Annotated in this window: 49 protein-coding genes, 1 pseudogene and 1 riboswitch (1 of these 51 only partly in view); of the genes and pseudogenes, 10 read left to right on the forward strand and 40 right to left on the reverse strand. The window is 65.8% G+C overall.

All coding sequences use genetic code 11. From position 1 onward, the window contains the following. The 19 genes and pseudogenes from HGI30_RS19965 to HGI30_RS20055 form a co-directional block, all read right to left on the reverse strand. Positions 1-1,819: the 5' portion of a transglutaminase-like domain-containing protein gene (locus tag HGI30_RS19965; RefSeq protein ID WP_235680211.1), read on the reverse strand. It extends 977 nt beyond the left edge of the window; 1,819 of the gene's 2,796 nt are visible here — the first part of the coding sequence; it begins with the start codon at positions 1,817-1,819; its stop codon lies off the left edge, out of view. 1,384 nt (positions 1,820-3,203) lie between these two features. Then, positions 3,204-4,856, reverse strand: a complete 1,653-nt coding sequence (locus HGI30_RS19970) for a DUF58 domain-containing protein (RefSeq protein WP_168909122.1) — start codon at positions 4,854-4,856, stop codon at positions 3,204-3,206. Next, positions 4,853-5,896, reverse strand: a complete 1,044-nt coding sequence (locus HGI30_RS19975) for an AAA family ATPase (protein ID WP_235680212.1) — start codon at positions 5,894-5,896, stop codon at positions 4,853-4,855. The genes HGI30_RS19970 and HGI30_RS19975 overlap by 4 nt, the downstream gene beginning before the upstream one ends. 170 nt (positions 5,897-6,066) lie before the next feature. Continuing rightward, positions 6,067-6,681, reverse strand: coding sequence for a hypothetical protein (locus tag HGI30_RS19980; RefSeq protein ID WP_168909123.1), 615 nt, complete (start codon positions 6,679-6,681; stop codon positions 6,067-6,069). A 105-nt stretch (positions 6,682-6,786) separates the two neighbouring features. Beyond that, positions 6,787-8,751, reverse strand: a complete 1,965-nt coding sequence (locus tag HGI30_RS19985) for a polysaccharide deacetylase family protein (protein ID WP_168909124.1) — start codon at positions 8,749-8,751, stop codon at positions 6,787-6,789. 41 nt (positions 8,752-8,792) lie between these two features. Continuing rightward, the gene (locus HGI30_RS19990) at positions 8,793-9,767 is read right to left on the reverse strand and encodes a glycerophosphodiester phosphodiesterase (RefSeq protein WP_168909125.1); all 975 of its coding nucleotides are present in this window, start codon (positions 9,765-9,767) and stop codon (positions 8,793-8,795) included. A gap of 162 nt (positions 9,768-9,929) precedes the next feature. Continuing rightward, the gene (locus HGI30_RS19995; protein ID WP_168909126.1) at positions 9,930-10,730 is read right to left on the reverse strand and encodes an ABC transporter permease; all 801 of its coding nucleotides are present in this window, start codon (positions 10,728-10,730) and stop codon (positions 9,930-9,932) included. Between the two features lie 4 nt (positions 10,731-10,734). Next, positions 10,735-11,532 carry an ABC transporter permease gene (locus HGI30_RS20000; protein ID WP_168909127.1) on the reverse strand — a complete coding sequence of 266 codons (798 nt, stop codon included), beginning with the start codon at positions 11,530-11,532 and terminating at the stop codon, positions 10,735-10,737. Then, complete coding sequence (locus HGI30_RS20005) at positions 11,529-12,551, reverse strand: ABC transporter ATP-binding protein (protein WP_168909128.1); 1,023 nt, start codon at positions 12,549-12,551, stop codon at positions 11,529-11,531. The genes HGI30_RS20000 and HGI30_RS20005 overlap by 4 nt, the downstream gene beginning before the upstream one ends. After that, positions 12,548-13,546, reverse strand: coding sequence for a hypothetical protein (locus HGI30_RS20010; RefSeq protein WP_168909129.1), 999 nt, complete (start codon positions 13,544-13,546; stop codon positions 12,548-12,550). Before HGI30_RS20010 ends, HGI30_RS20005 begins: the two co-directional genes overlap by 4 nt. Continuing rightward, a complete protein-coding gene (locus HGI30_RS20015; protein WP_168909130.1) occupies positions 13,543-14,454 on the reverse strand; it encodes a glycosyltransferase in 912 nt (303 codons plus the stop codon). The genes HGI30_RS20010 and HGI30_RS20015 overlap by 4 nt, the downstream gene beginning before the upstream one ends. Positions 14,455-14,457: 3 nt before the next feature. Next, positions 14,458-15,501 carry a glycosyltransferase family 2 protein gene (locus tag HGI30_RS20020; protein WP_168909131.1) on the reverse strand — a complete coding sequence of 348 codons (1,044 nt, stop codon included), beginning with the start codon at positions 15,499-15,501 and terminating at the stop codon, positions 14,458-14,460. 31 nt (positions 15,502-15,532) lie between these two features. After that, positions 15,533-15,718 (reverse strand): hypothetical protein, encoded by a 186-nt coding sequence (locus HGI30_RS20025; RefSeq protein ID WP_168909132.1) that lies wholly within the window; start codon positions 15,716-15,718, stop codon positions 15,533-15,535. Positions 15,719-15,760: 42 nt separating this feature from the next. Then, positions 15,761-16,963 carry an SPL family radical SAM protein gene (locus HGI30_RS20030; RefSeq protein ID WP_168909133.1) on the reverse strand — a complete coding sequence of 401 codons (1,203 nt, stop codon included), beginning with the start codon at positions 16,961-16,963 and terminating at the stop codon, positions 15,761-15,763. Between the two features lie 35 nt (positions 16,964-16,998). Next, positions 16,999-18,318, reverse strand: a complete 1,320-nt coding sequence (locus HGI30_RS20035; protein ID WP_168909134.1) for a radical SAM protein — start codon at positions 18,316-18,318, stop codon at positions 16,999-17,001. A 314-nt stretch (positions 18,319-18,632) separates the two neighbouring features. Next, positions 18,633-19,106 carry a peroxiredoxin gene (locus tag HGI30_RS20040; protein ID WP_168909135.1) on the reverse strand — a complete coding sequence of 158 codons (474 nt, stop codon included), beginning with the start codon at positions 19,104-19,106 and terminating at the stop codon, positions 18,633-18,635. 36 nt (positions 19,107-19,142) lie between these two features. Continuing rightward, positions 19,143-19,934 carry an ABC transporter permease gene (locus HGI30_RS20045; RefSeq protein ID WP_168910002.1) on the reverse strand — a complete coding sequence of 264 codons (792 nt, stop codon included), beginning with the start codon at positions 19,932-19,934 and terminating at the stop codon, positions 19,143-19,145. Positions 19,935-19,953: 19 nt separating this feature from the next. Then, positions 19,954-20,748 (reverse strand): ABC transporter permease, encoded by a 795-nt coding sequence (locus HGI30_RS20050; RefSeq protein ID WP_168909136.1) that lies wholly within the window; start codon positions 20,746-20,748, stop codon positions 19,954-19,956. A 319-nt stretch (positions 20,749-21,067) separates the two neighbouring features. Further along, positions 21,068-22,123: pseudogene (locus HGI30_RS20055) on the reverse strand (ABC transporter ATP-binding protein); the annotation flags it as partial. Positions 22,124-22,448: 325 nt separating this feature from the next. Here HGI30_RS20055 and HGI30_RS20060 point away from each other — a divergent pair. The 3 genes from HGI30_RS20060 (at position 22,449) to HGI30_RS20070 (ending at position 25,915) form a co-directional block, all read left to right on the forward strand. Beyond that, complete coding sequence (locus tag HGI30_RS20060) at positions 22,449-23,534, forward strand: LCP family protein (protein ID WP_235680213.1); 1,086 nt, start codon at positions 22,449-22,451, stop codon at positions 23,532-23,534. A 103-nt stretch (positions 23,535-23,637) separates the two neighbouring features. Beyond that, the gene (locus HGI30_RS20065; RefSeq protein WP_168909137.1) at positions 23,638-24,987 is read left to right on the forward strand and encodes a glutamate-1-semialdehyde 2,1-aminomutase; all 1,350 of its coding nucleotides are present in this window, start codon (positions 23,638-23,640) and stop codon (positions 24,985-24,987) included. A gap of 559 nt (positions 24,988-25,546) precedes the next feature. Beyond that, complete coding sequence (locus HGI30_RS20070) at positions 25,547-25,915, forward strand: hypothetical protein (RefSeq protein ID WP_168909138.1); 369 nt, start codon at positions 25,547-25,549, stop codon at positions 25,913-25,915. A 597-nt stretch (positions 25,916-26,512) separates the two neighbouring features. On the opposite strand, the gene HGI30_RS20075 is transcribed toward HGI30_RS20070, so the two are convergent. Next, positions 26,513-27,001, reverse strand: coding sequence for a pyrophosphohydrolase domain-containing protein (locus tag HGI30_RS20075; protein ID WP_168909139.1), 489 nt, complete (start codon positions 26,999-27,001; stop codon positions 26,513-26,515). Positions 27,002-27,213: 212 nt separating this feature from the next. Beyond that, positions 27,214-27,888 carry an O-methyltransferase gene (locus HGI30_RS20080; protein WP_168909140.1) on the reverse strand — a complete coding sequence of 225 codons (675 nt, stop codon included), beginning with the start codon at positions 27,886-27,888 and terminating at the stop codon, positions 27,214-27,216. Between the two features lie 204 nt (positions 27,889-28,092). Here HGI30_RS20080 and HGI30_RS20085 point away from each other — a divergent pair, with 204 nt between their 5' ends. Together HGI30_RS20085 and HGI30_RS20090 are read left to right on the forward strand one after the other, a co-directional pair. Further along, the gene (locus HGI30_RS20085; protein ID WP_168909141.1) at positions 28,093-28,647 is read left to right on the forward strand and encodes a dihydrofolate reductase family protein; all 555 of its coding nucleotides are present in this window, start codon (positions 28,093-28,095) and stop codon (positions 28,645-28,647) included. Between the two features lie 76 nt (positions 28,648-28,723). Then, positions 28,724-29,275: a GNAT family N-acetyltransferase gene (locus HGI30_RS20090; protein ID WP_235680214.1), complete on the forward strand. Its 552-nt coding sequence runs from the start codon at positions 28,724-28,726 to the stop codon at positions 29,273-29,275. Positions 29,276-29,380: 105 nt separating this feature from the next. On the opposite strand, the gene HGI30_RS20095 is transcribed toward HGI30_RS20090, so the two are convergent. After that, positions 29,381-29,563, reverse strand: coding sequence for a hypothetical protein (locus tag HGI30_RS20095; protein ID WP_168909143.1), 183 nt, complete (start codon positions 29,561-29,563; stop codon positions 29,381-29,383). Positions 29,564-29,689: 126 nt separating this feature from the next. Between HGI30_RS20095 and HGI30_RS20100 the strand changes: the two genes are divergently transcribed. After that, on the forward strand, positions 29,690-30,601 hold the full coding sequence (locus HGI30_RS20100) for a LysR family transcriptional regulator (RefSeq protein WP_168909144.1): 912 nt from the start codon (positions 29,690-29,692) through the stop codon (positions 30,599-30,601). 50 nt (positions 30,602-30,651) lie between these two features. On the opposite strand, the gene HGI30_RS20105 is transcribed toward HGI30_RS20100, so the two are convergent. Genes HGI30_RS20105 through HGI30_RS20120 form a run of 4 tightly spaced genes read right to left on the reverse strand, consistent with a single transcriptional unit; the run spans position 30,652 to position 32,324 of the window. Continuing rightward, positions 30,652-31,134: a DUF6886 family protein gene (locus HGI30_RS20105; RefSeq protein WP_235680215.1), complete on the reverse strand. Its 483-nt coding sequence runs from the start codon at positions 31,132-31,134 to the stop codon at positions 30,652-30,654. Beyond that, positions 31,116-31,421, reverse strand: a complete 306-nt coding sequence (locus HGI30_RS20110; RefSeq protein WP_168905844.1) for a hypothetical protein — start codon at positions 31,419-31,421, stop codon at positions 31,116-31,118. The genes HGI30_RS20105 and HGI30_RS20110 overlap by 19 nt, the downstream gene beginning before the upstream one ends. Before the next feature lie 40 nt (positions 31,422-31,461). Then, positions 31,462-31,638, reverse strand: coding sequence for a hypothetical protein (locus tag HGI30_RS20115; protein WP_168909145.1), 177 nt, complete (start codon positions 31,636-31,638; stop codon positions 31,462-31,464). 23 nt (positions 31,639-31,661) lie between these two features. Continuing rightward, a complete protein-coding gene (locus HGI30_RS20120) occupies positions 31,662-32,324 on the reverse strand; it encodes a VOC family protein (RefSeq protein WP_235680216.1) in 663 nt (220 codons plus the stop codon). A 94-nt stretch (positions 32,325-32,418) separates the two neighbouring features. Here HGI30_RS20120 and HGI30_RS20125 point away from each other — a divergent pair, with 94 nt between their 5' ends. Next, entirely contained in the window at positions 32,419-32,592 is a 174-nt protein-coding gene (locus tag HGI30_RS20125) for a hypothetical protein (protein ID WP_168909146.1), read from the forward strand. 266 nt (positions 32,593-32,858) lie between these two features. On the opposite strand, the gene HGI30_RS20130 is transcribed toward HGI30_RS20125, so the two are convergent. The 4 genes from HGI30_RS20130 to HGI30_RS20145 are packed head-to-tail and all read right to left on the reverse strand — an operon-like array spanning position 32,859 to position 37,405. Beyond that, positions 32,859-33,488 carry an ECF transporter S component gene (locus HGI30_RS20130; protein WP_235680468.1) on the reverse strand — a complete coding sequence of 210 codons (630 nt, stop codon included), beginning with the start codon at positions 33,486-33,488 and terminating at the stop codon, positions 32,859-32,861. 52 nt (positions 33,489-33,540) lie between these two features. Continuing rightward, positions 33,541-35,637: an ABC transporter ATP-binding protein gene (locus tag HGI30_RS20135; protein WP_168909147.1), complete on the reverse strand. Its 2,097-nt coding sequence runs from the start codon at positions 35,635-35,637 to the stop codon at positions 33,541-33,543. Further along, complete coding sequence (locus tag HGI30_RS20140; protein WP_168909148.1) at positions 35,610-36,497, reverse strand: energy-coupling factor transporter transmembrane component T; 888 nt, start codon at positions 36,495-36,497, stop codon at positions 35,610-35,612. The genes HGI30_RS20135 and HGI30_RS20140 overlap by 28 nt, the downstream gene beginning before the upstream one ends. Then, positions 36,497-37,405, reverse strand: a complete 909-nt coding sequence (locus HGI30_RS20145; protein WP_168909149.1) for a DUF4430 domain-containing protein — start codon at positions 37,403-37,405, stop codon at positions 36,497-36,499. The genes HGI30_RS20140 and HGI30_RS20145 overlap by 1 nt, the downstream gene beginning before the upstream one ends. 157 nt (positions 37,406-37,562) lie before the next feature. Then, positions 37,563-37,767, reverse strand: a riboswitch (cobalamin riboswitch). Between the two features lie 139 nt (positions 37,768-37,906). Between HGI30_RS20145 and HGI30_RS20150 the strand changes: the two genes are divergently transcribed. Then, a complete protein-coding gene (locus tag HGI30_RS20150) occupies positions 37,907-38,458 on the forward strand; it encodes a glutathione peroxidase (RefSeq protein WP_168909150.1) in 552 nt (183 codons plus the stop codon). Positions 38,459-38,552: 94 nt separating this feature from the next. Beyond that, positions 38,553-39,017 carry a DUF5680 domain-containing protein gene (locus tag HGI30_RS20155; RefSeq protein ID WP_168909151.1) on the forward strand — a complete coding sequence of 155 codons (465 nt, stop codon included), beginning with the start codon at positions 38,553-38,555 and terminating at the stop codon, positions 39,015-39,017. Positions 39,018-39,611: 594 nt separating this feature from the next. Here HGI30_RS20155 and HGI30_RS20165 read toward each other — a convergent pair. The 3 genes from HGI30_RS20165 to HGI30_RS20175 all read right to left on the reverse strand — a co-directional run bounded on the left by HGI30_RS20165 (position 39,612) and on the right by HGI30_RS20175 (position 44,697). Beyond that, a complete protein-coding gene (locus HGI30_RS20165) occupies positions 39,612-41,735 on the reverse strand; it encodes a carbohydrate-binding module family 20 domain-containing protein (RefSeq protein ID WP_235680217.1) in 2,124 nt (707 codons plus the stop codon). Positions 41,736-42,135: 400 nt separating this feature from the next. Beyond that, complete coding sequence (locus HGI30_RS20170; RefSeq protein WP_168909152.1) at positions 42,136-43,572, reverse strand: alpha-amylase family protein; 1,437 nt, start codon at positions 43,570-43,572, stop codon at positions 42,136-42,138. A 399-nt stretch (positions 43,573-43,971) separates the two neighbouring features. Further along, positions 43,972-44,697, reverse strand: coding sequence for a MerR family transcriptional regulator (locus tag HGI30_RS20175; RefSeq protein ID WP_168909153.1), 726 nt, complete (start codon positions 44,695-44,697; stop codon positions 43,972-43,974). A gap of 139 nt (positions 44,698-44,836) precedes the next feature. On the opposite strand from HGI30_RS20175, the gene HGI30_RS20180 reads away from it, so the two are divergent. Continuing rightward, positions 44,837-45,340 carry a PCYCGC motif-containing (lipo)protein gene (locus tag HGI30_RS20180; protein WP_168909154.1) on the forward strand — a complete coding sequence of 168 codons (504 nt, stop codon included), beginning with the start codon at positions 44,837-44,839 and terminating at the stop codon, positions 45,338-45,340. 420 nt (positions 45,341-45,760) lie between these two features. Here HGI30_RS20180 and HGI30_RS20185 read toward each other — a convergent pair whose 3' ends face one another. The 7 genes from HGI30_RS20185 to HGI30_RS20215 all read right to left on the reverse strand — a co-directional run bounded on the left by HGI30_RS20185 (position 45,761) and on the right by HGI30_RS20215 (position 55,920). Then, positions 45,761-46,348, reverse strand: a complete 588-nt coding sequence (locus HGI30_RS20185) for a YjgB family protein (RefSeq protein ID WP_168909155.1) — start codon at positions 46,346-46,348, stop codon at positions 45,761-45,763. Positions 46,349-46,652: 304 nt separating this feature from the next. Next, entirely contained in the window at positions 46,653-48,452 is a 1,800-nt protein-coding gene (locus HGI30_RS20190) for a glycoside hydrolase family 5 protein (RefSeq protein ID WP_168909156.1), read from the reverse strand. Between the two features lie 117 nt (positions 48,453-48,569). Next, positions 48,570-50,282 (reverse strand): helix-turn-helix domain-containing protein, encoded by a 1,713-nt coding sequence (locus HGI30_RS20195; protein WP_168909157.1) that lies wholly within the window; start codon positions 50,280-50,282, stop codon positions 48,570-48,572. Continuing rightward, positions 50,282-52,165, reverse strand: coding sequence for a sensor histidine kinase (locus tag HGI30_RS20200; RefSeq protein ID WP_235680218.1), 1,884 nt, complete (start codon positions 52,163-52,165; stop codon positions 50,282-50,284). Before HGI30_RS20200 ends, HGI30_RS20195 begins: the two co-directional genes overlap by 1 nt. Before the next feature lie 142 nt (positions 52,166-52,307). Further along, positions 52,308-54,002, reverse strand: coding sequence for a type 2 periplasmic-binding domain-containing protein (locus HGI30_RS20205; RefSeq protein ID WP_206109957.1), 1,695 nt, complete (start codon positions 54,000-54,002; stop codon positions 52,308-52,310). Between the two features lie 46 nt (positions 54,003-54,048). Beyond that, positions 54,049-54,936: a carbohydrate ABC transporter permease gene (locus HGI30_RS20210; protein ID WP_168909158.1), complete on the reverse strand. Its 888-nt coding sequence runs from the start codon at positions 54,934-54,936 to the stop codon at positions 54,049-54,051. A 15-nt stretch (positions 54,937-54,951) separates the two neighbouring features. Then, positions 54,952-55,920 carry an ABC transporter permease gene (locus HGI30_RS20215; RefSeq protein WP_168909159.1) on the reverse strand — a complete coding sequence of 323 codons (969 nt, stop codon included), beginning with the start codon at positions 55,918-55,920 and terminating at the stop codon, positions 54,952-54,954. Positions 55,921-56,269: the final 349 nt, after the last annotated feature.

A 56,269-nucleotide genomic window follows, 5' to 3' on the forward strand; every position in this document is an offset into this window, starting at 1 on the left:
CCTTGCCGGCGGTCGCCGCCACGGCGAGCTCCTTCACCCGCTGCGGCAGCGAGGCGGGCAGCTGCAGCGCCGCTTTCAGCTCAAGCTCGAGCTGCCCGTCCGTGGTGTCCGCCGTCGGCTCCGCCTGCGCTCCGGAGGCCGCCGCTCCCGCCGCAGCGCCAAGTCTCATCTGCTCCTCCGTCGGCCGGACGAGCTCCGACAAGACCGTGTAGCCCAGCGCGCCGCCGGCCGCTTGGGGCAAGTAGACGGCTCCGCCGCCGGTTTCGCTCAGGTAGGACGTCCATTCTGCGGACGTGTCCGCTCCCGGCGATCGGGCCGACAGAATCGATGCGGCCCGTCCGGCTGCGGGCAGCGGCATCCCTTCCTCCAGACGGGGCAGCCAGACCGATTGCCGGATCGTTTCCGCGACTTCGGGCTCCATGCGCTGACGTTCTTTGCTCGGACGACCTGTGTCGGCCGCTCCCGAACTCGCCGGCTCTGCGTCCGCCCTCGCCGAGCTTTCTGACTCCGTGCCCGTCCGCTCGGCGCCATCCCCGGCCACGACGGCTTTCCCCGATGCTGCCGCTGCCGGGCCGACGGCACGCGAGACCAGCTCGGCGCCTTCCTCCCTCCAGCCTTGGCCGGTGTAGACGGTTTTCGCTTCCATTCTCCAATAAAGAGGCTCGGGGGACACCGCCCAGAACAGCGTGCGCCCGGACTGCCGCAGCGGCGCTCCGAGAAGCGTGTCGTCCCGGCCGTAGCCCGTTTCGGCCGCCGTGCCGGCCGTTCCGCCTTCTGCAGCCGGCGTCCCGCCCTCCCCGCTGAAGATCGGGGAGCGGCGGACCGTTCCGGCCCCGTCCTGCGAAGCGGAGGCGCGAATCGCCTGCTGCGCTTTCAGCGCCCAGCCGGCGGGCTGCTCCGCGGCAGGCTTGCCGGCCGACAGCCCGGCCGCGCCGAGCGCAAGCAGAGCGGCGGCTCCTCCGCTCGCCGCCCACCAGCGCCAAGGCGGCATCTCCGCCCCATCGGGAAGCGCGGATGCCGTTCCGGCGGTCCATGCATCCGACTGGCGCCGCTTCAGCCGATGCAGGGAGAGCAGCGCGCCCAGCAGCACGCCTTCGGCCGCAGCGCGCGCCAGATTCGGCATCGTGTCGATTCCGAACCATTCGCTGAGCAGCCATAGATACCCCGCCGTCAGCCCCAGCAGGCCGATGCCCCACTGTCGGATCCAGACCAGCGTCTGCAGCGCCGAGAGCAGGATCGACAGCCCGAGCAGCAGGCAAAAGGCCTGTCCGGCACCCGACATTGCGGGAGGACCGCCCTCCAGCAGCAGACCGGCGTCCGCCGCAAGCTGCTTCGGCAGCCGGACGAAGCCGGACCAGCCGCTCTCGTCCAAGCCGATCCAGCCCGCGCCCGCCGTCACGACGGCGAGCCGGAGCAGCAGCGAAGCCCAGCCGGGCAGCAGCAAGACGCCGGCAAGCAGCAGCAAGCCGGCTATGGCGGCCAGCTCGCCGATGCGGTACGCGCCGTTCCACTGCGGCAGCCTCGAGAGCGGCAGCAGCCACTCCGCCAGCAAGCCGAGCAGCAGGAGGCTGGAGGCGGTCCGAAGCGGCCAGCGGAGCAAGCCGCCCGCTTGCTCGAGGCGCGCACGGCGGCCGGCAGGCGACGGCCGGTCGGCCGAACCGGCGACGACAGCCGCTCCATGGCTGCCCGCTGCCTTAGAGCGGCTTCCTGGCCGAGACGGCGAGACGCCTCCGCTTGCCGCGCTTCTGCCTGCCCAGCTGCCGGCTGCCTTTCCCCTGCTGGCTGCCTTTCCCCCGCCCGCCGCGCCACCGCTTGCCATCCCGCCGATCCTTCCCGTGTCTCCGCTTGCCGCACCTGGGATGGAAGCACCCGTTCCCGTTTGGTCCCAAGCTGTTGCGCCTCCTATTGCCCATCTGCCAGCCGCGCCTCCGCCCCCCGTTCTAACGGCCTTTCCCGCCTGTCCCGAACCGGCCTGCATCCAGGCCGATCCTTGCAGCACCAGCCCAGCCGAGACCTTGTTCGAGCCGCTGTCCTTCATGCCGTTTCTCCTCCATTCGTTGCGCACGGCGCCGGCCGGAGCTCATGCAACGGTTCGGCGCCGCGCCATTGCAGCTCCGCGACCGCACTGCTCCTCTCGCTCCGACGCTCCCACACCCGAGTAACTCGAATTTTCCGCGTTACTTCTCTCGTTTCGCCGCTCCCGCACCCGAGCAACTCGGTTTTTCCGCGTTGCTCCCTCGCTCCGACGCTCCTACGCCCGAGTAACTCGGTTTTTCCGCGTTACTCCTCTCGCTCCGACGCTCCCGCGCCCGAGTAACTCGGTTTTTCCGCGTTACTCCTCTCGTTTCGCTGCTCCCACGCCCGAGTAACTCGATTTTTCCGCATTACTCCTCTCGCTCCGACGCTCCTACGCCCGAGTAACTCGGTTTTTCCGTGTTGCTCCTCTCGCTCCGACGCTCCCGCGCCCGAGTAACTCGGTTTTTCCGCGTTACTCCTCTCGTTTCGCTGCTCCCACGCCCGAGTAACTCGATTTTTCCGCATTACTCCTCTCGCTCCGACGCTCCTACGCCCGAGTAACTCGGTTTTTCCGTGTTGCTCCTCTCGCTCCGACGCTCCCGCACCCTAGTAACTCGGTTTTTCCGCGCTACTCCCTCGCTCCGACGCTCTCGCACCCGAGTAACTCGGTTTTTCCGCGTTACTCCTCTCGTTTCGCCGCTCCCGCACCCGAGTAACTCGGTTTTTCCGCGTTACTCCTCTCGTTTCGCCGCTCTCGCACCCGAGTAACTCGGTTTTCCGCGTTGCTCCTCTCGTTTCGCCGCTCCCGCACCCGAGTAACTCGATTTTTCCGCGTTACTCCTCTCGTTTCGCCGCTCCCGCACCCGAGTAACTCGATTTTTCCGCGTTGCTCCCTCGCTCCGACGCTCCCACGAGCCGAGTAACTCGATTTTCCCGCCTTACTCCTCTCGCTCCGACGCTCTCGCACCCGAGTAACTCGGTTTTTCAGCGCTACTCCCTCGCTCCGACGCTCTCGCACTCGAGTAACTCGGTTTTTCCGCGTTGCTCCCTCGCTCCGACGCTCTCGCACCCGAGTAACTCGGTTTTTCCGCGCTACTCCTCTCGCGCTGCCGCTCCCGAGCCCAAAACAGCACTTCGATATCGCGGAAAGCACACACGCCCTTCCGCTGTTGCTGGATGGCGAAAGCCTAGCGCCAAGCCGTCCAGCTTCCGCTTTCGCCTGCACTTCCGTTTGCAATTCCCGTCCAGCCTCCGCTTCCGCCGCCCCCCTCCATCACGTTCGCAGCCGAGCGCCACGCGCGGCATCTAGGCGCATCGAGCGGCAGCCAGACGAGCGCGACGCCGGCGGCAGCTGCCCAACGCTCCCGCTCGCGCCGGGCAGCCGAAGGCAGCGCTGGCCCGATCGGCACGCGCAGCTCGAGCGTGCAGCGCGCAGCGCGCGCGAGCTCCGCCAGCCGCTCCCAGCCGCCCCCGATCGGCGTCAGCGCCGCGATGCGGCTGCCGGGCGCGAGCGAGCCGCTTCGCAGCAGCCGCTCCAGCGCCTCGTCCGCGCCGCCGCCAGGCTGCGGCGTGGCGGCGGCCAGCCGCCGGGCCGCGAGCGCCAAGCCGCGGCCGCCGGCCGCCGCAAGCGGCGCCTCCGCTCCGGCGGCCAGCCGCGCCGCCCAGCCGGCTGCGGCCGCGTCGCGGAGCAGCGCGGCCGCCTGCCCGACGCAAGCGTCCAGCAGCGCGTCAGCTCCGCCGCTGGCCGCGCGTGCGCTCGGCAGCCCGCTCACGCTCGCCGGCCGCTGCCAGCGCGAGCGCTCCAGCTCCAGCAGCACGAGGAGCTCCGGCGTTCCGGCCGGCTCGTCCTGCCGCGTCTGCAAGCCTCGCCCTCGCGCCGCGGCTCGCCAATCGACCCGGCGAAGCGGGTCGCCTTCGCGGTAGGCGCGCGTCATCGGGCCCGGCCCCGCCGCGCCGCGCGGGCGGCCGTCTCCGTGCTCGCCGCTGCCGCCTCCTGCCGCCGAAGGGCCCGGACTGCCTGCGGCAGGCCCGCCGAGCGGCGGCCCTTCCGGCTCCGGCAGAACGGCAAAGCCGTCCGGCGTCTCCAGCCGGACCGACGTCCAAGCGAGGCCGAGCGGATCGCCGATCGAAACGACGCACGGTCCATAGCCGTATTCCCCGCGCCTCAGCCGGCCCAGCCGGTAAGACACGGTCCATTCTTTCCGCAGCCAAGGCAGCGCCCAGCAGGCGAGCACGAGCGGCTGCTCCGAGACGCCCGTCCGCCGGCTCAGCTCCTCGCGCACGTGCACGATCAACAGCGGCGGCAGGCGGCGGCCGCTGAACCGCAGCCGCACCGCCGCCTCTCCCGCCTCGGCGCCGGGCTCAAGCTCGCGCGCCAGCCGAAGGCTGCCGCCGCAGGTCCAGCTCCATAGCGCCGACAGCGCCGGCAGCGCGAGCAAGCCTGCAGCCAGTACCGCCGCGAACCAGTCGAGCGCCGAGCCGCGCGCCGCCGCCGCTCCGGCCGCACTGCCGAATGCAAGCGCCAACAGGCCTAGAGCCAGCCTGCGCGAACGGGGAAGTCCGATGCGGCCCGCTTTTTTCCGGCTCCGAGACGTTCCGGCTTGACCAGGACCGCCGCCCGACGCGCTCATCCCCGCTTGGCTCGCCCCTGCCGCGCCGCCCGCCACGCTCATCCTCGCTTGCTTCGCCCCTGCCGCGCCGACCGGCACGCTCATCCCCCCTTGGCTCGTCCCTGCCGTGCCGCCCGCCACGCTCATCCCCGCTTGGCTCGTCCCTGCCGCGCCGCCAGCCACGCTCATCCTCGCTTGGCTCGCCCCTGCCGCCCCGCCCGACGCGCTCATCGGCCGCCCGCCTTGCCGCCGGGCAGCGGCGTCGCGGCGAGCAGCCGCTCCAGCACGAGCCGCGGCGCCTGCCGGTCCGGCTGGCCATAAGCGCCGCGCGCCGCCAGCCGATGCTCCAGCACCGGCCGGGCGACCGCCCGCAGATCGGCGGGTCGCACGAAGTCGCGTCCCCCGATATAGGCAGCCGCCTGCGCCGCCCGCAGCCAGTCGCGCGAGGCGCGAGGGCTGGCGCCGAGCTCAAGCTCCGGCGCCGTGCGGGTCGCCTGCACGATCTGCACGATATAGGCGAGCAGCTCCGGGCTGCAGTGGACGGCCCGGCTCTCCTCCGCCATCCGCTGCCACTGCCGCAGCGAGACGACCGGCCGCAGCTGCTCCGGCGCCGGACGCTCGCCGGCGGCGAGCATTTCCAGCATGCGCGCCTCCTCGCGCGGCTCCGGGTAGCCGATCGACAGCCGCATCATGAAGCGGTCCATCTGCGCCTCCGGCAGCGGGAACGTCCCTTCTCCGTCGAGCGGATTCTGCGTCGCGAGCAGCAGCCATGGCTCCGGCAGCGGCCGGGTGACGCCGTCCACCGTGACGCGGCGTTCCTCCATCGCCTCCAGCAGCGCCGACTGCGTGCGCGGCGACGTGCGGTTGATCTCGTCCGCGAGCACGACGTTCGCCATGATCGGGCCTTCCCGGTAGACGAACTCGCCCGCGCGCGCATCCCAGACGGACGAGCCCGCCACGTCGGCCGGCAGCAGATCGGAGGTGAACTGGATGCGGCGGAACTGTCCTCCGAGCAGCCGCGCGAGCGCGCGCGCCAGCATCGTCTTGCCGACTCCCGGCACGTCCTCGAGCAGCACATGCCCTCCGGCGAGCATCGCCGTCATCGCCAATCCGATCGTCTCGCCCTTGCCGAGCAGCACGCTCTCCGAGCGCGCCGCCATGCGGGCGAGCAGCGCCGCCGGCGGCTCCGGCCACTCCTCTCGACTGTCCCTCGCGGCGCTCCGGTACGGGTCCCCCCAAGCGGCGCGCTCCTGCTCCGGCTGCATGGCCATCGCTTTCATCTCCCTTTTCCGCCTCTGAATCTAGCGGACCGTTTGCTAGACAGTCTCCCCATTCCGCGGACGATGTAGACGGCGGCGCAGCCGTTTCCTTTCCCCTAGCAAAAAAAAGCCGCTCCTTCCCGGTATCCCGGAAAAAAGCCGCTCTCCTCTTGCCTATCTCGCTATCGCGTGAACACGATCTCCTCGACCGTCGCAGCGGCTTCGCCGCTCCCCGGCCGTCGAGGGCGGAACAAGAACCGCTGACCGGGCGCCTCGTCCGGCAGCGCCGGCGTCACGACGTACCGCCACATCATCGAATGGCCCGAGCTCCCGCCGCCCTCGAACCGGACCCGGTACGGTCCTTCGACGCGCAGCTCGCCGTGAAACCATCCGTCCCGTTCTCCCGGCGGACATGCCTTCAGAGGAACCGGATCGTCGTCTCCGACGAGCGAGATGACGCTCGCATTGCCGAACTGCCGGATCGAGGACAGCGTATACACCGTCTCACCCTTGACGACGGTCTGGCCCAGCACGATCATCCGCCGGTATCCTTCCGGCTCGATCACTGGCCGGAATGCCTCGTCATCCGTCCGCAGAAAGGCGAACAACGCGTTCAAATAGTCCTCCTGGACGTCATTGGCTTCGGCCCAGGCCGACAGATCCTCCGCAGGAGGAAAGCCTGGCTGCGCCCCGGCGATCCGCTTCCTCTCGCCAATCAAGCCGCACAGCCGGGCGTCCAGCTCCAGCAGCCTGCGGTCGTAGTCCTCCGTCGGCCGCTCGAACAGCATTCGTCTCAATCCGCATCCCTCCTTGCGCCGGTCCGGGCTATGAAGGATGCTGGCCCGCCGTGCTTCCTGCTTCGGCAAGCCGAGCGCCATCTCCTTCCTTATAAAGGAAATCCGCTACGCCTCGTCCGCCGGGGCCGGCTCCCGAACGCCCGGCGCTGCTTCCGGGTGCTCTCCCGCTCCTTCCCCATCCATACCATCTCCGTCTGCGGCGCTGCGCAGCCAGCCGTCCACGCTGCCCGGCGACTTCTCCAGCCGCTGCAGCGGATCGCCGAGCAGCCGCAGCAGCTCCTCGAGCGGCGCGTACAGCGTGCCCGCGGCGTCGCGGAACGCCGTCTCCGCCTCCAGCGCCGCCGCTTCGCCCGCCGGAGCGTGGACGATCGCCGTCCTCTGCGATCCGTTCCACTCCACCCGTCCGCCCAACGCTTCCGCCACCCGCCGCACGGGCACGTACAGCCCGCCTTCGACGATCCGGTACTCTCCGTACGTGATCCGGACCTCGCCCGAAGCGCTGTGCAGCCGCAGATCGGCGAGCTGCGTCCCGTAGGTTTTGGAAGCGGCGTCCGTTTCCGACCGCGCTTCCTTGCCCGCAGCCGCGTCCGCCTTCTCCGCCTTCTCCGCCTCTTCCGCCTTGCCCCCCTGCACCGCGCTTCCGGACGTCCCGGCCTTGCTCGGCTCCGTGCCGGACGGTCCCGAACCGGCCTTGCCGGAACCGGTGCCGGACCGCTCCGGCTCCGCCGCGCCTCCGCTCGGCTTCACCCCGCCGCCCCAGGCCGGCACGCTGTCCGCCGCAGCCGCGAGCCACTCCGGACTGCGCCGCAGCTCGCGGCTGCGCGCGGCCAGCGCGGCGATCTCCGCCGCCTTCGGCGTCTCCCGCTTCCACTTCAGCTTGGCCGCCACCGGGAATACCGGCGCCTCGCCGCTCCCGTCCAGAGCCGCGAACCGGTAGCCGCGCGCTTGGTAGAACGCGATGATCGCAGGCAGCGCCTTGACCGACTCGCCGTGGCCGGTGCCGTCATGCAGCAGCACGGTCATCTCCCGCTTCAGCGCCGCCGACGTCGCGCCGGCGGCGATCTCTGCGGCCGGCACGCCGACCCGCTTGGAGTCGCCGCTGTCCACGTTCCAGTCCGCCATCGTGTAGCCGGCCTCGCGCATCGCGCGGAAGTAGCCGTCGTCGAAGTTCGTGTACGTTCCTCCGGGAGCCCGCACGAGCGTCGTCGCGACGCCCGCGTCCAGCAGCGCCTGCTCCGTGAGCAGCGTCTGCCGCGCGTACCCCTGGAAGCTGCCGTAGAGCTGCTTGTAGTCATGGTCGTAGGAATGGTTGCCGATCGCATGCCCCTCCTCGCGCGCCCGCTGCACGAGCTCGGGATGCGCCTTCACCTGCCGGCCCATCATGAAAAAGGTCGCCTTGATCCCCTGCTCGCGCAGAATGTCCAGCACCTGGGCCGTATGCTCGCTCGGGCCGTCGTCGAAGGTCAGGTAGACGGTCTTGGCGGCGGCAGCGGCGGACGCGCCGGCAGCGGACCGCGCCTCCTTGGCGGAAGCGGCCTGAGCCGATGCCGGGGACGGCGGTTCCGCTTGCGCGTCCGTGCCCGCGCCTGTACCCGCGCCCTTGCCTGCACCTGCGGCTGCAGCCGTGCCCGGAGCCGTCTGCGGAAGTCCGCCGGGCGCCGCCTGGCGCAGCGCCTCCAGCAGCTCCGCCCCGCCGATCTCCGGCCGGGGCGAGCCGGCGGCCGCGATCGCTTGAGCCGGCGAGGCGCCGCCGGTTGCCCTTCCGCTCGCCGGCGGCGCGACCGCAGCCGCAAGCGCAGCGGCGTCGCCGGCCGCAACCGCCCTTCCGCTCGCCGGCGGCGCGACCGCAGCCGCAAGCGCGGCGGCGTCGCCGGCCGCAACCGTCCTTGCGCTTGTCCGCTGCGCGGCCGACGCGGCTTGCCCGGCCGGCTCTCCCCCGGCGGCATGAGCCGCGCTCATCGCTGCCGGAGCGGCCAGCGGCCGCTCGGCGCCCGCTCCTCCGAGGCCTGTCCAGCCGATACCGAGCGCGGCCGTCGCCGCCAGGAGCCGCATGCCTAGCTTTTTCCCCATCTCCGTCCACCCTTTCCTACTCTCGAATCTAGTGCTAGATTCTATGAGCCTGACGGGCGTCTTATGCCGTCCGGAGTTTTTTTGATCCAGTCGCGGAACCGGTCGGGCTCGTCCGTCACGATGCCGTCCGCTCCTGCGGCCGCCGCCTGGACCGCTTCGCGCCGCCGGTCGACCGTCCAGACGAATACGGCCATGCCCGAGCCGTGGACGCGGCGCACGAGCTTCGGCTGAGCCAGCTGCTTGCGGAGGTTGGCATACGTCGCCAGGTCGGCCATCTCATGCAGCCGGCCTTGCTCCAGCTCCTCCTCGCGCGAGAGGATGATGCCGAGCGGCACCGACGGCACGAGCTCGCCGAGGCGCTTGAGCGAAGGCAGGCTGAACGACTGCACGATGAGCGGAGCCCTGCGCCAGCCCGGTCCTTCCTCCTCCAGCCGCTGCTCCCCCGTCAGGCCGAAGCGGATGAGCGCCGCGGCGACGGCGCGCTCGAGCCCCGGCTGCAGCTCCGGAGCCTTCAGCTCGACGAGCAGCCCGATCTTGCCGCCGTACCGGCGCAGCACCTCCTCGAAGCGGGGAATCCGCTCCGCCCGGTACGCCTCGGAAAACCAGCCGCCGGCGTCGAGCGCCTCCAGCTCCCGCATCGTCCGGCGCGCGGCGATGCCGTGCCCGTCCGTCGTCCGCTCCAGCTTGTCGTCGTGCAGCACGAACGGCACTCCGTCCCGCGACAGCTGCACGTCCAGCTCGATGTAGTCGGCTCCCTGCCGCAGCGCCAGATCGAACGCCGCGAGCGTATTTTCCGGCGCGGCCGCGGACGCGCCCCGATGGGCGATCACAAGCGGCCGGAACGGCCCGATCGCGGCTTGCCGGGACTCCGCTGGCTCCTGCGCCGCCTGCACGCTCGGCTTCGCGGCTTGCGCCTGCGGCGGCAGGCTCAGCGCGGACAGGCAGGCCAGCAGGAGGAAGCAGGCTTTCTTGCAGCTGCGGATGCGGTATCCCAACCCTATTCCGGCACGGCTCATGACGGTCTCTCCTTCGGCTTCGTTTTCCTTAGCATGCCCGTCTTGGACGTTTTTACCAATCTTATCGAAGCATCTGCCCTCAGGTCGCGCGCCGGAATGCAAAAACGGAACGAAAGGAAGCCGGGGCTTCCCTTCGTTCCGCTTGCTTGGCTGCCGGACGGCCTACGAGCCCGTGCCGGAATAGCTGTTGATGCCTTTTTTCCAGACGGCGCTCGCGATCAGGAACAGCGCGATGCCGATCAGCGGAGAAGCATACGCCATGGCCGGCGTCTCTCCCCCCGCCCCCAGGAACAGCTGGGACGGGAAAAACGCGATGCAGGCGATCGGAAAAATGAAGGTGAACACGAACTTGAAGAAATCGTTGAAGATGCTGACCGGATACTTGGCGAAGTCGCGGAAGCGGCTGATGAGGGAGATGACATGGAACGGGTCCATGATCCAGAAGCCGGTCGAGGCGGCCAGAATCATCAGCGAGACCATGATGAGCGAGGAGCCGAGCAGCGTGAGCAGGAACAGCAGCACATGGCCCGCCGTCCAGTCCAGCCCGAGCTCCGAGGAGGCGTACCAGATGCCGGCCGCGCCCATCACGACCTGGCTCAGGCCCTTGAGGTCGAACACCTCGGACATATAGTAGAACATGACGTTGATCGGCTTCAGGTAATACTTGATGAACGTGCCGCTCAGCAGATGGGACCAGATGCTCCAGATGTTGTCGAAAAACAGCTGGAGCGGGCTGAGCGCGAGCAGGGAAAAGCTGTAGATGAACAGCATCTCGTGGAACCCGAGCCCGTGCAGCTCCGGAATGGAGTTGAAAATGACCCACACCGGGAAGATTCCGGCGAGATTGGTGAAGATCATGCCGATCATGCTGATGAGGAAATCGGCTCGGTACTGCAGCTTCGCCTTGATGTACTGGGAAGCGATCGAGAAGTAGATCCTTCCGTAATAAAGAGGCAGGCGCATGGTATCATCCTCCGTTGACGGTGATCGATCGGGTCGCGGCGGCGTGCAGCAGCCGGCTGAGCGCGAGCAGGACGAGCACCCAGATCCCCTGCTCCAGCAAGGCGAGCGCGTACTCCGGGTGCCCGTACTCCTTGGACGTGATGATCGTCAGCGGGATGTGATAGATCGCCTGGAACGGCAAGTAGCTGCAGAACGTCTGGAAGCCTGCCGGGAAAAAGCTCATCGGCACCATCGCGCCGGACAGGAACAGCACGAGCACGTCCTTGGCCGTGCAGATGCCCCAGATGGATTCCGTGTAGAAGGAGCACAGTCCGATCATGTAGTCGATGAAGAACGAGAGCAGCAGGGCGAGCATGACCGACACGAGGAAATAGAGCAGGTTGACGCCGATCTGAAGGCGCGTGTCGAAGACGAACAGCAGCACGAGCAGCGTCGGCAGCGAGATCGTCAGGAAATTGCTGAATACCGCGCCGACCGCCTCGAACAGCTTGTTCAGCTGGTAGTCGAGCGGCTTGGTGAAGCTGGTGATGATGTCGCCGCTCAGGATGTTCGCGGCCATGAACCATTCCGTATACACCTGATACATCGTGAACAGCGAGGAAGCGAGCGCCAGGTAGGCGAACGCTTCGTTGAACGTCATTCCGTTCAGCATCCCCCGTCCCTCGTAGACCGCCATCCACAGGAAATAGATGACGGTCACATAGATGAGGTTGCCGAAAAACGTGAACAGGAACGTGGACCGTCGCGAGACGCGCGTCATGAAGCTGCTTCTCGCCAGGGCGAAATACCGGACCGTATTCATGCGAGCGCCCCTTCGTAGATGTCCTTGACGATCTTGTCGATGCTGATCTCCTCGATCTTGATGTCCTGGATCGGATACAGGCTGCCCAGGTAATGGAGCACCTCGATGAGCTGCACCTGCTCCTGGTTCAGCGTGACGTGGAGCCAGCCTTCCTCGCCGGGCTCCATCTGAATCGCGTCCGGCCGGCTGAACTGCCCGTGGACGCCCGCGGCCAGCTGGTCCATCGCCAGCAGCTGGGCGGGATCGAGCTGGATCTTGAGCGTGCGGTGGGCGCCGAACATCTGGGTAACCCGGGCGATGCTGCCGTCGTACACGACGGCTCCCTTGTCGATCACCACGATCCGCTTGCAGAGCGCCTCGATGTCGCTGAGGTCATGGGTGGTCAGGATGATCGTCGTCTTCTTCAGCTGGTTGAGAGACTGGATGACCTGCCGGATGCGCGTCTTGACCGAGATGTCGAGGCCGATCGTCGGCTCGTCGAGGAAGATGACCTTGGGATCGTGCAGGAAGGCGGCCGCCACGTCGCACAGCATCCGCTGGCCGAGCGAGAGGTAGCGGACCGGCGTGGAGTACAGCGCCTTGAGGTCGATCAGATCCTCGAACAGCCCCATGTTCCTCGCGAACTCCGCCTTGTCGACCTGATAGATCTGCCGCAGGATCTTGAACGACTCGATGACCGGCAGATCCCACCACAGCTGGGTGCGCTGGCCGAACACGACGCCGATCTCCTGCATGTTGCGCGCGCGGTTCTTCGTCGGCACCCGGCCGTTGACGGTCAGCGTGCCCGAGCTCGGCTTCAGCACCCCCGTCATCATCTTGATCGTCGTCGACTTGCCCGCGCCGTTGGGCCCGACAAAGCCGACGATCTCGCCCTCATCGATCTCGAGCGACAGCCCCTTCACCGCCTCCACGACCCGATAGTCCCGGGAAAACAGGTCGCGGAACGCGCCGCCCAGCCCTTCGGAGCGATTCAGCACCTGATAATTCTTCTTCAAGTCCACCAGCTTGATCATCGTCATACCGTCTCCACCTTGTTCATCGTCCTTTTGTAAGCCGCCATCAGGAGCATCGCCAGCGCGGCCGAGCCGCCCGCGAGGTACACGGTCGAGCTGATCGTCTGCGTCGCCAGATAGAGCAGCATGCCGAGCACGACGCCGAGCACATGGCCGATGTTCTCGGAGAAGACGACATCCTGCTTGGACAGCTCCTGATAGCGGCTATTGATCTTGGTGATGCAGAATACGGTGCCGCCGCCGAGGCCCGTCGCGATCCACAGCGCCACGACGAGCGGACCGTTGTCGATCTGCCAGGCCATGAGCAGCAGCACGAGGCTGAGGAACAGATGGCCGCCGAGGAAATAGCGGAAGTAGCGCTCCGCCCTCAGGAAATGCGAGATGCCCGTGTAGGTGATCCAGCCCAGGACGAAAAAGATGCCGACCCAGATGGAGGAGCCGCTCGGAACGGCCTGCCACAGAAGGATGATGACGAAGTAGGCATAGCTGAAATAGTGGATCTGATGGATAATCATCACCCAGCTCAGAAACCGTACTTTCGGCCGGATGAGCTTGGCCCGCTCGAACGTCCACGGCACGGCCGCCGCGATGACGGCCAGCAGCAGCGCGGCTCCGGCGCTGACCGCCGCTCCGGTGAACGGAGCCGCCAGGAAGCCGAGGATGCGGAACGAGCGCTTGATCGTCGTCCCGACGTTCTCCTTTTGGATGGACCGCAGCGACTGGATCGCGACCGCCATCAGCGCGTAGCCCGCGAACAGGTACGCATACGTGTCCGGCTGGTAATGCGCCAGCCCGAGCAGGACCGCCGCTCCCGCGGCGCTGAGCAGCGTCAGGGCGCGGTTGATGCGGATCGGATTGGGCACGAGATTGCCCAGCTGGTAGGCCAGGCCGATGCCGATGATCGCGAACAGGCCGAGCCCGAGCTCGATCGCATACAGGATGCCGCCGAGCTCGACCGCTCCGGAGAGGAGGCTGAGGAACAGAAAGATCGCCCGATTCACCGCGCTCCTCCGCCTTCCTGGCCGACGAGGCGCTGCCCGCGCCGCTCCAGCAGCTTCTGGTTCAGCTCCGTATAGTAGCAGGTATGCCACAGCGCCGTCGCTTCCGTGTCGTACTTGGCATGCATGTAATCGCGCTTGCGTTCGAAATCGCGCTCCCGCTCCTCCGGATCGGCCTGGCGGCTCTCGTCTTCCTTATGCGGATAATGGAGGCTCTCCGCCTCCCGGCTCAGCGCGAAGTCGACGCCGTCCCGCTCCAGCGCCAGCCCCAGATCCGTATCCTCGCCGCCCCAGGTCCGGTAGAACTCGTCGAACAGCCCGACTCGGAAGAGCGTCTGCGTGCGGACGGAGACGTTGCCGCTCCAGAAGATCACCCAGGCGGCCGGCCAGGCGGACAGGTCGTCTCCCAGCTCCCGGTAGAGCGGCTCGCGGACGTCCGTGAAGCCTCCGCTGCGGATGCGCGCCAGCGCCTCGTCGACGCCGCTGGCCGCCAGGTCCTGCAGGACGGACTCCTCGAAGCTCTCGTCCTCGAAGCCGTAGATGTAGCCGATGACCGCGACTTCCTTGCCCGCCGCCTCATGCGCGTCCAGATGCGCCTGCACGGCGCGGCTGCCGAGCAGGATGCCGCAGTCCACGAACAGGCAGAGCGGCGCTTCGGCCGCGCGGATGCCCAGATTGCGGGCCTGTCCGGCGCGGAAGCCTTCGTCTTCTTGCCGGACATAGCGGAGATGCAGCCGCTGCGCCCAGCCTTCGAGCAGCTGCTCCGTACCGTCGCTGGAGCCGTCGTCCGCGACGATGACTTGAATCTCGTCCCGTTCGAGCGACTGCGCCTCGATCGACTCCAGCGTGCGGTGCAGCGCTTCTTTCCGGTTGTAGGTCGGTATGATGATGCTCACTTTGTATCCGCTCATGGCTTATCGTCCTCCCGCGTTCATGCTTGCTGCTTCCTGCGCCTGCCCGCCCGGCCGCCTCCCGGCCGCAGGCGGCTTGCTCGACCCGGCCGGGGCCCACGCCGGCACGCCGCGCGCGTCGATCCAGCGCATCGACCGTGCCCATACCCGGCGCTGCAGCAGCCGGAGCGCGCCCCTGCGCAGCGCTTCCCGCAGGCCAGGCCGGCGGGCGGGCGGGCGCCGGAAGTCCTTGCCGATGGAATATTCCCAGGCGAACCGCTTCCGGAAATACGGCAGCTCCTCCTCGTGCAGCAGATACGAATAGTACACGCCGACGAATATCCGCACCTGCTGCTTGATCCATTCGCGGTACCCGGTCGCGACATGGAAGCGGAACACCGAGCCGGCCGGCTTGACGATCGAGCTCGTCCCGTCCGCCTCATAGCGCTCTTTGCCGAGCAGCGCGTAATGGTTGCCGATGAAGCCGTCGTCGGCGATGCCCGTCGCATCGTCGGGATAGCGGGGAAACGTCCGCAGGAACGCGCCCAAGCTGCCCCCGAGGCAAAATTCCGGCTTGTCCGTATGCGGCAGGAACGGCAGCAGGAACAGCTGCTGCAGGCAGCCGCTCCACAGCGCCTTCGGCCAGCTCCCCCGCTCTTCCCTCAGCTGGCGGAGCGGCTTCGCCTCGGCGACGAAGTTCGAGCCGACCAGCACCGGGATGCCGAGCCGCCGCTCCTCCCGGACCAGCGCGTCCAGGTTCAGCTCCAGGGACCCTTTGTCCAGCCGGATGTCGTCGTCCAGAAAATGAAGGATCGCGCAGCCGAGGCTGCGCGCGCGATCGGCGATCGCGTTCAGCGCGGCGTTCTTGCCGGCCTCGGGCAGCTCCAGCCACTCCCCGTCCACCTCGTCATGACGGGCGTAGAACTCCCGGATGGCCTGGCGGGAGGCTCCGCCGTCGTCCGTGCCGTTCAAGCCGACGATCAGCACCGGGCGGTAGCGGGGCGACAGCGCCGCCAGCTCCTGCGCGATCCGCTCCAGCGAATCGGCGATGTAGGCGGAGCTGTCCATCGTCGGGATGCCGACGGCGACTTTCCAGCTCTCACTCAGCCTTCTCTCCTCCTTCCGGGGGATGCTCCGCCGGTTCCGCCGGCGGCTCGGCCGGACGGCCGTAGATCAAGCCCAGCATTTCGTTCAACCACACTCCGGCATCCTTGTTCGAACGGTGAATGTTCTCGTTGATGAGCCTGATCTGTTCGTCGGACAAAAGAGAACGTGGCTTTTTCATCCGCAACCCCTGCCTTTTCGAACGGAATCGGTTCCGGCGCGGCTATGCGCCCAGCCAGCGATAGCGGTTCTCCCCGTCCACGACGAGCTTGTCGACGTCGTGGAGCTCGGTGAACAGCAGATCCTGGTCCCAGAACCCGGCCAGCGCATCCAGGTAATCCGCCCGGACGACCGGGAACTGCCTCCGCAGCCGGTCCGCCAGTTGGCTGAACCGGAGCGGCTTGCCTCCCGCCTGCTGGACCGCTTGCCAAAAATGATAGCCGGTCGGATAGTTGTAGCCGCGCTCGCAGTCCGACCAGTCGTTCAGCCATAGATGGTACAGGCCGCCTTCGCAGGAGAAGCCGACGCCCGTCTCGGCCGCGATGTCGCGGGCCATGCGGTAGAGCCCCTCCCGGTACGCATAGCTCGGCACCGCCGCGCGCAGCAGCTCTTTAGTCCCTTCCTTGAAATACAGCCGCTGGAACGCCTCGACCATGTCGGGCCGGAACGCTTCCAGCCGCGACCGGAACAGCGACCAGGTGAGCGGGTTGAGCTTCATCACCCCGAAGAAGATGTTCGTCGTGCCGGCTGCGGCGATCTGCTGGAACAGGGGGCGAATGCTGGCCTCGGTCGCGGAGAAGAAGGGCACGACCGGATTGACGAACACATAGGTGGGGATGCCGGCCGCGTTCAGCGTCCGGAGCGCCTCCAGCCGCTTGGCGGTCGACGGGGACTTCGGCTCCAGGAACGCCTTGTACTCCGCCTCCGTCCCGGTCGCCATCGTGATGCTCATGCCGACGGCGGCCTTTCCCTCCGCCGCGAGCCGCGACAGCAGGTCGCGGTCGCGCACGACGAGGTCGGACTTGGTCAGGATCGTCGCCGGGATGCCCTCCCGGACGAACGTTTCCAGCGTCGCGCGGGTCAGCTTGTACTTGCTCTCGATCGGCTGGTAGCAGTCGGTGATCGTGCCCAGGTCGACGAATTCCGGCCGGTAGTCCTTCTTGCGCTTCATCGCGGCGATCTGCTTGTCGAGCGCCTGGACCGCGTTTTCCTTGACGAAGATTTTCGTGCCGAACTCCTGCGGCGTCGCGCCTTCGTTGAACTTGTGGATATAGGGGGCGTAGCAGTACGGACAATCGAACACGCAGCCGCTGTACAGGTTGGCCGTCAGGCGGATCGAATACGTCCTCATCGTGAACAGCGTCTCCTTCATGCGGTTGAGGAGCGTCTTGCACTCTTTTTCGATGTACGTTACGGGTGTCGTCACGCGCGTTCCTCTCCTTTGCGGACTGGAGTTGGAGCCTATTGCGCCGCGCCTGCCGGCACGGCCGGAGAAGACCATTGCTCGCGCGCCGTGCGGAGCGCTTCCATATCCGGGGATGCGAACGTCTCGCTGTCGATATAGAGCGGGCAAGCCGGATCGACGCTGTCCATGGCCGCCAGCAGCTGCTCCTTCGTGACCTCTTTTCCCTTGAGCTGATAGACCGAGCGGATGTGGTTGGCCGCGGCCGCGATGCGGTTGCCTCCGGAGCAGCCGACGGAGCAGCCCTTGCAGCGGATCTCCTTGCGGCAGTAACCGTCGACCAGGTCCTGGATGCCGCCATGCTCCCGCAGGATCGACTCGAACGTCATGTTCTCGTCGAGCAGCGACGACTTGGCGAGCTTGTCCCATGGCTCCACCGTGCACCAAGGGTCGAAGAAGATGCGCCCGATCGGATCGATGCCGAGCGAGGCTTTGCGGTCCGGATTGCCGAGATTGCCTTCGTAGTATGTATTGCGCTCCAGCAGCAGCGCCGTATAGATCGATTCGATGGAGTGATGGAGATGCACGTTCATGCCCAGCTCCTCGTTCGTCTCTACGATGCGGGTGAGCAGCCGGAAATAATCCTCCTTGGAGGGGAGCAGGTCGTCCTTGCTCCAGAACCGGCCCACCTGCATCGCGCGGTGCACGCTGTAGTTCTGGATGCCTTGCTCATGGAGATAGCGCATCAGAGCGGGGATTTCGTCGAGGTTGTTTTTGGTCGGCACCGTGGTGATGTCGAGCTTGCGCTCCAGCTCCTCGTCCTGGAGCATGTCCCGGATGAGGGCCATCGACTTCTCGAACGAGTTGCCGCCCTCGACGGTGCGGCGCCATTTGTTGTGGTACTGCTCCATCCCGTCGATGGAGATTCCGATGTAGGACACATAAGGCGAAATCTCCTTCATGTCCTCCACCCGCACCCTCGTGCCGTTGGTGTTCATGCCGACGGAGTCCGGGCCGAACATCTCGGACGCCGCGCGCAGGATCTGCTTCCAGTCCGGCCGCAGCGTCAGCTCGCCGCCGCCGAAGTCGATGAAGAAGTCCATGCCCGGCCGCGTGTCGACATATTCCTTGATCTTGCCCAGGATCTGCATGACGCCCTCATGGCTCGATCCGTGCTGCTCCATCGTGATGTCCTTGCCTTTCTTGTAGGCGATCGCGCTGACGCAGCAGCCCGGGCAGGCCTGATTGCACATATACGTCAGGTCGTACACGATCGACAGGCCTGTCTTGGCCTCTCTCGCCTCGAAGCGCTTCAATAAATGGTTCCTCAGCAATTCCCCTTGCCGCTTGGAGATGGAATGCAGATAGCTCAAGTCCATGACGTCCGCTCCTTTTGTTCAAATTCGTGCCTGACGTGATGGGGTACGAATTCGGCCGACCGCCCTCCTTTCTTAAACTCCATTAATGGTATCAATATCGTCGGGTTTTCTTGAAGGGGAACTATCTTTCTCCGTAGGATAAAATCATCCTAATTTTGTCATTGAATGGAGGAAATCCTAGAAATGAGCCCCGGCACCAAATCATTTTCCCCCTTCCCTCCGCTTCCTGAAAAGGAAGGTTTTGCAACTTTCGACATAAAAAAAGCCCCGAATCGAATTCGGGGCTTTTGCAGCCTTTTGGATCGCTCGGCGCCTCAGGGGCGGGCGAGGCTTAGAAGCACGTCGGCGGCATGGCCGGCGACCTTGACGCCGCGCCATTCCCGGACGAGGCGTCCTTCCTCGTCGATCAGGAACGTCGAGCGCACGACGCCCATGTACTCGCGGCCGTACAGCTTCTTGAGCTGCCAGACGCCGTACGCCTCGGCCGCCGCATGGTCCGGATCGGACAGCAGCGGGAAGCTCAGGCCGTGCTTGGCGCGGAAGTTGCCGTGCGACTTGACGCTGTCCGGGCTGATGCCGAGGACGGCCGCGCCCGCGCCTTCGAACGCCGGCATACCGTCGCGGAAGTCGCACGATTCCTGCGTGCACGCCGGCGTGTTGTTTTTCGGATAGAAGTACAGGATGACCTTGCGGCCCCGGTAGTCGGACAGCGATACGTCCGGCTTGTCCGCTCCGGAGGCGGCCAGGGTGAAGTCCGGCGCAAGCTCGCCGAGCGTGAGATCAGGCATGGGTTCAGCTTCCTTTCGCATCGATCCGGCTACGGCTCAGGAGCCGGCTCCCCGATAGCGCTTGACGCCGTGGTTCCACACGAGCATGCCGAGCGTCATGAACACGATGCCCATGACGGGCGTCAGCAACGCCAGCTGCGCCAGGCCGTCGCCATGGTCTCCGAGGAAGTAGGAGGCCGGGATGACGCCGACGAAGGCGAACGGGATGAGCCAGGTGAGCATGAAGCGGATGATCTTGTTGTAGATGTTGATCGGGTAGCGTCCGTAGTTCTGGATGTTGTACATGAGCGGCAGGATGCCGGTCGGCGCGTCCGAGTAGAAGGAGATCGCCGTCAGCGCCGTATACAGGCCGCCGTAGACGAGCACCGCGCCAGCGACGAGCAGCAGCATGACCGGGATGTCCCAGAATTCCAGCGGCAGGCCGAGCTCGACCCAGCAGCTCGCCATGATGACGATGCCCGCCAGGGAGCCGATGAGCGACGGCGGGTCCATGTTCTCGAGCGTCACCTGGAACCAGTTGTGCGCCGGGCGCGTCAGGACGCGGTCCATCTCGCCCTTGGTGATGTAGCGGTCGCTGAAGTTCCACAGGTTGAAGAACGTGCCGAAGATGCCGTACGGCACCATGAAGAAGCCGTAGACGAACACGACCTCCGCCTCGCTCCAGCCGCCGAGCGTCGGCGTGTGCTGGAAGACGATCAGGATGAACACCAGGTTGACCGCCTGGAAGCTCAGGTCCGCCAGCACCTCGATCCAGAAGTCGGCGCGGTACGTCAGCTTCGTCTTGGCGTAGTTCTTGAAATAATCCCAGAACAGCGACAGGTAGAACAGCGCTTTTTTCATGATGTGATTACCCTCCCTGCACGAACAGGCGGCGCCGCGCCGCCCGCCAGACGAGCGCGATCGGAATGAGCAGCAGCGCGAACCAGAGCAATTGAATTCCCAGGACGCCCGGGATCTCGCCGGCCGGCGTGCGTCCGGTGAACACCGAGCTCGGCAGGTAGGTGATCGCCTGGAACGGCAGCCACTTCATCGCCTCGCCGAGCCAGCCCGGAAAGAAGCTGATCGGCACGATGACGCCGGAGAACAGGTCGACGGCGACGCGCTTGAGGCGCATCATGCCCTCGCTGCTCTCCACGAAAAACGCCGCCAGCCCGGTCAGGATGTTGATCTGCGAGTTGATGAGGAAGGCGAAGAACAGCATGACCAGATAGACCGCCCATGTCGCCGGGTCGGTCGGCAGGCGCACCGGGAACAGCAGGCAGGCGAGCGCCATGCCGGGAATCATGAACAGCAGGAAGCGGAACAGCCCTTCCCCGAAGCCCTGCATCATCTTGACGACGAGATAATTGTACGGACGGATCATCTGAATCGCCACGCTGCCGTCGCGGATCTCGTTGCTGATCTCCCGGTCGAGGTTGTTGAAATAGAACGCGCGAGCCATCCACGACACCGCGACATACGTCGTCATCTGCCCGATCGTGAAGCCGGCGAGCGACGTCTGTCCTCCGTAGATGGCTCCCCACAGAAAGTAATAGGCTCCAATATTGATGGCATAAATAATGATCCCGCTGTAATAGTTGACGCGGTAAGCGAGCATCATCAGGAACCGGATGCGGATCAGATCCGCATAAGCGCTACCCACGGCGGATCGGCTCCTTTCCGGAGGCCGGGTTGCCGGAAGGCGGGCTGCCGGCCTCGGGCTCGGCCGCTCCGGCGTCCGAGCCCGGCGCGTCCGGCTTGGGATCGGCAGCCGTCAGGACGTCCTCGCCCTCAAGGTCCGGCTCGTCCAGCGCGTCGCGGCCCGCCGGCTGCGAAGGTCCCGCATGCGGCTCGCGGCCGTCCGGGTCCGCAGCGTCCCCGGCCGCGTGCGCGAGCCGGCCCGGCGCGCCGGCCGGGGCTTGGCCGTCGACGGCTGCCTCGCCGGCGGATGCGGCGCCCGCCGCATCCTGTGCCGCTACGGCGTCCGCTTCCGCTTCCGCCAGCTCCGCCGCACGGGCGCGCCCTGGCGAGGCCGCGTCGCCGGACTGGTAAATTTCGCGGACGATGTCGTCCGTGTTGGTCTCGATGATCTTCATGTCGCGGATGTCGAGGCGCGACTCGCCGACGACGCGGGCCAGCGCGTCGGCCACCTTGACCTCGTGCGGCAGCCACATCGCCGCCGTCACGTCGCTGTCCGCGCGCCAGCTGACGCCCGGCAGGCCTGCGGTGAGCTCCGCGAGCTGCCCCGTCTTGACGCGCTCGCCGAACTGGAACACGATCTCGCGGCCGCGGCTCCAGCGGCTCTTGAGCTCGTCCAGCGCGCCGTCGTAAATGATGCGCCCGTCGTCGAGCATGATGACGCGCGTGCACAGCGCCTCGATGTCCTGCAGGTCATGCGTCGTCAGCAGGATCGTCGTGCCGTGCTCGCGGTTGAGCTGCTTGAGGAAATCGCGGATCTCGGTCTTGACGACGATGTCGAGGCCGATCGTCGGCTCGTCGAGGAACAGGATCGACGGATTATGCAGCAGGCTCGCCACGATCTCGCAGCGCATCCGCTGGCCGAGGCTGAGCTTGCGCACGGGCCGGTTCAGCAGCTCGCCGAGCTGCAGCCGCTCGGTCAGCTCGTCCAGCCGCTTGCGGTAGTCCGATTCCGGCACCTTGTACACCTTGCGCAGCAGCTGGAACGATTCGACAACGCCGATATCCCACCACAGCTGCGAGCGCTGGCCGAACACGACGCCGATCCCGCCGACAAACTTCTCCCGTTCCTTATGCGGCACGAAGCCGTTGACCCGCAGATGGCCGGACGTCGGGACGAGGATGCCGGTCAGCATCTTGATCGTCGTCGACTTGCCCGCTCCGTTCTCTCCGATATAGCCGCAGATTTCCCCTTTGGGAATTTCGAAGGAGATGTCCTTGACGGCGGCGACCTCCCGATACTCCCGCTTGAACAAATCCTTGAGGGCGCCGGAAAGCCCCTCTCGATTCTTTTGAACGCGGAACTGCTTGCGCAGCTCGCGCACTTCTATGGCCGGCATGGTGCTCATGGCGTGCTCCTCTCGTAAGGCGACTCGACATTTCCCGGGAAATGGATGCGGATTTCCCGCCTCTTGCGGCAAAGCTTGCGTCCTGCCGACCCCGGATTTATAATTTTATGATATGTTACGACAGCTTAGGGAAGCAAGCGACGGGATCATTGCCGGATGCCCGGCGCTGCATGGCGCTTCCTCGCCGAGCAAACGCGGACGCCGCTGCGGACGGTGCGGCTGAAGTCGATTTCCGCCGTCAGGCTTCAAGAATCCTCGGCCGATGCCGATTTTGTACGAAGCAGCTTTTAGATGGGAAGGGAGCTATCACCTCCGGATGGAAAGCAGAAAAGATCGGCACGGCACGGGACGCGGCAAGACCGCCGGCCCCAAGCCTCCGAAGGCTAAAAAGAAGCGCCGCCCCTGGCTCTGGTCGCTGTTCGCGGTCATGCTCGTCATGGCCGGACTGGTCGCCTACTTCATCGTCGACAATTACAATGCCCTGAACAATCTCCAAAAAGACCCGGAGAACTCCATCTTCGATCAATTCGAGAACAACGCCGAGCTGGAGCAGCCGCCGGAATGGGAAGGCACCGAGCGCGTGAACATCCTGTTCATGGGCGGCGACGGACGGGGCAAGAAGACGACCACGGAGCCGGCTCGCTCCGACTCCATGATGATCGTATCGATCGATCCCGTCACCAAGAAGGCCCATCTGTTCTCGCTGCTGCGCGACACCTGGGTCGACATTCCCGGCCGCGGGCAAGGCCGCGCCAACGAGGCGATCGTCCTCGGCGGCTACAAGCTGAGCATGCAGATGATCTCCGAGCTGACGGGCCTGGAAATCCAGTATTACATCTATACCGAGTTCGAGGGCTTCAAGTCGCTCGTCGACGCGATCGGCGGCATCAACATCGATGTCGAGAAGGACATGAAATACACCGACAACGCCGACGGCAACCGCTACGACATCAATTTGAAAAAGGGCTACCAGGAGCTGAACGGCGACCAGGCGCTGCAGTACGTGCGCTTCCGCCATGATGCGACGAGCGACTTCACGCGCACGGAGCGCCAGCGCAAGTTCCTGAGCGCCGTCGCCGACAAGATGCAGAATCTCGGCAATATCACCCGCCTCAGCACGATCATCCGCGAGGTGAGCCCGTTCGTGGAGACGAACCTGTCCGCGACCGACATGGCCAAGCTCGGCCAGCTCGGCTTCGGCCTGCAAAATGCCGGCACCGCGCAGCTCCCGCCGAGCCATCTGCTCGCCGACGAGCGCGTCGGCGGCGCCTCGGTGCTCGCGATCACGAGCGAGGACCAGCTGCGCGACTACGTGCAGGAGGTGCTGGCGGAGGATCAGAACGCGCCTGCGCGGTCCGCCTCGCCGGGCGAGAACGCCGCGTCGAACGCGGCCTCGCCGTAACCGTCCATTCCTTTTACGCCGGGAGAGCAGCTGTCTGCTCTCCCTCTTTCGTGCTCTGCCGTCACGGCCCACATCCCAAGACCGATCAGGAGGTCCTACCCACATGTCCAACCCATCCGCCAGCCGCTTCGCCGTCCCCGGCGCCTCCCGCGCCCGCAGCGAGGCGCTCCATGCCGAAGCGCTTCAGCACATCGTCGGCGGCGTCAACAGTCCGAGCCGCTCGTTCAAGGCGGTCGGCGGCGGCGCGCCCGTCGTCATGAAGCGAGGCCAAGGCGCCTATTTCTGGGATGTCGACGACAACCAGTACATCGATTATCTGTGCGCCTACGGCCCGATCATCGCCGGCCACGCGCATCCGCATATCACGGAGGCGATCACGCGCGCGGCCGCCAGCGGCACGCTGTACGGGACGCCGACGGAGCTGGAGATTCGGCTAGCGCGCATGCTCAAGGACGCGATTCCTTCGCTCGACAAAGTGCGCTTCGTCAACTCCGGCACGGAGGCGGTCATGACGACGATCCGCGTCGCCCGCGCCTATACCGGCCGGTCCAAGATCATCAAGTTCGCCGGCTGCTACCACGGCCACTCCGACCTCGTGCTCGTCGCCGCAGGCTCCGGCCCGTCCACGCTCGGCATCCCCGACAGCGCCGGCATCCCGCAGTCGATCGCGAGCGAGGTCATCACGGTGCCGTTCAACGACATCGACGCCCTGAAGGCCGCGCTGGAGCGCTGGGGCGACGAAACGGCGGCGGTGATGGTCGAGCCGATCGTCGGCAACTTCGGCATGGTCATGCCGAAGCCCGGCTTCCTCGAGGAGCTGTGCCGCCTGACCCGCGCGGCCGGCGCCGTCGTCATCTATGACGAGGTCATCACCGGCTTCCGCTTCCACTACGGCACGGCGCAGACGTTCGGCGCGTTCCCGGACCAGGCGGCCATCGAGCCGGACCTGACGGCGCTCGGCAAGATCATCGGCGGCGGCTTGCCGATCGGCGCCTACGGCGGCCGCAAGGACATCATGGAGCAGGTCGCTCCGCTCGGCCCTGCTTATCAGGCCGGCACGATGGCCGGCAACCCGGCCTCGATCGCCAGCGGCATCGCCTGCCTGGAGGTGCTGCAGCAGCCGGGCGTCTACGAGCGCATGGACCGGCTGGCGGCCGGCCTCGCGGACGGCCTCGCGGACCTGGCGTCGCGCCACGGCGTGCCGCTCACGGTCAACCGCATCCGCGGCTCGTTCTCGACGCATTTCTGCGAGCATCCGGTGACGAACTACGACGAGGCGCAGGATACGGACGGCGAGGCGTTCGCGCGGTTCTTCCGCCTCATGCTGGAGCGCGGCGTCTGCCTCGCCCCGTCCAAGTACGAGGCCTGGTTCCTGACGACCGCCCATACGGAGGAGGACATCGCCCGCACGCTCGAGGCCGCGGCCGAGGCGTTCGCGGAGATGGGACGCTAGGGCGTATAGCGACGGCGGCGCGGCGGATCGGAACGGCTGGCGGCATTCGACACGGAAGCCGCTTCGCGAGCAGGGTCCACGGTTCAGCACTAGAGCCGTTCCGCGGACGGATCCTCCTTCCGATTCCGCTGAAGCCCAGATTCCTCTGATCTCCCTTTCCGAAACGGAAGGAATCCGGCCTTCAAGGGAACCGCTGCCGCTTCTACAGGAGGATTCCGTCCTCTCCGCTTCTGTGCGCTCAACCCCCGGCATGATTGCTCGGAATTTCCTCGCTTAGAACCTGGACCAAGCACCAATTCGACGGGTAAGTGCGTTTTTCCCTCGCCTAGACCTCGGAGCGAGCACCCGAATGAGAACTAAAGGGGGCCGTGACGCCAGCCCTTCCGTTCTCCGCAATTCATAGGGCTTTTCAGGAGATCGGACGAGAGCGAAGTCACTTACAGCAGGTCAGGCGCTTTTCGTCATTCCGATGACCGCTAATGCTGTTTAGCGGTCATGGCTTAGAGTAATGAAAAACCGCGCCGCGAAGCTACAATCATCACTAAGGAGGCATTATTAGGTGATAATAAACTGGAAAGTTACTGTCCTCATTATTACTGGTCTCCTGATTATTGGTTTCATAGCTGCCGGGCTCTACATCAATACTATTGGCCTTAACAATGTGAAGCTTATGTATGAACTTAACAACAATAAGGGTGCCATTCTTAAAATGGAATCTGAAGGTGAATATCTGACAAAAGCGAATCACAAAAGCGAAAAGCTCAAAAATAAAATGAACAGTGAAGGCTGGACTTTTGTAAATCAGGAAGGTGCCGGTTATTTCTTTGAGAAAAATGGTCAAGAAATAATTATCACTACAAGACAAATATGGAATCGTCACTTTGTCGTTTATAAGGTCACTGATAATGTTCTAGACTTATCTACATAGAAATCACGGCATCACAATAACAAGGGGCTATCTATAGATAGCCCCTTGTTATGTTCTATTGGTCTACGAGATCCATTTCGTATCCGTAAACGTTGTATTCTGCGCTATACCACGTGCTCAATTTTCAAAAAAGGAAAGATCGAGAGAGACTGACCTCGGCGCTCGGGCAATTCTTCAGTTTAACCTTTCTCGTAAACCGAAAAAGCTATTCTTTTTGTAACTACAGAATGGCTTTTTTCGTTTTGGGGGTATTCGAAAGTTTGAGCTGGATGAGCATGTGGAGCTACCCCTACAAGGGTAACGTCGACAATTAACCGGCAGCGAGGAAGGGCGCGCGGGGCGAGGCAGATAATTAAACAGCAAAAAGCGGCACACGAAAAAAATGTACCGTTTTTTTCTGTCCTCCCAACGGAGGGGATTCTTCCGCCCGTTTCAGCTTTTTCTGAGTTGCTAGTTTACGAAACATAGTAGATTATGTATTGTCAGCGAGCGAAGCGGACCCTAGGACCGCTTGAAAAAGTCCTCTTCGTACAAAAAGCGGAGCCGCTGCCGGCTCCGCTTTTTGTCGTCCTCGCTCTCGTACCCATGATCCGCACTTCAGCGAATCATGCCCGCCCGCTCGCGCTGCCGCTCGATCTCGGCGATCAGCTGCGGCTCGGGCGCCTGCCAGCCCGCCGGCTTGGCGACCTTGCCCTGCTCGTTGTAGATCGGCTTGCCGTCCGGACCGAGCTTGGCCATATTGGCCGCATGCACGATCTCGAACAGTTGCTGCGGCTCCACGCCCATCTCGACGAAGGTGCCGAGAGCAAAGTACATCAGGTCGATCAGCGCATCCGCCTGATCCTCGACCGTCTCGGCCGCGAGGAACTCGGAAAGCTCCTCGGCCATCCAGGAAGCCCGGGCTAGCGCCCTGCCGCCATCGCCCCGCACGGAGGCAGCCTTCATCCTCCCTGCCAGCTCCTCCACGGCCGCAGCCGCCTGACGGGAAGCATCCCCTTCGCCTCGGACAGCCATCGACGGCCCTTCCGCCACTGGCGCCCCGAACGCCGCGTGGAACGCTTTGACTTGCTCGTAATGCTTGTTCATCTCTTCCCCAATCCCTTCGCCCATGTTCTGTCCATTGTAGCATCAGGAAGCAAGCGTCGATGAGCTCCACCGCGAAAAAAGAGGCGTCCGTCCGGAACCCCTCTATGGAGTCGAACGGCGCCTCCCTTGCCTTGCATGAAGCAAGCCCAATCCCAGCTCGTTGCTTCGCCTCGTTAAGGGTCAACCTGCCGATTCTTCGACGCGGTTAAGCTTCACCCGTTCACGATGGCGACCGCAAAGCCGTCGTAGCCTTTGCCGCCCACCGTCTGCAAAGCTGCCGCCGACAGCCGGGGATCGGAACCCAGCTGCTCCAGGAACATGCGGATGCCCTGCACGCGAGGATCGGTGCTCTTGCCGTCGATGACCTCGCCGTCCCGCACGATGTTGTCGGCGACGATGACGGTCCCGGGTCGGGAAAGCCGCAGCGCCCGCTCCAGATAGGCCGGATTGTTCGGCTTGTCGGCATCGATGAAGATGAAGTCGAACGGCTCTTCTCCCGCCGCGATCAGCTCGTCCAGACGGTCCAGCGCCGCGCCTTGCCGCACCTCGACGAGCCGCTCCAATCCGGCCCGACGCAGGTTGCCGCAGGCGAGCTCCGCATGCTCCGCCTCGAGCTCGAGCGTCACCAGCCGGCCATCTGCGGGCAGCGCGCCCGCCAGCCAGATCGTGCTGTAGCCGCCAAGCGTGCCGATTTCCAGCACGCGCCGCGCCCCGCTCATGCGCGCGAGCAGCTGCAGCAGCTTGCCTTGGCCGCGCGAGACGTCGATGGCCGGCAGTCCCGCCTCGCGGTTCGCCTGCAGCGCCGCGTCCAGCGCGGCGGCTTCCGGCTCGCGCCCGCACAGCTTTTCCTCCAGATAGCGGTCGACATCCTTCCAGATCTGTTTCATTTCTGCCCTCTCCTTTGACGCCGAGTTGGAGCCGGGGCTCCATGTCCTAAAGGTATGCGAAAGCAATCGATAAGTATAATAGAAGATAGTCGGGAATTCATAAGCTGACGCAATCAATGCCGACAGCTGAATATTTTCAATAAGCCGGAAGATGTCCTATTCGGCGCTTATGATGAAGCTCAATCCATTCAAGGAGCTGAGCCTATGGAACGAAAAGTCATTCTCGACCTGGCTGTTACGCTGGACGGATTCATCGAAGGCCCACAAGGAGAAATAGACTGGTGCATCATGGACGCCGATATGGGAATCCTGGGATTCTTGGAGCGGATCGACACGATCCTCTACGGGAGAAAGAGCTACGAGCTCTGGGGAGAGTACGCATTGCCGGCCGACTCGCCGCCGAGCGAGAAGGAACTGTGGGCGGCCGTCCACAGCAAGGAGAAGCATGTCTTCTCCAGGAGCTGGAGCAAGACGGAGTCGCGAGCGGTCTCCGTCCACGGTTCCGTCCGCGAGGAAGTGCTGGCGCTCAAGCAGAAGCCGGGAAAAGACATCTGGCTCTACGGCGGAGCCAGCCTGATCTCCACCTTCATCGAGCAAGAGCTCGTGGACGAGTACCGGCTGTCGGTCCACCCGGTCGCGCTCGGAGCAGGCAAGCCGCTGTTCACGGACATGAAGCAGCGGCTGGAGCTGGAGCTGATCGAGGCGAAGACATTCTCCTCCGGCGTCGTCCAGCTCCTCTACCGCAAGAAGGGAGCCTAGGCACAAGGCGGCCGCCCGAGCGCGGCAGGAATCCTTCGCCCGGAGTCGAATGCTACGGCGAGAGGACGGTGCGACGATGTACATCTGGCAAGGAAGCAACGTGCGGCTGAGGCCGATCGAGCCCGAGGACTGGGAGCTTTTCCATGACAACGACCTGGACTCCGAAGGAGCGCGCGCGGCGGATGCCGTGTACTTTCCCCGGTCGGAGGAAGGCACCCGCCGCTGGGCGGAGAAGAAGGCCGAGGAGGAGCCGCAAGGCGACAACATCTCGCTCGCGATCGAAACGCGGGAGGGCGAGCTCGTCGGCAGCATGGACGCGCATCACTGCGAGCCTCGCGACGGCAGCTTCCGCTACGGCATCGCGCTGTTCCGCCCGCATTGGCGCAGAGGCTACGCGTCGGAGGCGGTCCGCCTTCTGCTCCGGTACTACTTCCACGAGCTCCGCTACGAAAAGGCGACCGCGCACGTGTACGCCTTCAACGAGCCGTCGATGCGGTTCCAGGAAGCGCTCGGCTTCCGGCTGGAGGCCAGGCTGCGCGAGCAGATCTTCACGAACGGCCGCCGGCACGACGAGCTCATCTACGGCATGCTGCGGCGGGAATTCGATGCGCGCTTCGAAGAAGCATGAGAAAAAGCGAAGAGCCGCCCCTCGTTCCACGGAACGAAAGGCGGCCCTTCGGCCCTTATCCCGATCGCTACATGCCGCTTGCGGCCGTTGCCGATACGCGCCGCATCAGCGTCGCCGTGCCAGCCTTGCGGCCAGCGCCGCGATCGTCCGGCCGATCCGGGATCGGCTCCATCGGCCAGCCGGCGCTTCCGGCTGCAGCTCGCGAACCCATGCTCCGCTCCGTTCGTTCCTCCCGTACTCCTCCTGCCGGAACTGCTCCAGCTTTTCCGCCACATACGGCTCCACCATCCTGCTCCCATCTCCCATCCGATCTCATGCTCCAAGGGTATGCGGGAGAGATTGATAAGTATAATATAAGATTGAGCCGAATTCATAAGCAGCAGAGATGAATAGAGCACAAGGAGGAAGCATTCGATGAACCTGCACGCTTTGCGCCTGTTCCGCCATGTGGCCGATACGGGCAGCGTCACCCGAGCTTCCGAGCGGGTGAGCATCAGCCAGCCCGCGATCACGTCGCAAATCCGCAAGCTCGAAGGCGAGCTCGGCGTCCGGCTGCTGGAGCCCGACGGACGCGGCATCCGGCTGACCGACGCCGGCCGTCAGGTCGACGAGCTGGCTCGGCGGCTGTTCGCCGTGGAGCAGCAGATCGAGCGGCTGGCCCATGGCTACGCGGAAGGCAGCCGCGGCCAGATCCGGCTCGCCGCCACCTATCTGCCAGCCAATTACCTGCTCCCGGCCTGGCTCGCCCGCTTCCGGCAGCGGCACGAGGACGTCGAGCTGAGCGTGCGGACGACCAACTCGAGCGAGGCGATGCGGCTGCTGCTCGCCATGGAGGTCGACCTGGCGCTGTACGGCGGCTTGCCCGAGGCTCATCCGGCGGAAATCCGCGCCGAGGAGCTTTTTCGCGACGAGCTCTGGTTCGTCGTCTCCTCCTCGCATCGCTACGCCGGCCGCCAGGTGCCGCTGGAGCGGATGATGGCGGAGCCGTTCGTGCAGCGCGAGCCGGGCAGCTCGACCCGCGAGCGGCTGCTGGCGCTGTGCCGTACGCACAGCGTACCTGAGCCGACGATCTCGCTGCAGTTCAACGGCCTGCATGAATCGATCCGCGCCGTCTCCGCCGGGTACGGGGCCAGCTTCGTCTCCTCGCTCGTCGTGCGCGAGGCGGTGCGGCGGGGCGAGCTGAGCCGGGTCGAGATCGAAGGGGTGCAGCTGCACAACAGCATCGCTCTCTGCACCCGGAGGGGCGAGCCGCTGCCTCCGGCGGCGGCCGCTTTGGCCGAGCTGATCCGCAGCAGCGGCGCGGACGGCGGCAAGAGCGGCGGCTGACCGGCCGCAGCGAGCGCTGATCGGCCAGCGGGCGGCAGCACGAGCGAGGGCTAGGCGAGCGGCGGCGAGGCGTTGCCGAACTGATGGATGCCGAAGCGCGTCACGGTGGAGCCGAGGAGCGCTTCGCGCAGCGGATGCAGGCTTGGCGTCAGGCGCAGCTCAATGCCGGAGGCGGCCAGCCTTTCCAGCAGTCCCGTCATCCGGGTTACGGAGGACGGGACTTTTTCCACTCGGGAAATGGAATAGCCCGCGATCTCGTCGAACCGCTCGAAGCCGTCCGCCGGCAGCTCGTAGCGGTACAGCGCCGCCGACTGGATGCGCTCCAGCCAGCCGGACTCGACCGCCATCACCGCCGGCGCGGAGGTCGTGCCGAAGAAGCGCCGCTCGTCCTCCGCCGACATGCCCTCGCTCCTCCAGTAGACGATCCTCGGGCAGGCGCGCGGCACCCAGAACGTGAACTCCCGCTCCTCGTCGACCGCCCACACGACCGGCGGCAGCTCCGTCCGGTTCGCCTTCACCCGGGGGCGGAACACGTCGATGCCGCTCTCCTCGCTGAAATGATAGAGCTTCCTGATCGTCGCCCCCCCTTTCTCCAGATGGCCTTGGCGAGCGCGAACGCCGCCATGAGCGCCAGCGTCAGGGCAAGCAGCGTCAGAACGAGCAATGACGGCTCGACGGAGACGACGAACAAGCTGGAGTCCTCGTAGTCGAACGAGTCGGGGACGGCGGCCATCCGCCGCGCCCAGGCCCAGACCGCCAGGCCGAGCAGCGCCTGCGCCGCCAAGGCGAACAGCAGCGCCTGCAGCATCGTCTTCCTCATTGGACGGCCTCCGCGTCGCCGCTATCATGCCTTCTCAGGTTCATGCTTGTCCCTCGCTACCCGCGTCGTCTCGTTGCAAGAACTCATCCAGCTTGGACACGACCACTCGCAGCATACCCAGGGACTGAGCGAGCGAGCGGCTGCGGTCCTGGCGGATCATGCGGCAGCGGATGTCCGTCCCCCAAGAGGACGGAGCGTGAATCCATTCCATTTTCATGAAGGCGCCTCCTTTTTGTGTCGTCAGAACGAAATCATCCCGCCGCGCTCGTCGAAGACGGCGGTCGGGTTCCAAGCGATCTCCCACACGTTGCGCTCCGGGTCGGCGAAATAGGCGATCCGCCCTCCCCAGACGGCGTCACAGGGCTCTCGCAGCACCTCCGCCCCGGCTTGACGGACCGCCTGCAAGGCCGCGTCCACCTCTTCGCGTCGATCGACGTTGACGGCCAGCGTCACGGGGCGGTACGCCCCCGGTTGCTCCGGCAGCTGGATGCCCGCGTCCCGGGCCAGCTCGGCTGCCGGATACAGCGACAGCAGCACGCCGGCCGTGCGGAAGACGGCATAGGCATCCGAGCTGACCGGCAGCTCCTCCCAGCCGAGGCTGCGGTAGAACCGCCGAAGCTTGGGCAGCTCATAAGCGCCCAGCGTAATCAGGCTGACTCGTTGCGGAATCATGGCTTCTCCTCCTTGGTTCTGGTGGAATTCGTCGGTCGCCTCCGCAGCTCCTCCTCCATCCACTCGGACAGCGCCGCTTCTCCCCGGCCGCCGGACGACGAGCCGTTCAGCACGAGATCGGCATGCCGGCGGGCTCCAGCCGGAGCCTGACAGCCGCTCGTGCAGCCGGCGGGCAAGCGTCGTCTTGCCGCTGTCTGTACCTCCGGCGATGCCGATCGCAAGCGCTTTCACTTTTTCTTTCTCCCTCCGTCCTATCCCTCGTCATCTCCACATATGCTATACCAGCAAGTCCGCTTCGACAACCTGCCGAGAGGGGATATGACGAATGCCGACCATCCTGCTTCAACTCTCCTATCTGGTGCTGCTCGTCTGGGCCGTCTACAGCTTCGTCCAGGACTTGAAGGTGTCCCGCAAGGACTGGCTGGTGCTGCTGCTTCATCTGGCCGTCGCAATCATCTCGCTGAACTGGCTCCTGGATTCGCTCGGGTATAAGCTCTGACCCACGAGCCGGCAGCTTGGCCCCGGCAAAGGCAAGCCGAAAAACCGTTTCCCCCGCCGAGCGCGGGCGGAAACGGTTTTGTTATTATCGGCTGAGGCGAAGAGGCGCGCGGGGCGCGCATCCACGCCCGTTTTTGCCCCTGGATCGGCGAGCCGCCGCAGCGGATGGACATCCAAGTCCGTTTTTGCCCCTGGCTCGTAGCAGCTGGCGGGAGGATGGCGGAAGGCGGCCGGCTCGTTCGTGGCGTGCGGCCGGATCGAGATCGGCTACGGGTCGAGCAGGCCGTACTTGCGCCTGGCGCGGCCGAGGATCTTCAGCCAGGTGCCCGAGAACAGGGCGAGGAATACCACGTTGCTGAGCGCATGCGCCAGATCGAACGGAAAGCTCGCCGCGTAGGACGCGGCGATCGCCGGCCAGCTGAGGTCGCCGACGAAGCCGAGCAGCCCCCACAGGTTCATGATCCAGCCGAACAGGAAGCCCCAGGCGAAGCCGAACGCCGCCCGTCCCCACGCGCTGCCCATGAGGCGGGTGTGGCGCAGCAGTCCGGCGGTGAAGCCGATCATCCCCCAGCTGAACATCTGCCACGGCGTCCATGGGCCTTGGCCGAGGAACAGGTTGGAGACGATCGCGGCGATCGCGCCGACGAGGAAGCCGGCCTCGGCCCCGAACACGAGCGCCGCCATGATGACGATGAACGACACCGGCTGCACGCTCGGCAGCGCGACGAACGGAATGCGGCTCACCGCCGCGATCGCGCCGAGCATGGCGACGAGCAGCAGCTCCTCCGCCCGCAGCCGCCTCCGCTCGAAGCGGATGAAGAACGGCAGCATCGCCAGCCCGATCATGGCGAGACTGAGCGGCAAATACAGCTCGCGCCGCCACATCGCCAGCCCCATGAGCGCCAGCGCGCCAAGCAGGCACAGCGCGTAGACGCCCCTCATGCCGAGCTTAGGCATGGCCGAGGTCCCCCAGCGTCAGCAGCTCCGGCAGCAGCTCGCCGGCGGCGCGCCGGACGGACGTCGTATAGTAGTAGTTGTCGCTCATGAACGCGCGCGTCGGCTGCAGCCCCGCCATCCGGCCGTCGAACAGCAGTCCGCAGCGGTCGGCGTAGGCAGCGGCGAACTCGACGTCATGGGTGACCATGAGCAGCGTCGCGCCGCGCTCCCGGATGTCGCCGAGCAGCCCGGCGAGGCGATGCTTGGACTCGGGATCGAGCCCTTTGGTCGGCTCGTCGAGCAGCAGCAGCTCCGGCTGGCCGAGCAGCACGAGCAGCAGCGCCAGCTTCTGCTGCTGGCCGCCGCTGATGTCGTACGGATGCTTGTCCCGCAGCCCTTCCAGCTCCAGCAGCGCTTCGAGCTCCGCCAGCGGCGAAGCCGCTTCCTTCAGCCCGAGCCGGCGCAGCCGGTCCTCGAGCTGGGCGCCGACCGTATCGCGGGTGAAATAGAGGAGCGGATTCTGCGCGACGTAGCCGATGCGCCCGCGCAAGGCGGCGGCGCCGCGCAGGCGCGGCTCGCGGTCCTCCCGGCGGCCGGCTTCCGGCGAGCCGGGGCCTTGCGAAGCGGCAGCGGCGGAGCGAGCCCCTCCGCCGCTGCCACCTTCCGGGCGCGCATCTGGCCCGGCTAGGCCGCGCTGCGGCTGCGGCTCGCCGGAGCCTTTGCGACGGAGCAGCAGGCGGCGCAGCGAGCTGCCGGATGCCAGCGGCTCGCCGCCGAGCAGGATGCGGCCGCGCTGCGGCTCGAGCGCGCCCGCGATGCACTGGAGCAGCGTCGACTTGCCGGCGCCGTTGCTGCCCAGCAGCGCCATCCACTCGCCGCGCCGCACCTCGAGCGACAGCCGCGAGAGCACGAGCGGCTCGTCCTTGGCGTAGGCGAAGACGAGGTCGCGGCACTCCAGCAGCGGGCGCTCGGCGGGCGGAGCAGAGGCGGAGCGCCCGCTCGGGGCGGCCGATGCCAGGGCGACGGTCGCCGCGCTTGCGGAAGCTCCGGAGCCTAGAGACGCCACGGTCCCCGCGCTTGCCGAAGCTCCGAAGCCTTCAGGCGCCACGGTCGCCGCGCTTTCGGGAGCCGGCTGCCCAGCCGCAGAAACCGCTTCGCCGCCGCTGCCGGCCCTTTTGCCGGCCAGGCCCGGCGAAGCAAGCGCTGGCGCTTCCCGCTCGCCGCCCCGCTCCCCGCTCCGCCCGCGGCCGAGCTCCGGCCCGAGGCGCTCCAGCGCGCCGCGCAGCCAGGCGCGGCCTTCGCGCACGGTCAGCGGCACGTCCGCCACCGCCGGCTCCAGCGGCTCCGCATCGAGGCACAGCCGGGCTACTGCCGGCAGCAGGCGCGCCGACTCCAAGCGGCCTTCGCGCCAGATCGCGCGCGCCGCCTCGCGCGGCGGCGCGTCGACCGCGACGCGGCCCTCGCGCAGCAGCACGACGCGGCTCGCCAGCGGAAACAGATCCTCGTACCGGTGCTCGGAGAGAACCACCGTCAAGCCGAGCTCCTCGTTCAGCCGGGCGATCAGTCCGATGAACTCGCGCGCGGCGACGGGATCGAGCTGCGCCGTCGGCTCGTCGAGCAGCAGCACGCGCGGCCGCAGCGTCATGACCGACGCCAGGCTGAGCAGCTGCTTTTGCCCGCCCGACAGCTCGCTCGGAGCCCGGTGCAGCCAGCTCTCGATGCCGAAGAACGGCACGAGCTCCGCCAGCCGCCGCTGGATCGCCGCCGCCGGATAGCCGAGGTTCTCCATCGCGAACGTCAGCTCCTGCCACGCCGTGCTCATGACGATCTGGCTGTCCGGGTCCTGGAACACCATGCCGATCTCCTCGGCGGAGCGGGACTCGCTCAGCGCCTCCAGCGGCTCGCCCGCGTAGCGGATGACGCCCGTGCGCTCGCCCGCCGGCGCCGCCTCCCGCTTGAGCTGGCGCAGCAGCGTCGTCTTGCCCGAGCCGGACGGCCCGCAGAGGAGCACGAACTCCCCCTCCCGGATGGAGAGGCTCACGCCCTCCAGCTTCGGCTCCGCCGAGCCGGCGTAGCGGAAGCTCACATCTTCGATCTGATAAGACGCCAATGCAGCCTCTCCTTTCCGTTCATGAGGATGGGCAGCGCCAGAAAGAGCAGATAGCAGCCTAGATGCACCCAGCCGAGCGGCGTCTCCTGCAGCGGGTCGAGACGCGGGTAGACCTCATAGGCATGCACGCCCGTCGCGCGCCCGATGAGGATGTTGCTGCCGAGCAGCAGCAGCGCCCACAGGAACGCCCAGTCCCGGCCGTCCAGCCGCGAGGCGTCGGCGCTGCTGCGCGGGCCGATGCCGTAGCCGCGCGCGCGCATCGACAGCGCGGTCTGCAGCGCCTCCTCCAGCGACCAGGCGACGAGCGCATGCAGCGTCTCCATCCCCTCGCGCAGGTAGCGGCGGCGGCCCATGCGCTCCGGCAGGTCGCCCATCGCGCGCTGCACGGCCCGGATCTGGCCCAGCCGGCGCGTCAGCAGCGGCACGAAGCGCATCGACACCGTCACCGCGAACGCCGTCTGCGGAGCGACCGGCGCGAGCAGCCGCAGCAGCCGGCCGGAGTCCAGCACGAGGTTGAACGCCGTGAAGGCGATCAGCAGGCTCAGCAGCGCGGCCGCCGACAGCCCGCCGTAGGCGATCGCCTCCATCGTCACCGGCCGGTCGCGGAAGTAGAACAGGATCGTCGCGCCTCGGCTGGAGAACAGCGGGTTGGCGACGGCCGCGAGCAGCGCGATCAGGAGGTAGGCGGGCAGGCTGCGGCGCAGCCTGCGCCCGCCGTCGAGCGAGACGTTGAGCAGCACAGACGCCGCCAGCGTCATCCCGAGCAGCACCGGATGCCGGAACAGCATGCAGCACAGCAGCAGCAGGGCGAAGTAGGCGAAGGAGACGCGCGGATGGAGGCCGGCGAAGCCGAAGACCATCAGCCGCCGCCCTGCGAGGCGCTAGGAGCCCCGAGATCGTCGCCGTAGTCGAGCGTGTACCGCCATTCGATGACGTCGCCCGGCTCCACTTTGACCGCGCCGGCGCTCTTGCTCGAAAATTCGCCGTTCACGCTGTACAGCCAGCCGCTGCCCGGCCCTTCGTCGAACTCGTAGACGTTGCCGATGCCGCTCACGTAAGCGCCCGCGCCGCTGCCGCTGTGCTCCATCTGCACCTTCGCCGCGCGCGTCGCCTTCTGGAGCGCGTCGAGCACGGTGTCGCCTTTCTCGATCACCACCGTCTTGCCGGACAAAATCGCGCCCGTCTCCTCCGGGCCCGTCACGCTCAAGGACACCGTGTCCGCCCGGGGCGGCTTCGCCGTCGGGCTGGCCGCAGCCGAGCCGCCGCCCGGCTTGGCGCCGGAGGCCGGCGGCGCCGTCTTCGACGGCGCGGCGGACGGCGCTGCCCCCGCCGCAGGCGGCTTGGCCGCCGGCGACGCGGTCGGCTTCGGCGGCGACGCGCTGCCCGCCGGCACTGGCGGCGCGGACTCGCCGCCGCTGCCGCCGGCTGCAGGCGTCGCGGACGGCGGCGCCGACTCCGCCGATGGCGGCGGCCCGCCGGAGCCGCCTGCGCTCGGCGCCGGGGTCGCCGATGGCGGCTCGCTGCCGCCGGACGGGCTCGGCGCCGTCGCGGCCTCGCCGCCTTCCGCATCCGGCTGGCGCTGCGCCTCGCCCGCGCCGTCCTGCCGCCGCTCGGCCACCGCCCCGCTGTCCGGCTCTGCCTGAGGACCTCCCTCTCCGCCGCCGGCCGCCCCGGCGTACAGCCAGGCCGTGCCGGCCACGACGAGGACGGCGGCGAGCGCGCCGAGCGCTTTCCGATATCGTTTCAACCACTCGCTGAAGCTGTGCATCCCATCCCTCTCCCTGCAGCCGGACGCGCGCGTCCGGAACCTAAAAAGCATCCTCCCGCCGCAGGCGGAAAGATGCCGAAGAAGCTGCCTCATGGCCGGCTTCGAAGATGGAAGCGGACGCGCGGCGGCCGGCATCCTCCCATCCTCGTGGGCAAGACCGGTCTTGCGCCGGCGGGCAGGTCTCCTGGCTTCGCTTCATCGCGGGTCCGCCCTCCTTCCCGCTCTCCTTGTCCGGATCGCAGTGGAGCGGGCGGCCGCTCGGCGTTACAGTGGCGGGACCGCGCCGAATTCGCATCGGCTTCCCTATTAAGCTTCCGGAGCTGGTATCGGCTCCGGCAAGCGCCCGTCGGCTGATCGCGGGGCTCCGGCGCTGCCGGAGCCTGCTCGCGACCCTCAATCAGCCTCCATTGTAGCAGATTGCGGGCAAAAAGATAATTACAGGTTGCCGCCGCTTCCGCCGATAGAAGGGAAGCATCCCAATCTACCTACGGAGGTCATCCCATGCCGTCATCCATCTACGACTACTCCGCCGTCAGCATGTCCGGAAAGGAAGTCTCTCTCGACCGCTACAAGGACAAGGTGCTCCTGATCGTCAACACGGCGAGCGAGTGCGGCTTCACGTTCCAGTACCAGGATCTTCAGAAGCTGTACGACCGGTACAAGGACCGGGACTTCGTCGTCCTCGGCTTCCCCTGCAACCAGTTCGCGGATCAGGAGCCCGGCGACAACGGCGCGATCCATACGTTCTGCACGCTCCGCTACGGCGTGACGTTCCCGATGTTCAACAAGGTGGACGTGCGCGACGCCGGCGCCCACCCGCTGTTCGCCTATCTGTCGGAGGCGCTGCCGTTCGAGGGCTTCGACATGCGCCACCCGGTCGCCAAGATTCTCGTTCCGCTCATCGAGGAGCGCCATCCGCACTACATGCCCGGCAACTCCGTCAAATGGAACTTCACCAAGTTCCTCGTCGACCGGCAAGGCCGCGTCTCGCAGCGGTTCGAGGCGACGACCGACCCGCTCGACATGGAAGCGAGCATCGAGGCGCTGCTGTAACGCTGCTGCAAGCTCTCGACTCGACAGATCGCCCAGGCTCCATTAAGATGGAGTCGATTTGAATTCCAATCTTTTACAAGGAGAACGAATGCCTATGACTGCCGATCCGACACCGCTCGCCCGCTTCCTCCATGAAGCCAAGACCCGCGCCTACGCCGCTGGAGGAGCTCCCGCGGCTCCTTCGCGCCCGGGATCGAAGGACTACCCGTACGAGCAGGTCGAGTTCCGCTACCTGGACAGCTATGTCGGCGAGCTCGACTTCGCCGGCCAGGAAATCGTCTGGCGGAGCGGCGAAGCCGTCTGGGCGATGAATTATTACGGCCATACGCTCGTGCCCGAGCCGGACTTTCCCGAGTTCCTGCTGGAGGCGCTCCGCGCGGCTCCGGCCGAAGCGCCGCTGCGCGGGCCGGCCTTGTTCGAGTCCGATCGCTTCCGCTACGCCTGCTCCTGGGAGGGCGGCCTGGACCGGTTCGAAGGCCGGGAAGAAATCGTTCGGACGGACGGAACGCCGATCTTCCGGCTCGTCTTCCACGGAGGCGCGATCCGGCGGGAACCATAAGGCATGGCGCTCGTTGGAGCGGCAGCAAGCAAACGAGACGAAGCCGAAGGAATTCCTCCGGCTTCGTCTCGTTATGTTTCCATGCGGCCTTGGCCTCAGCTAGCAGGAGGCAGAGCCATGCGATGCGGCTTGGCGGTCGGCCGATAGGCGACGTTCCGAGCTTACGACGCCTGGAACGCTTAGCGGCTCTTTTTTCGCGCTTTTGACAGTCTAACGACGGAGCAGGGGCTTAGACCGCTGCAACGCCCTCGGTCAGCTTGCTTGGCGTGACTTTTTCACCGCTAAGCGTACCGCATGTCGTTAGGTCCGGCTGCGTCCCGTTTGGAGCCTGTCAACGCGTTGATTCGTCGTCAGCTTCCTGGCTTCCGGCAAATAGGTCGCGTGCACGACGGAACTGCCGCAGCAATCACTCCGTATGGCGAGCTCCTGCTGACGAATTTGCTGCCGACGGGCCTGCTGCCGAGACTCCATGCCGCCCCAGCCTGTTCGCCCCTGTCCGGGCCATGCGATTTTCGACAGGATGCAGCAGGTGCCGGCGGCAGGTCCTGGAGTCTCTGTTTTTGCACGTGCTTAACCTTCAGCGGCATTCATTGTTTACAGCCGGAAGGAAAACGAAACGGTCGGATTCGACGCGCTCACCGTATAGGTTCGGTTCGCCCCGCTTTCCCAGACGGCTGCTCCGGCGCCGTCTTTTTTGATCGCCTTGAACTGGATGCTCGCTCCCACGGGCAGCCTGGCCGTGACGGTCCAGGTCGGATAGGCCGCAGACGAGCCGGGCCCGACCGCCTTGGCGGCATCCCAGCTGCCCAGCTCGGGAATGCTGCCGGCGATGAACACGTTCTGGCCCATGACCGTCGTCGCGTTCTGGATCGTGAACGTCACCTGCACGAGGCTCTGGTCCGGCTTGGCCGCGCTGACCGCGCCGTCCTTGATCCAGGCTTCTCTGCCGGAGACGGCGTAGCCCGGCTGCTGCGCCGCGGGCAGCTGGCTGCCGTTCGAGCTGAAGATGACCTTGGCCTGGCTCCAGGAAGGGATCGCATAGCGGTACCAGCCGCCTCCCTCGTCCGTCATCGCCGTCCCCGGCCAGGCCGGACCGGTGCGGACCGGGCTGACGCTGTCGTCATAGTAGTACACGCTCGGCGCGCCCCAGCCGCTCGGCTTGTAGAAATGGACGACCAAGCCCGCCGCCGGCGTCTGCGTCGGCACCGGCGTCGCGCTCGGCGTGGCGCCCGGAGTCGCGGTCGGGCTTGGCGTCGCGGTCGGCGTCGCGGTCGGGCTCGGCGTCGCGGCTCCGTCCGGGTAGAGCACGGCGATCTTTCCGCCGCCGAGGGTGCCCGTGATGCGGCCTCCGGTCACCGTGAAGCTGCCGCCGCCGGAAGCGCGGTTCGCATAGGTGCCGCTCGCCAGGTTCGTCGGCGAGTCGATGCGGACCTCTCCGCCGAGATTGACGATGACCATGCCTTTCGTCCCGCGCTCGACCAGCATCGTCTGGCTTCCCTGGGTACGCAGGTACTCGCCTTGACCGGCCATCGCGTTGTGGAACTTGTTCACGGCGACGACGTCGGCGTCGCGCCACAGCCCGCGTCCCGGCTGGCCGAGCGGGCTGCCGAACTTGCCGCTGCCGGCCGGGCGGTCGAAGAACAGCGACGTCGTCTGCGCCCGCGCCGCGATCAGCGCCCAGCCCATCTTCAGCTGGTAGTCGGTCATGCCGGTCGACTCGCTGCTGTCGTTGGCGTACGTGTCATGCGACTCCACCCACGTGACGAGCTTGGACGGGCTGACGCTTCCGGCCTGCAGCGGCTGGGCCAGCGCCAAGTCCGGTCCGCCTCCGAAGCCGACCGCCCTCCGCACCTCATGCCCGTAGCTCGACGCCGTCAGGCTCATGTAGCTCGCATACCCGGCAAAGTTGTCGGCGCCGCCCTGAAGCACCTCGCCGTAGACGAACAGGTCCTGCCGGTTCGTCAGCGAGCCGAGCACGCGCGGCCAGAAGTTCGTGCCGCCCGGGTCCTCCGGCAGCTCGATATGCTTGGCGGCGTCGAAGCGGAATCCGTCCGCCCCGAGCGCCACCGCATCGTTCAGGAACGAGATGATCTTGTCCTGCAGCCCCGGATTGCCGGTGTTGAGGTCCGGCAAGCCGATGCCCCACTGCGTCACCTGCCAGCGGTCGTTCCAGTTGTCGACGCCGCGCGCCTCATGCCAATAAGAGGCATTGGTACGGATGTCGGGATCGACGTTCGCCGCAGGCGTGTAGGTCAGATTGCCGCCGCCGGCGTTGCCGGTATGGTTGGCGACGACGTCGACGATGATGTCGATGCCGTACTTCTCCGCTTCCGCGCACAGCTGGCGGAACTGCTCGCGCGTGCCGAGCTGCGCGTTGCCGATCGCGAAGTTCGTCGGCTGATACAGCACCCACCACTGGCTGCCTGCCGTCAGCGGCTCCTTGCTCCCCTGGATCGGGGACGTCTGGATCGACTTGAAGCCCGCGGCCGCGATCGCCGGCAGCTGCGCCTTGATGTTGTCGAACGACCAGTTCCACGCATGAAAGATGACGCCGTCCTTGGCGTCCGCCGGCAAGCCGTACTCCTGCCCCGCCGCTGCGGCCGTTCCGGCGGCCAGTCCGCTCGGCCCTCCGGGAGCGAGACCCGCCCCGGCGATCGTCTGGAGCAGCAGCGCGCCGGCCAGGGCGGCTCCCCAGCGGGTTTTAACCTTGTTGAACATCAATCGATCTCCTTTGCCAATGGGATGAATAAGGTCGTGCAGAGGCTGACGCCGTCAGCCGGCCAGGCTCCATCTCCCCCTCTCCGCCCTGACTGCCCAGTCCGTCCTGTCCGGAGCGGATAAGCCCTTGCGGGACAGCAGGCGGAGGCCGGCTCCCCGGGTCGGACTCGGCGGTCAACGCTTCTGCGCAAACGCTTGCATTTTGTGCCTCCTCATTATGCAAGCGTTTGCAACACCTGTCAAGATTCCTTTCCGCCCATGCGAAAAGACGGTCCCGCAGGCCTATGCGCCTGACGGGACCGTCTCTTTTGGCTGATCGCTGCCGCCCGGGCAGGTCTCGAGCGGCGCCTTGGGCTGGACCCGGCGCAGCCGTCCGCCGGACCGGACGCGGGCCGCCGCGTCAGCGCTGCAGCACCGCGATCGCGCCGGGCGCGAGGCTGCCGGCCAGCTTGCCGCTGGTGACGGAGAACGTGCCGCCGCCGGATGACTTGCTCTTGTAGCTGCCGGACGGCAGCGCGGTTTCCGCTTCCACTTCGGCGGCCGATGCGCCGGCGTTGAGCAGCACGGCTCCCTTTTCCCCGCGCTCGATCAGCAGCACGTCCGGACCGAGCGCCATCAGCCGCTCGCCCTCGCCCGCCATCGCGTTGTGGAACCGGTTCAGCGCCGCGACGTCCGGGTCCAGCCACAGCTCGCTGCCCGGCTCTCCGATGCGGGCCGCGAACTTGCCCCCGCCCGCCGGGCGGTTGAAGAACAGCGGATTCGAGCCGGCGCGCGAGGCGACGATCGCCCAGCCGAGCTTCAGCTGCGCGTCCGTCATCGCGGTCGATTCCTCGCTGTCGTTGGCATACGTGTCATGCGATTCGACCCAGGTCACGAGCTTGGACGGATCGACTCCGCTCGCCTTGAAGTCCTCCGCCAGTGCCACATCCGGCGCTCCGCCGAAGCCGACCGCGTGACGCACCGCCTCGCCGTAGCGCGAAGCGGTCAGATGCAGGAACTCGGCATACGAAGGGTAGCGGTCCGCGCCGCCCTGCAGCACCTCGCCGTAAAGGAAGAGCCGGTCCTTGCCTTCCAGCGAGCCGAGCACCCGCGGCCAGAAGTTCGACGGCGTCCGGTCGTCCGGCAGCTCGATGTGCTTCGCCGCATCGAAGCGGAACCCGTCCGCGCCGAGCGCGACCGCATCGTTCAGGAAGGCGATCACCTTGTCCTGCAGCGCTTCGTTGGCCGTGTTGAGATCCGGCAGGCCGATGCCCCACTGCGTCACCTGGCCGCGGGCGTTCCAGTCGAGCACGCCTTTGGCCTCATGCCAGAAGTCCGGATTCGCGAGCAGCTCCGGGTCGACGTTCTTGGCCGGCTGATGCGCCAGCTCTCCGCCGCCCGCGTTGCCCATATGGTTGGCGACGACGTCGACGATGATGCTGATGCCGTGCTTCTCCGCCTCCTCGCACAGCTGCCGGAACTGCTCCCGCGTCCCGAGCTGCGAGCTGCCGATGCCGAAGCCGGTCGGCTGGTACAGAATCCACCACTGGCTGCCGTCCGTCAGCGGCTCCTTGTTCGGCTGCACCGGCGATGTCTGCACCGACTTGAAGCCTGCCTCGGCGAGCTCCGGCAGCTTGGCCCGGATCGCGTCGAACGACCAGTTCCAGGCGTGGAAAATGACTCCGTCCTCCGTCTTCTCGGGCAGTCCCCCGAGCGCATCCGCATCCGCATCGCTGGAAATCCTCCCGCTCATGAAGCCGGCGTAGATGACGCTGAGCAGGACCAGCAGCAGGATGGCACCGACAAGGGCGAATGCCCAGCGGGGAACCTTCTTCTCTTGTTCTTGGGTTTCGTTCATGGCGGTTCGTGTCGTCCCTTCTGACCCCTGTCTAAAGCTTCTACTGGACAGCATATCCAATGGCACGCTGCGATGGCAAGGCGGTCGCCGCCGGCGGAACAAAGTTTGTCCGATCCGCCCGGCTCGCCGAGGGCAAGCGTGCGGCGCCGAGCAGGCTCCGCGCCTAAGACAGGCTAGTTGCGCGCAAACGTTTTCTTTCGCCTCATCATTATGCGGAGCGGCAGGCCGCCCTGTCAACCGCCCTTATACCGGCCTCGGGCTCCAGAGCCTTGTCGCGACAGCAGCCGAGCGAAAAGGCTCGGCTCGCTCCGGCTCTGCCGATCTCCTTCTCATGGCGGAAGACAAAAAAACCTTCCCCCGATCGGAGGAAGGTCTGAAAATGCCCTCGCCGCGCCTGCCTCAGGCGCGGTCCGCGTAGACCGCCATCGCGTCCTTCATGAACGCAGCCAGCCCTGCGCCGAAGCGGTCGATGCTGGCCGTGAAGCGCTCGTCGGCGACGTACATCTCGCCTAGCTGGCGGAACATCTCCGGCGAATAGGCTGTGAACCGCTGCAGGAACGCGTACCACTCTCCGATCGCCGCCTGCGCTTCCTCCGACTCGGGCGGCAGCTCCCGCAGCGACGCCAGCCGGCGGTACAGCGCGTTCATCTCCTGCTGCCCCTGCTCGCCCATCGCTCCGGCCTGCCCGCTCGCCTCGTCGACGGCCTTGTCGCCCCAGCGCTCCCGCGCTTCCTGCTCGTGCGGATTCGACCCGAAGTCGAACCCTTCGAACCGTTCTCTATCGCTCATGTCCCTCTCTCCTCGTTCATGCTGGATGGTCCGCTCGACGTTGGCGATCAAGGCGTCCAGGCGACGCCGCTTCTCCAGCAGCAGGTCGCGGTGCAGCCGCAGCGCTTGCTCCTCGCGGTAGCCGGGATCGTGCAGGATCGCCTTGATCTGCTTCAAAGGGAAGCCGAGCTCGCGGAAGAACAGAATCTGCTGCAGTCTCTTCAGGTCGCGCGGCGAGTACAGCCGGTAGCCCGACTCGGTCGCTTCCTCCGGATGAAGCAGCCCGATCTCGTCATAATGATGCAGCGTCCGGACGCTCACCCCGGCCAGCTCCGCCGCTTCCTTCACCTTCAGCATCTGTTCCCCGCCTCCCTTCCGCCTCAGCATAAGGCCTCACGCTGCGTGAGGGTCAACCGTTTTTTTTCGGGACGAGGAGCCTTTGTATGTTATAGTGGAAAAAAAGCTCATCCGCCAAAGGAGGCCATCCGTTCCCGCCATGATTCCGCATCGTTCTTTCCTGCCGTCCCGCCTGCGCCGGCTGCTGCCGCTAGCCGGTCTCGCCCTGCTGCTGCTGCTCGCCGCCTGCAGCGGAGGCACCGCTCCCGCTGTCGAAGGCAACAGCGAGTCCGGCTCCCATGCCGGCCATGCCGACCAAGCCTCCGGCGACCTTCGCGAGGAGACGGCTTCGGCCGATACGCTGCCAAAGTTCCTCGACGCGCAGCCGGAGCAGATCCGCATCGTCTATGCCGCTTCCGCCAAAGCCTCCGAGCTGCTCTCGACGATGCCGTGCTACTGCGGCTGCATGGAGAGCGTCGGGCATAAGAGCAACCTGAACTGCTTCGTCAACGAGCTGCGCGAGGACGGCTCCGTCGTCTGGGACGACCATGGCACCCGCTGCGGCGTCTGCCTGCAGATCGCCGCCGAGTCCATCTCGATGATGACCGAAGGCAAATCGACGGACGAGATCCGCCAGACGATCGAGGACATGTACGCCGCTTGAGGAGCGACAGGGCGCATGCCTCGCGGGGCAGCGCAGCCTGACGTCCATAAGGACTTTTGATCGCCGCTTCCCCTCCAGTGTAGCCGACCCTTCCCCGCTTGAAAAGTTCCTCCCGACTTCGGTCGCGCACGGCGCGGGCCCGCCGATATGGCTCGCGCCATGAATGCCGTCCTTGCTCGGATGGCGGGAGACCGGCCGTTTTGTAATGGGAATGACATGTCCCGTTCAGGCTCTTTTCAGCTTCGGGCTCTATACTAAGTGCATGACCCCCCTTTGAATATAGCAACGCCTTGGGCCCCCGGCTTTCAGCCGGAGGGCCGCTTTTTTTTGGAGCTTCGGCTCCTGGAGCTGCCGTTTCCGAGCGCAGGCGCGCGAAAAGGCTTCCGCCGCTTTCGACGGAAGCCTTTCTTTCTTCGGCCGCTAGAGCGCCTTCGGGATCAAGTTGACGTGATCCAAGTCTTTGCCTTTGACGTCGTTGAAGATGAAGTCGAGCTGGTAGTCCCCGCGCACGTAGCTGAGCTTCTTCTGCTGCTTGCCGGCCGACGTGAAGACGGTGGACGCCTGCGGCATGAACCACTTCTGGACGAGCAGGTCGCGGGTCATGCCGCCGATGTTCGTCTGGCGCTCGACGTTCGTGCCGAAGTAGCGCATCTCGGCGACGACGTTGTCGCCGTCGTAGCGGAGCGCGTAGCCGGGATGGCCCATCTCGGCATGATAGACGTCGAAGCCGTTCGCCGTCTTGCGCGGCTCCGGCGCCTTGCCGATCGCGTCGATGACCTGCTGGCGGGTCGTCTCGCCGATCGCGAAGCCGTTGAAGTCCGGGAACTGTCCTTGGAGCGCCGGCTTGTACATCGCCATCAGCTTCTCCGCGGCCATCTTCGAGGCCGACGCCGCTGCGGCCGGCTTGGCCGCGGCATGCGCCGCCTCCTGCGGGAGCGAGGCTCCGAATCCGGCGACGACAGCCGCCGCCAGCACCGAGAGGGCGGCTTTTCTAACGTTGGTGGTCATGAGGAACGCCTCCTTTTGGTTCTATTACCCATCCACGGGACGATCGGCCCGCTTTGGAGTAAACATTTTAGTTATAAATAATTAACGTACATGGATTCAGACGGAGCGAGCTGCGGAAAGGTTGCAGATGCTGGGCCAGACCAGGGAGCCGAGAGCGCCTTGAATCGCGGGAATCCGGGGCTTCGGCTCCATCAGGGAGCGGAGAACGCCTTGGCTTGATTCCACGGAAGGCGGCTGCACCGGCGATCCTTCATTGAAAAAAAGCGCCCCGCCCTGCACAGATGCAGGGCGGGACGCTTGTTCCTCATTCCAGGCCGGGCGCTCCGCCCAGCCCGATGCCTTCCAGCAGCAGCGCGCCGCCGCTCGCCTTGACGACGAGCCGGCGCAGCCCCGGCTCCGGCTGCGGCAGGCCGCCGAGCTCGGCCTCGCTCCACTCGCCGCCGGCGGCCAGCCGGCCGATCGGGCGGCCGTCCAGCTCGAGCTCGGCCGCGGCTCCCGGCTCGGCGCCGCGCAGGCGCAGCCGGACGCCGAAGCCGGCTGCCGCCTCGCTCCCGCCTGGGCCTGCCGGCTCCGCCGCGTCGTCGCTGCCGCCCGCTTGGATGCCGCCGCCGGCCTCCGTCGCTTCACCGGCTGCCGCCGCATCCGCCTGATCCGCGCCAGCAGCCGCCTCGGCGCGCGCGGCCGCTTCTGCGGCCAGCGGCGCGAGGAACTCGTACGCCGTCCACGCTCCTGCCGGCAGCTCGACGCACAGCCCGTCGCCGACATTCCATGGATGCCAGCCCGGCTCCGTCGGCGGCAGATGCGGCGCTCCGTCCAGCCGGCGGATCGCCAGGCCGTCGCCGCGGCGATAGCCGCTTTCCCAGTCGATGCGCTCCGCTCCGCCGAGGCCGAAGCTTTCTCCCTCGCCCTTGTAGCCGTAATGGATGGCCGGGATGCGCACCGGCAGACGCCGCAGCAGCGCGTTCACGACCTCGGGGCGGTAGTCGACCGCCGCGAGCGGGAGGCCGTCCAGATAGCTGCCGAGGATGCGCTCCGCCTCCTCGGGCTCCGGCTTGGCGCCGCCCTCCAGCCAAGCCCCGAGCTTCTCCCAGCCGTCCGGCTTGCGCACCGAGCAGGGGGAATTGACCGTGTCCATCTTTTTCCACGTCCAGAAGTTCCAGCCGATGCCGTGGTCCTCGAACAGCCGGAATCCGCCCGCGTACCAGTCCAGGTCGTTCTCCCCGCCCTCGCCCATGAAGATCGGCGCGTCCCACTCGTCGCGGAAGTCGAGGTACTTCTGGATGCTCTCGGTGTCGGGGTTGTTCCAGTACTTGTGGAACTGGTAGAGCACGTTGCCGTCGAGCTTCTCCGTGAAGATGCTGAAGTCCGTCGACCAGTGCACGCCCTCGACGATAATGAGGTGGCGGTCGTCGACCTCGCGGATCGCGGCGATCATGTCGCGGTACAGCGGCTCGACGCGGTCGTTGTACTGCCCGTGGAACTCCGGCAGCGGCTCGTTGAGCAGGTCGTAGCCGGCGACGATCCACTCGTCGCGGTAGCGGCGAGCGAGGTAGCGCCACAGGTCGATCGATGCCTGGCGATGCTCCGGCGAGGTGAACAGCTCCGGCTCGTCGCGCTCGCAGTCGTCGATGTTGGCTCCGGTCTGGCCGCCCGGCGCGCCGTGCATGTCGAGGATGACGTAGAGGCCCCAGGTGCGGCACCAGCCGACGACGTTGTCGAGCCGTCCCACCTGGAAGGCGTTGTAGCCGTCCTCGTTCAGCGGGCCTTCGAGCAGCTTGCGCGAGTTGAACGGCACGCGCACCGAGTTGAAGCCCTCCATCGCCAGCCGGCGGATGTCCTCCTCGGCCGTATAGCGTTCAAAATAGGTCTGCCAGAACGCCTCCGCCCCGCTCTCGCCGAGCAGGCCGGACACCATCGCCTCGATGCGGCGCGGCCGATCGCCCTGCTTCGGCATCTTCCACATGTAACCTTCCGGCAGCAGCCAGCTGCCGAGGCCGACTCCGCGCAGCATGAGCTCCTCGCCGCGTCCGTTCACGAGACGCTTGCCGTCGGCCTTGACCCAGCCGTCGACCTCGGACTGCCGGTACGGTTGGTTCGTCGTCATCGTTGGTCCTCCTTCGTTTTGATTCGTTGTCATCGATTGCGAAAGGCGGTCTGACCCGACTCCGCTCCCTCGCGGGTCAGGCGGCGCGCCTATCCGCCCGACCCGCCCAAGGCGGCTCTACTTTCCTACGCCGCCGCCCTGGCGCAGGCTGCGGAACTCCAGCGGCGTGATGCCCTCGGTTTCCTTGAACACGCGCGTGAAGTGCTTGACGTTGTCGAAGCCGGACTGCGCGCTGATCTCGTACACCTTGAGCTCGGAGCCGGCGAGCAGGTCCTTGGCCCGGTTCAGCCGGAGCTTGCGCAGGTACGACGAGAAGCTCTCCCCCGTATGCTCCTTGAACGCCTGGCTGAAGTACGTATAGTTGAGCGAGATATGGTTGCTCACGACCGCCATGTTGACGTCCTCGGCATAATGCTCCAGCAGGTACTCGACCGCCTTCTGCATGTCCTTGCGGTCCGCATGCGCGCCGCGCACCCGGCCGACGAACTCGTCCAGCCGCTCCAGCAGCTGCTCCGCATGGCGGTAATAGTCCTCGAACCGCTCGAAGTTCTCGATATGCCCGGCGCTCTTGTACAGCCGCAGGATGTCGACCGACTCCTCGCCGTAGCTGCGGAAGACGCGGTCGAACACATCCTCGTTCAGCCGCCGGCTGATCGCCTCGAGGTAGCCGATCTCGCACCGGCCGATGACGCGGATGTCGAGGATGCCTTGCAGCAGCCGCTTCATCTCCGCCAGCCGTCCGGTGCCGAGCAGGTTGGACAGCCGGTGGATCGCCTCGTCGGGCACCTGGCAGCCCGCGCTCAGGCTGCGCACGCTGTCATAGGCGAGCAGCGTCGCTTCGGGATGCAGAAGGAAATACTTCTGCGCTTGCTGCGCCTGGCTGTAGGCGCGCCGCAGCTGGCCCGGCCCGGAAGCCCGGGAGCCGAGCGACAGCCGGCAGCGCAGCAGGACATGGCCGTCCAGCCTCGCTCCGAGCCGCCTGAGCAGCTCCTCGTCCGCTGCCGCCAGCATCAGGTCGCCGCCGCGAAGCTGCCGCAGCGCCCATGTCCGGCCGCCGGTCTCCTCCAGCAGCGGACGGACGAGCGCTTGCAGCTGCGGGCCTTCGCCGCCGCCGGCGGCGCGCAGGATGCCGACCGCATAGTCGCCGGCGAGCCAGCCGAGGCCGGCCGCCTCCAGCGCTCCGGCGCCCGGCGCGGCTTCTCCGGCCAGCAGCGAGCGCAGCAGCTCGCCTGCCCGCGCCTCGCGGTCCGCGGGCGCAGCCGTGCCGCCCGATCCGTCTGCCCTGCGCTCCAGCTCGCCCTCGAGACGCTCCAGCACGTCGAACAGCTCCTCGCGCACGATCGGCTTGAGCAAGTATTCCTTGGCCTGGTACCGGATCGCGGCGCGGGCGTAAGGAAAGTCGTCATGTCCGCTCAGGATGATGACGAGCGGCGGCGGTCCCGCAAGATGCAGAGCGGCCGCCGGAGCGCCCTCGACGACGGCTTCGCGCCCGGACCCTGCGTCCCGGCCCGCCGCGGTCCCCTCCGCTGCCGCGCCGAGGCCGAAGCCGAGACCGAGGCCGAATGCCCGGCCTCCGGCTCCGCCCGCTTCCCCTGCTTCGCCGGGCCGGCCCTCCTCGTACAGCCGCTCCAGCAGGCCGAGGCCGTCCAGCACCGGCATGCGGATGTCGGTAATCATCAGATCGGCCGGACTTGCGGCGAGCTCCTCCAGCGCCTCGCGCCCGTTCTCCGCGAAGCGGAATGCGTAGCGTCCGGGGAACTGCCGCTCGATCATCGCCTTCAGGCCGAGCCGGATGTTCTTTTCGTCGTCAACGATCAGCAGGTTGCGCATCAGCGCGGTTCACCTCCGGTCAGGATGAGATGGGGCAGCGTCATGACGACCTTCGTGAAGCTTCCTTCGACGCTCTCGACGCGCAAGCCGTACTCCTGGCCATAGCTCATGACGAGCCGGTGGTCGACGTTGCGCAGCCCGATGCCGCTGCCTTCGCCGCGACGCGCCTCCGTCCGGCTGCGCCGTTCCCGGTAGTCGGCCTCCTCCATGCGCAGCATGCCGTTCAGGAGCCGCAGCTGCTCGCCGGGGATGCCGCAGCCGTTGTCCGTCACCTCGATGACGCAGTCGTCGAGACGGACGAATGCCGACACCGTGACCGTCAGCTTGCCCGAGTCGGAGTCCAGATCGTCCATCCCGTGCTTGACGGCGTTCTCGACGATCGGCTGCAGCGACATCTTGAGCACCTCCTGCTCCAGGCATTCCGGCGCGATGTCCAGCCGCAGCTCCAGCTTGCCGTCGTAGCGGACGTTCATGATGGCGATGTAGTTCTGGATATGCTGCACCTCGTCCCGCAGCCGCACGTGCCCGCGCGTCCACTGCAGGCTGTAGCGCATCATGCCGCCGAGCGAGGTGAGCGCGTCGGAGATCGTGTACTGCCCCTCGATCTCGGCGAGCATCTTGAGGTTCTCCAGCGTGTTGTACAGAAAATGCGAGTCGATCTGGTTCTTGAGCGAGCGCAGCTCCGCTTCCTTGCCGGCCGCCTGGCGATTGACCTGCTGGGCGATGAGCTCGTTGATCTTGCGCAGCAGCTGGCGGTAATGGTGGCCGAGCTCGCCGACCTCGTCGCTGCCCGCCACGGGCACGTCGACGTGGAAATCGCCGGAGCGCACCTTTTTCATCGAGTCCTGAAGCACCCGCAGCCGCTTGAGGATAAGCGAATGCATGAAGAACGACAGCAGGCTGAGCAGCGCCATGAGCCCGATGATGACGACGAGGAACAGGTTGCGCGTGCGCTGGATGTCGGCCAGCGTGTCGTCGAGCTTCACCAGGTTCACCAGATGGATGTCGAGCCTCGGCAAATAGGAGGAGATCGCCATGTAGGAGCTGCGGCCGAGCTCGAAGCGGGACACCTGCTTGGCTTCCGACTGCGGCAACGATGCGCGGCCGATCAGGCTGGCGGGCGTCGCCTCGCCGAACAGCTCGGCCGAGCCGTCCGTGTATACGGCGCCGTCGCGGCTGACCGCGATCAGCTGGGAGGTCGGGTCCTGCACCGAGCCGTAGGTGTTCATGAAAAAGTTGCGGACGTCCATCGACACTTCCAGGATGCCTCCGTGCTCGCCGCCCGGATAAGTGTACTGGCGCAGCAGCGACACCTGCGACACCTCTCCGGCCGCACCGTCCGACGTGCCGCTGAGCAGCTCCCGGTTCTCTCCGATCTCCCACCAGACCATGCCCTGCTGCGCGACGACTTTGTCGTACCACAGCTTATCCTTGATCCGGGACTCCTTCAGCACGACCGGCCAAAACTCGCGGACGTACGGATTGCTCGTGAACAGGCGGATGTTGGCGATGCGCGGGTTGTTGAACAGGAAGTACTGGAAGCTCGCGAACGTACGGTTCTTGAACTCGATCAGCCAGGCCGTGTCCATGTCCTCCTGCAGCTCCAGGTAGTCGTTCATCTCGCGGTTGGACAGAGCCAGCTGGCCGGTCCACTCCATCACCTCGATGTTGTTCTGGATGTTCGTCCGCTCGATGTCGAGGATGTTCTCGTTCTTTTTGGTCAGCTCCTTCATCGCGCGGTCGGCCGCGTCGCTCCAGGCATACCAGGCGAACAGCAGCATCGGGATGAAGATAATGAGCACGAACGAAAGAGCCAGCTTCACCTGCAAGGACAGGCTGCCCGTATAATCCCTGATCCTTGCCGTCCATCGCTTCGCTGCCACGCGTTCGTCCTCCGCCTCATTCTGGGATGGAGCAAGCCCGGTCTCCGATCGGCGTCGGTCGACGCGCGGCGGAGCCAGGCTTGCGGGTGGGCTTCCGGCTCGGAAGCGCGGCCGGACGGCCGCGCTCCCGGGGAGCGGATCCTTATTTTTTCATCGATTCCAGCTTGGCGAGGTTCTCCTCGTACTTCGTCTGGCGATACGCTTCGATCGCCTCCTGCTGGGTACGGTCCTTCACGTACTCGTCGAAAATCTGATCGAACTCGGCATCGGACTTGGCGAGCAGCATCTTCGGCAGCGCCTTGGCCCAGTTGCGGTTGTTCTTGCTGTTCGCGACGCCTTCCTTGCTCGTCGGATCCGGATCCATGTTGTCGAACTCGGCCATGCTGATCGCCTTGCCCTTCGTCCAGTCCTCCAGCTGCTTCGACGGCTCGACGCTAGGCGGCGCCCATTGCAGGTTCATGTTCGTGTCCATGAGCATCCAGTACGTGTAGGAAGCCCCGTACTTCTGATCGAATGCCGCGCGGTCCTTGTTCAGCAGCTCGAGCACTTCCGGCTTGAACTGGTCTTTGCCGTCAATCGTATCATAAGTCACGCCTTTTTCGCCCAAGAACATGTCTTTGTTGCCCTCTTCGCTCATCAGGTAGCTGAGGAACGAGATCGCGCGCTTCTTGTCCTTGACGTTCTTGGAGATGAGCGTGACCGTCCAGCCGGAGATGCCGGGGCCGGACAGCGTCGGCTGGTCGCCGGCGGCGTTTTTCGGACCTTCGACGGCGATATAGACCGAGTTCGGGTCCTTCTGGAACAGCGACAGGTTCTGGTTGGCGAAGTCGGAGCGCTGATAGAGCATCGCGAAGTAGCGGCCCTGAGCGATCTTCTCTTCCATCTGCGGACGCTTGTCGATGAAGATGTCCTTGGCGAGCAGGCCGTCCTGGTTCGCCTGGCGGAACACCTTCAGCCACTTCAGGTACTCCGGATCCAGGCGGCGGTCGTACAGCTTGCCGTCTTTTTGACGCGGAATGGCGAGGAAGTTCTGCAGGTAGTCGTTGAGGGAGTCGTTGCCGACCGTATCATTGAACTCATGCAGGCCGATCGGGATCAGCGGCTGGCCGTTGACTTCCGGGAACTTCTCCTTGGCGGCCTTCAGCGCGTTCAGGAAGCCCTCCGGCGTGCTCATGTCCGGGCTGCCGATCGCTTCGTACATGTCCTTGCGGACGACGAACGTCTGGTTCGACGTGAAGTTCTCGCCGTATTTCTCATAGTCCGACTGCGAAGACGATGCGTTCGGGTAGCCGTAGATGTTGCCGTCCGGCTGCGTGTACCAGCCGACCTTCGCCGGGTCGGCGACCTTGAAGAAGTACGGATCGTACTCGTCGGCCAGCTCGTTGAGCGGCAGCACCAGCTTGCCGGCGATCATCTTCTTGACCGCTTCCTCGTACCAGCCGAGGGTGATGAAGTCAGGCAGCGAGCCGGACGCCATCATCGTGTTCAGCTTCTCGTTCTCGTTGCCGGCCGGCACGATGAAGTTCAGCTTTACGCCGGTCTTCTTCGTGATGTATTCGGCCGTGGCGTCGCCGCCCCATTTTTTGTTGAACCAGCTGAAGTTGATGTACCAGTCGAAGGTGATCGGAGACGTGTCGGACTGCCAGCCTGGCGCGGCGTCCCCGGACGGAGCCGGTGAAGCGGACGCTTCCGTATTCGTGGAGGACGGAGCCGGGCTCGCGCCGGAATCTCCGCTGTTGCCGGCATTGGTGCCGCCGTTGTTGCCGGAGCAGGCCGCGACCGAGAAGGTCATGGCGAGAGCCAGCAGGGTTGTGGCTGCTTTGCGCATCTTACCCATTGTGAGGATGCCCCTTTTCTATCAGGTAGTGGATGTATGAGTCAAGTCAGCCCTTGATGGAGCCGATCATGAATCCTTTGACGAAGTACTTCTGCAGGAACGGATACGCGATGACGATCGGCGCGGTGGTGACGACCATCGTAGCCAGCTTGAGCGACTGGCTCGACACCGAGATCGTCATGCCGCTCGGCATGGCGCCGAGCATCTGGTTGGAGCTCGATTGGGCGACGACCCGGTAGAGGAACGTCTGGATCGGCTGCATGTCGGTGTTGTTGATGTAGATCATCCCCGTAAAGTAATCGTTCCACTGGTAGACTCCGTGGAACAGGGCGATCGTCGCGATGACGGGCATCGACACCGGAATGACGACGCGGGTGAAGATCGTCAGGTCGTTCGCGCCGTCGATCTTGGCCGCCTCCTCCAGCCCCGCCGGAATCTCGCGGAAGAAGCTGAGGAAGATGATGAGGTCGAAGAAGCTGAACGCGGCCGGGATGATGTACACGAGGAAGTTGTCGAGCAGGCCGAGATCGCGGATGAGCAGATAGTACGGGATCAGGCCGCCGCTGAAGAACATCGTGAACGTGCCGAGCAGCATGTAGACGTTGCGGCCGATCAGCTCGCGGCGGCTGACCGCGTAGGCGACCATCGCCGTGAAGAACACGTGCACGACGACGCCTAGAAGCGTCTTGGCGATGGTGATGCCCATCGCGGTCATGATGCCTTCGCTGCGGAACACCGCGATGAAGCTGTCGAGGCTGAACTGCCGCGGCCACCAGTAGATGCCGCCGCGCATCGCGTCCTGGCCGTCGTTGAAGGCGTTGACGAGCACGTACCAGATCGGGTAGAGCGTCACGAAGCAGATCGCGAGCATGAGGATCGAGTTGAAGATTCCGAACGCCGCTTCGCCGCGCGTCTGGCGCTTGAGACTGAACATGAGGGGTCCTCCTTTCTAGAACAGCGACGTTCCGTTCATTTTCTTCGTAAGCGTATTCGCTCCGAGCAGCAGGGCGAGCGCGATGACCGACTTGAGCAGGCCGACCGCCGTGGCGTACGAGTAGCGTCCGTCGGCGAGGCCGGTCTGGTAGACGTACACGTCGATGACATTGCTGGCGCTTTCGTTGAGCGAGTTGCGCAGCACGAGGATCTGGTCGAAGTTGGAGTTCAGCACGCCGCTGACGGCGAGGATGAACAGGATCGTGATCGTGCCCATGATCGAGGGCAGCGTGATGTTCCAGATTTTTTGGAACCGTCCGGCCCCGTCGATCGTCGCCGCCTCGAACAGCTCCGGGGAGACGCTGCTGATCGCCGCCAGATAGATGATCGCGGACCAGCCGAGTTCCTTCCAGATGTCCGAGGCGATGATGATCGTCCAGAAGTATTTCGGATCGGCCAGATAGGTGATAGGGGAATCGATTACATTCAACGCCATCAGCACTTTATTGATGATGCCTACGTCTGCCAGCCACGTCGTCAGGATGCCGCCGAGAATGACCCAGCTCAGGAAGTGGGGCAGGTAGGTGATCGTTTGGATCGATTTTTTGAACAGCACCGAGCGGACCTCGTTCAGCAGCAGGGCGAAGATAATCGGGAGCGGGAAGCCGATCACCAGCTTGATGAGGCTGATGCCGAGCGTGTTGCGCACGACGTTCCACACGTCCTCGTCGCCGAGGAATTCCTTGAAGTGGTCGAGTCCGACCCACGGGGCCTGCGACACCGGGAAGATGATGTCGAATTCCTTGAATGCGATGATGATGCCGTACATCGGGATATAGTTGAAGATGACCATCCATGCGACGCCGAGCAGCGCCATCACTTGCAGATACCGCTGGCTGTAGATTTTCCTCAGCCGTCTTTTCCACCGCTCGCTGCCCGCCTCCGGGCCGGCCGTGTTGAGATCGGCCTGTGCGCTTGGTTCCATGCTGCTTGCACCTCCGCTTTCCTTGCCTCGCTGCTTCGTTGATGCGTTGTTGATGCGTTGTTTGGTGCGTTGTTGGTGCGTTGTTGGTGCGTTGTTGGTGCGTTATTGGTGCGTTATTGGTGCGTTGTTGGTGCGTTGTTGGTGCGTTGTTGGTGCGTCGTCGATGCGTCGTTGGTGCGTCGTTGATGCGTCGTTGATGCGTCGTTGGTGCGTCGTTGATGCGTCGTTAATGCGTTGTTGATGCGTTGTTGGTGCGTTGTTGGTGCGTTGTTGATGCGTTCATCATGCGCCTTCGACGCTTCACCGCGTCTTATTATCGCCGCGAGCGGACATGCGCCGGCTGCGGCTC

The organism is Paenibacillus albicereus (assembly GCF_012676905.1).
GTDB lineage: Bacteria > Bacillota > Bacilli > Paenibacillales > Paenibacillaceae > Paenibacillus_O > Paenibacillus_O albicereus.

What these genes read in the sequence shown, in the direction of transcription:
- HGI30_RS19970 (WP_168909122.1), bottom strand. Translation starts at nt 4,856, where the DNA reads ATGAGCGCGTCGGGCGGGGCGGCAGGGGCGAGCCAAGCGAGGATGAGC.
- HGI30_RS19975 (WP_235680212.1), bottom strand. Translation starts at nt 5,896, where the DNA reads ATGGCCATGCAGCCGGAGCAGGAGCGCGCCGCTTGGGGGGACCCGTAC.
- HGI30_RS19985 (WP_168909124.1), bottom strand. Translation starts at nt 8,751, where the DNA reads ATGGGGAAAAAGCTAGGCATGCGGCTCCTGGCGGCGACGGCCGCGCTC.
- HGI30_RS19990 (WP_168909125.1), bottom strand. Translation starts at nt 9,767, where the DNA reads ATGAGCCGTGCCGGAATAGGGTTGGGATACCGCATCCGCAGCTGCAAG.
- HGI30_RS19995 (WP_168909126.1), bottom strand. Translation starts at nt 10,730, where the DNA reads ATGCGCCTGCCTCTTTATTACGGAAGGATCTACTTCTCGATCGCTTCC.
- HGI30_RS20000 (WP_168909127.1), bottom strand. Translation starts at nt 11,532, where the DNA reads ATGAATACGGTCCGGTATTTCGCCCTGGCGAGAAGCAGCTTCATGACG.
- HGI30_RS20005 (WP_168909128.1), bottom strand. Translation starts at nt 12,551, where the DNA reads ATGACGATGATCAAGCTGGTGGACTTGAAGAAGAATTATCAGGTGCTG.
- HGI30_RS20015 (WP_168909130.1), bottom strand. Translation starts at nt 14,454, where the DNA reads ATGAGCGGATACAAAGTGAGCATCATCATACCGACCTACAACCGGAAA.
- HGI30_RS20020 (WP_168909131.1), bottom strand. Translation starts at nt 15,501, where the DNA reads ATGGACAGCTCCGCCTACATCGCCGATTCGCTGGAGCGGATCGCGCAG.
- HGI30_RS20025 (WP_168909132.1), bottom strand. Translation starts at nt 15,718, where the DNA reads ATGAAAAAGCCACGTTCTCTTTTGTCCGACGAACAGATCAGGCTCATC.
- HGI30_RS20035 (WP_168909134.1), bottom strand. Translation starts at nt 18,318, where the DNA reads ATGGACTTGAGCTATCTGCATTCCATCTCCAAGCGGCAAGGGGAATTG.
- HGI30_RS20040 (WP_168909135.1), bottom strand. Translation starts at nt 19,106, where the DNA reads ATGCCTGATCTCACGCTCGGCGAGCTTGCGCCGGACTTCACCCTGGCC.
- HGI30_RS20060 (WP_235680213.1), top strand. Translation starts at nt 22,449, where the DNA reads ATGGAAAGCAGAAAAGATCGGCACGGCACGGGACGCGGCAAGACCGCC.
- HGI30_RS20065 (WP_168909137.1), top strand. Translation starts at nt 23,638, where the DNA reads ATGTCCAACCCATCCGCCAGCCGCTTCGCCGTCCCCGGCGCCTCCCGC.
- HGI30_RS20075 (WP_168909139.1), bottom strand. Translation starts at nt 27,001, where the DNA reads ATGAACAAGCATTACGAGCAAGTCAAAGCGTTCCACGCGGCGTTCGGG.
- HGI30_RS20080 (WP_168909140.1), bottom strand. Translation starts at nt 27,888, where the DNA reads ATGAAACAGATCTGGAAGGATGTCGACCGCTATCTGGAGGAAAAGCTG.
- HGI30_RS20085 (WP_168909141.1), top strand. Translation starts at nt 28,093, where the DNA reads ATGGAACGAAAAGTCATTCTCGACCTGGCTGTTACGCTGGACGGATTC.
- HGI30_RS20090 (WP_235680214.1), top strand. Translation starts at nt 28,724, where the DNA reads ATGTACATCTGGCAAGGAAGCAACGTGCGGCTGAGGCCGATCGAGCCC.
- HGI30_RS20095 (WP_168909143.1), bottom strand. Translation starts at nt 29,563, where the DNA reads ATGGTGGAGCCGTATGTGGCGGAAAAGCTGGAGCAGTTCCGGCAGGAG.
- HGI30_RS20100 (WP_168909144.1), top strand. Translation starts at nt 29,690, where the DNA reads ATGAACCTGCACGCTTTGCGCCTGTTCCGCCATGTGGCCGATACGGGC.
- HGI30_RS20110 (WP_168905844.1), bottom strand. Translation starts at nt 31,421, where the DNA reads ATGAGGAAGACGATGCTGCAGGCGCTGCTGTTCGCCTTGGCGGCGCAG.
- HGI30_RS20115 (WP_168909145.1), bottom strand. Translation starts at nt 31,638, where the DNA reads ATGAAAATGGAATGGATTCACGCTCCGTCCTCTTGGGGGACGGACATC.
- HGI30_RS20125 (WP_168909146.1), top strand. Translation starts at nt 32,419, where the DNA reads ATGCCGACCATCCTGCTTCAACTCTCCTATCTGGTGCTGCTCGTCTGG.
- HGI30_RS20130 (WP_235680468.1), bottom strand. Translation starts at nt 33,488, where the DNA reads ATGGGGCTGGCGATGTGGCGGCGCGAGCTGTATTTGCCGCTCAGTCTC.
- HGI30_RS20140 (WP_168909148.1), bottom strand. Translation starts at nt 36,497, where the DNA reads ATGGTCTTCGGCTTCGCCGGCCTCCATCCGCGCGTCTCCTTCGCCTAC.
- HGI30_RS20145 (WP_168909149.1), bottom strand. Translation starts at nt 37,405, where the DNA reads ATGCACAGCTTCAGCGAGTGGTTGAAACGATATCGGAAAGCGCTCGGC.
- HGI30_RS20150 (WP_168909150.1), top strand. Translation starts at nt 37,907, where the DNA reads ATGCCGTCATCCATCTACGACTACTCCGCCGTCAGCATGTCCGGAAAG.
- HGI30_RS20155 (WP_168909151.1), top strand. Translation starts at nt 38,553, where the DNA reads ATGACTGCCGATCCGACACCGCTCGCCCGCTTCCTCCATGAAGCCAAG.
- HGI30_RS20165 (WP_235680217.1), bottom strand. Translation starts at nt 41,735, where the DNA reads ATGTTCAACAAGGTTAAAACCCGCTGGGGAGCCGCCCTGGCCGGCGCG.
- HGI30_RS20170 (WP_168909152.1), bottom strand. Translation starts at nt 43,572, where the DNA reads ATGAACGAAACCCAAGAACAAGAGAAGAAGGTTCCCCGCTGGGCATTC.
- HGI30_RS20175 (WP_168909153.1), bottom strand. Translation starts at nt 44,697, where the DNA reads ATGCTGAAGGTGAAGGAAGCGGCGGAGCTGGCCGGGGTGAGCGTCCGG.
- HGI30_RS20180 (WP_168909154.1), top strand. Translation starts at nt 44,837, where the DNA reads ATGATTCCGCATCGTTCTTTCCTGCCGTCCCGCCTGCGCCGGCTGCTG.
- HGI30_RS20185 (WP_168909155.1), bottom strand. Translation starts at nt 46,348, where the DNA reads ATGACCACCAACGTTAGAAAAGCCGCCCTCTCGGTGCTGGCGGCGGCT.
- HGI30_RS20190 (WP_168909156.1), bottom strand. Translation starts at nt 48,452, where the DNA reads ATGACGACGAACCAACCGTACCGGCAGTCCGAGGTCGACGGCTGGGTC.
- HGI30_RS20195 (WP_168909157.1), bottom strand. Translation starts at nt 50,282, where the DNA reads ATGCGCAACCTGCTGATCGTTGACGACGAAAAGAACATCCGGCTCGGC.
- HGI30_RS20205 (WP_206109957.1), bottom strand. Translation starts at nt 54,002, where the DNA reads ATGGGTAAGATGCGCAAAGCAGCCACAACCCTGCTGGCTCTCGCCATG.
- HGI30_RS20210 (WP_168909158.1), bottom strand. Translation starts at nt 54,936, where the DNA reads ATGTTCAGTCTCAAGCGCCAGACGCGCGGCGAAGCGGCGTTCGGAATC.
- HGI30_RS20215 (WP_168909159.1), bottom strand. Translation starts at nt 55,920, where the DNA reads ATGGAACCAAGCGCACAGGCCGATCTCAACACGGCCGGCCCGGAGGCG.